This is a genomic window from Planktothrix pseudagardhii (assembly GCF_904830925.1).
Taxonomy (GTDB): domain Bacteria; phylum Cyanobacteriota; class Cyanobacteriia; order Cyanobacteriales; family Microcoleaceae; genus Planktothrix; species Planktothrix tepida.
This window is the reverse complement of the sequence record NZ_LR882967.1, coordinates 5,592,700-5,650,370: the sequence shown is the minus strand read 5'-3', so window position 1 is coordinate 5,650,370 and position 57,671 is coordinate 5,592,700. Positions and strand designations below refer to the sequence as shown.

Sequence of the window (57,671 nt, the reverse complement as noted above, 5' to 3'; positions counted from 1 at the left end):
TCAGTCGCTACGATAATATTTAAAGAGGAGGGAGGTGGAATCGTTGTGATTGGTTTTAGGGTATTCGGTTCTAAATCCTGTAATACTTCTTCAACGGTTTGATAACGGTCTTTAACTAAATCTTTGAGTAATTTATCTAAGATTTGATTAAGTTTAGGGTTTAAAGTTTGATTAATATTTGCTAAATGCGATCGCCAAATTAATTCTCCACTGAAGGGATCAAATAATTGATTAGGCGGAATTTGGGTGAGTAAATGAATACAAGTCATTCCCAAACTATATAAATCACTAGCTGGATAAGCCTTTCCACCGCGCATTTGTTCCAAGGGTGCGTAACCCACAGTTCCCGTCAAAGTTCCGGTGTGGGGTTGTAATAAATTCAGGCTATATTTAGCAATTCCAAAGTCTACTAAGACTAATTTCTGATCACTTTGACGACGAATAATATTATCAGGTTTAATATCTCGATGAATAATATGATGTTGATGAATAAATTTTAAAATGGGTAAAATATCTTGTAAAAGTTGAATAATTTTATCTTCACTAAAAAAACCGTTTTTGTTTAATTCGTGCAATAAATTTTTGCCTTCAATCCATTCTTCAATTAAATAGAGGTGTTCTTCTTGTTCAAAATAAGCATATAAGCTGGGAATTTGAGGATGAATCCCTAATTCTTGCAGACGTAATGCTTCTTGATTAAATAGTTCAATAGCTTTTTGAACCCAGGAAATTTTATGAGATTGAGGCGAAAATTGTTTAATAATGCAGGGGGTATTAAACCGATCTAAATCAACGGCTAAAAATGTACGACTCATCCCTCCTTCCCCTAGTTCCTGTACAGCACAATAACGTTCTTTTAAGAGTAACGTCGTCCCACAGGTTTGACAGAGGTTAATTCCTGATGGATTTTGGGGTTTTCGACAATAGGGATTTAGACAATAACTCATCGGATTTGGCATACCAGAATATTAGGTTTAGGATTTGGGGTTGATGCCTCAAGTTCCGAAAGCCGATCGTTTGAACTCATTATATTAGAGTAGTCGATGAATGAAAAATTTAGCTTAATCTTAAGGATGATTTAGCTTTTTAAGCTTGAGTTTAAGCGGTTGTAATCCTGGAAAGCAAACTAATGTAAATCCGATTCCCAAATTCCAATATAAATTCGATCAAGTTGATCTCGTTCAATAATCCCTTCGAGGGAATCAATCACAAATAAATAAGACTGCCTTTGGCGATTATGAACACTTTTTAATCCGGCTTCTAGGGAAGGATTTAAGCGACAACCCGACATACTATTGAGGGTAATTAAAATAATTTTTAAATCAACTTGTTGAGAAAAAGCAGCTTCCGTTTGTCGTAATTTTCCCGATTGTTGATCAAATAAAAAACCTACACTAACTCGGTTAGGAATTAAATGATAAAAAATAGCTTGGGTATTGGGCCAATAGCCAATTTCTGTTCCAGTCGGAGTTCCAAACATCTGAAAAACTTGACTTTTATCAACGCCGGGTCGAAACCCTGGAATTCCTTCACCTGTAGGAACTTGATTACATTGGTCAAGATCGATTTTAGAATCGTGGGGAGAGGTAATTTTTGGAACAACCGGAATAGAAAAATCGGGAATAATAGTAGCTGCAATGAGTTGACTTTCTTCCGAAGGAAAACAAAGGATAGGGGGAGCATAATTTTCAGAAGAGAGAAGAATAGGTAATAAACCTGTTAAAAACAATTTTAAAATAATAGTTAGCCTCCTTTAGTTAGTTTGTGGACTTAATTTTATTAAAATTATACAAACTTAAGCTTTAGTTTAAAACCTTCATTTGCTTAGAATCAGTAATGACAATTTTATCAATTTTGTTGGGTTGCTTTTTGGGAATAACTCCTGTAATACTCAAGGTTTTATTTTGTAGATTTAACCCACTTCCCGCATTAGGAATTTGATTCAAAATCCCAGGGTTAAGGAAAACATAATAAATCTTTTTATCTTTTCCTTGTAATGTTAATCGAGTCATTTGATTTTCTACTCGGCTTAAACCATTGACAGTTCCTATAATTTCAGGAAAGGGTGTTGTTAAAGGACTTTGAATTTTAGTTGTTGTTTGAGAACAGAAAAAGTTAACAGGGTTTTGAGTAAAATCTGCACATTGTAAGACTTCTTCTGCTTTCTGACTAATTTGGATAAAGTAGGAAAAATCAGGTTCTTGATCTATACCATAATTAGCTATTTTCTGAATCTTTGCAGGTGCATTAACTAAAGCTTGGGTAATAGCTTTTTGATCATTATCTGACAATTTAGGAGACAGATATACGCCTGATCCTGGAATATTTCTACTCCTCTGAATAATCCTAAAACTCGGATCATTTTTAACCGCTTCATAAGCAGCAGCACCTACATCCGCTTTTCCACTTTTGACTAATTCTTGAATCATTTCTCCTCGATATCCCATTGTGACCTGGAGAGATTTGCCAAATAAATCATAAGTCGGCATATAAAAACTAGAGGCGGAATTAAAATCTCCTAAAGCAATAACGGTGGTATTTTGAAAATCAGAAATAGACTGAATTGGACTATTCTTTCTTACAAATAATGCTGATTGATAATAGGGAGGAGATTGGGGAAACATTCGCCCTACCCAACGATATCCGTTATCTTTAGCTGCAACAGAAATCATGGGAGAAAGGGTAAAGGCAATATCCCATTTTTGACGTGCTAGTTTGTTTTTCGCCTCTTGGTAAGATTCTTGTAAGTTGCCATCAATTGTAATCTTAACCTGATCACCCAACTGTTGTTTTAAATATTCAACTAATGGAGTATAATTTCCTGGTTTTCCTAAAACTCCAATCGTCAGGGAATTTGTCTCTAAACGATTCATCGAGTTTTTGGTTCCTGAAAAAACTAAGGGGATTAAACCCGTTTTCGGATTAAAAAACAGATAAACCATGATGCCAAATAAAGATAAACTTAAGATGGCACTGAGGATTAAAATAACGGTTGGGTGAGTTTTATTGTTGTGAGAACCCATATTGGTTATTGCTGGGAGGATTGTTTTTCAATCACCGCTTGACGGAATCCCAAAACCACTAAAATATTAGCCAAGGTTAAAAAAACTTCCGCACCGCCATGTAACCAATCAATATTAGCTAAGGCTTCCCCATAAACTACCTTGGCATAAATTCCCGCCGGAATTGTAACCGCAACAAACACTAAAGTTCCATAAAATCCAATTAATGCTAAACGAGGCATTTGACCCGAACGAGTTAAAAACCACAAAAACCCTAGATAGGGAAATAAAGAAACAGCAAATAAGGTGTCTTTTGATAACATCATTAATCCCAGGTTAGAAAAATGTAAATAGGGTAATCCGCTTTAGTTTTTAACAGAATTGGCATCGCGCCAAATCCACCACGCCGCCGCACAGAGGGTGGTATTTCCCACAACGGTCATGGTCGCTTGTAGGGTCACTAACCATTCTAAAGAAGCAGGATTATCAAAATAATGCCAGGTACAGGCACACATGGCACTGACTAAAGACGGTAACATGGCGAAGGAAAGAACCCACCAAGCTCGATTTTGAGTGATTTCTCCATAAATCCAGATAAACCAAATCGCGGCGATCCATTCAATTACACTCGAAATATGAATGATCCAAGTCGGAATCGATAAAGCGTGCATAATTTCACAAGAGATAACAGAAAAGTTCAGTCAGATTTTATTCCGATATTTATGTTAATTTAATTGGCGTGCAATCTGATATAAAGTTAGATGTCGGGTTAGAGTCGGGAATCGGCCAGCGAAAGGGGAAACCATGCAACGGGTGATTTGTTGTGGATATTATGGAAAAGGCAATGGCGGGGATGAAGCCTTGTTAGCGTCGTTGTTACAAATGTTACCATCTACGGTTGAACCTATTGTCCTGTCTGGAAATCCCGCCCAAACCCAAGCTTATTATCAGGTAGAAGTGTGCGATCGCATGAATGCCTTTCAAGTCCTGAAGGCTCTACGTCGTGCAGATGGGTTGATTTGGGGCGGAGGTAGCCTCATGCAAGATGTCACCAGCACCATGAGTCCTTTTTATTATGGGGGATTGATGGGATTGGCGCAACAGATGGGACTCAAAACGATCGCCTGGGCTCAGGGTATTGGCCCCTTGAACCGTTCTGTTTCCCAGTGGTTGGCAAAAAAAACCTTTTCCGGCTGTAATGTCGTTAGCGTGCGGGATACGGGTTCTGCAACGTTATTATCAAACTGGAATATTCCCTTTACCTTAGCCCCTGACCCCGTTTGGGCTTTGGATGCTCAACCTGTAGCTCGGTTGTGGGATTTACCCGCCCCCAGAGTGGCGTTGACGTTGCGACCTGATCCCCAACTCACGCCAGAACGGTTATCATTAATAATTCGGGCGTTAGTATCGTTTCAAAAAGCAACTCAAACGTTTATTTTATTAATTCCATTTCAACCGATTCAAGATTTAGCGATCGCCCAAGTTTTGCATCAAGCCCTTCCCCACAATAGTCAGGTTTTAATCTTAGAAGATCCACGACAATTAAAAGGAGTTTTTCGCGGGGTTGAGTTTGTCATTGGGATGCGATTTCATAGTTTAATTATGGCAGCAACCCAAGAATGTAAATGTTTTGCCTTGAGTTATGACCCCAAAGTGAGTCGATTAATGGAAGAATTAGAATTACCCGGATGGGAAATTGATCAACTTCCCGACGATCCGAATCTCATCAGTAAAACTTGGATTGATTGTTATGCCAATGATGAACCTTTATCGAAGGGAAAAATTGAATTTTTCGTAGATCGAGCAACCGTCCATCAAGAATTATTGTACTCCCAGTTCAATTAAACCCTACTGTTTATTTTTTGTCATTAATTTATGGTTCGCGTCCGAGTTCGTCAGCACGTTAATCCTCTCAGTCAAAAATATCAAACCCCTGTTATTCCTCCCGAATGGTCAAAGATTTATACCAATTTGCAGCAACCACTTCATTTAGATATTGGTTGCGGGAGAGGTTTATTTTTATGGGAATTAGCTCAATTAGAACCCCAGTGGAACTTTTTAGGATTAGAAATTCGAGAACCCTTAGTTAAGGAAGCCAATCATTGGCGAGATCAACAAGAATTAACGAATTTACATTATTTATTTTGTAATGCTAATACTTCAATTCAACCTATTTTAGAATCCTTACCTCAAGGCATTTTAAAACGGGTGAGTATTCAATTCCCTGATCCTTGGTTTAAAAAATATCATCAAAAACGGCGAGTGGTTCAACCGGAATTAGTAGACAATTTAGCTCGTTATTTAGCAGAAGGAGGAGAAGTTTTTGTTCAGTCAGATGTTAAGGAAGTAGCGATAGAAATGTGCAATCGCTTTTCGGGAAATTCAGCATTTCATCGTACCCAAAATGATTGGTTAGCTGAAAATCCGCTTCCAGTTCCCACAGAACGAGAACGGTCTACTTTAGAAAAAGGTGAACTTGTTTATCGAGCATTATTTATAAAGTAGGGAATTGGGAATTACGAATTACGAATTACGAATTACGAATTACGAATAGGAAATAAATCCTTCTCAAAACTGAGAGGAGAAACATTCAGACAATTTGCTTTTAGCCTGAACGCTTCTCCTCTAATGTTTGACCGTAACCCTGAAATTCTATAAAAGTGAGGATTCCTATGATTTAGGGAAAGGCCAAAATTTAAAATTTACAAAAGAAACAGAAATTGTTTTTAAATTTTGAAAAGTTTTTATTTGAAAAAAATTAAGCACCAATTGCTTCTTCAACACCGGGTAAACGTTGGGCGGAATAACCCACACCACGCACGGTTAAAATATATTCAGGATTGCGTTGATCTTCTTCAATTTTTGCCCGTAAACGAGCAACATGAACATCTACAACCCGCATATCCGCAATGCGTCGAGGCGTATATCCCCATAATTCTTTGAGAATTTCTGAGCGAGAAACAGCTTGTCCAGATCGCTTAACCAACAATTCCAACAAATTGAATTCAATATAGGTTAATGGAACCACTTTCTCGCCTTTATAAACTCGCCGTTTGACCGTATCAATTCGCACCGCTTCGATTTGAATGACTTCTGGACTCAGGCTATGAGATAAATGGGTATCTTTAAAGCGTCGTAAAATTGCATGAATTCGAGCTTCTAATTCTTTAGGAGAAAAGGGTTTTGTTAAATAATCATCAGCCCCTAATTCTAAACCCGTAATCCGATCAGCCACGTCCCCTAAAGCGGTTAACATAATAATCGGAACATCAGATTTAGTGCGAAGTTCTTGACACACCCCATAACCATTGAGTTTAGGCATCATTACATCCAAAACTAACAGGTCAGGACTTTCCCGTTCAAACATTTCCAGCGCTTCTAAACCATCGGCGGCGACTACCACATTGTAGCCAACCATCGAAAGACGAGTTTTTAAGATGCGCCGAATCGCGGATTCATCATCAGCAACCAGGATTTTTTCACCATTGCGTTTTTCATCAAGTTGGGGTTGTACACTCATATCTGCTTTTTTGATGGATGGATCAGCTATCGATTTAGCAATACCAAAGCAAATCATATCCATGTGCAGGTTCCCAGGACTGCTTCAACCCACAAATCCCGATAACTGACACAGCGATATGATGGAACAGAAACTCACTCGCTTTTGGGGTGGGTAATTCAGTCGAATGCTTAAGATTGCTGTCTATTATGATAACATACGTTTTCAATTTGTTATCAAACTTAACAATTTCTGGGATTAAAGTCACATTCAGTTACACAACTTAATATTTTTTAAACAAAAAAAGGTGCTGAGGGATACTTTAACAATTAATATAGGGGAAATGATAAGCTTTAACAAGAGGCTTATAGAATCAAATTCGTTAATAAAATTGATTGTCCAAAGGTAGTTTAGTAAAAACAATGCCGAATCCATTTCTAGGAGTCAGGATTCCTTCTGAACTGCATGAAGCACTTATGGCAAGAGTAGAAACAACCGGACAATCTAAGTCGGATATTGTTATTCAGGCTTTAAGTGCTTACCTGGGAATAGCCACGCAGCACCAAAAGCTTGAAAATCTGGAGACACGACTGTCTACATTAGAACTGAAGTTAGAACAACTGACTCATCGAATTGAGAACTAAGAAGTTAGGGAAAACGGGAAACGGGAATTAAATTTTAAATAACACTTTTAAACCTGACAATTTATGGCTAAATTTAAGTTACGCCGATCTCAAAATGTTTCGGGGAATTTTTACGTTGATGAGACTTGTATTGATTGTGATACTTGTCGCTGGATGGCTCCCGAAGTGTTTAAACGTGAAAATGAACAATCAGCCGTTTATCACCAACCAGCCACTCAAATAGAACAAGAACACGCTTTACAAGCGTTATTATCTTGTCCAACCGCTTCTATTGGCAGTGTTGAAAAGCCTTCAGAAATCGTAAAGATTCAACAAATGTTTCCGCTTCTAATAGAAGACAATGTTTATCATTGTGGATATCATGCTAAAGCCTCTTTTGCAGCAACCAGTTATTTTATTCAATATCCCCAGGGTAATATTTTAGTTGATTCTCCTCGATTTACCCCGGCTTTAGTTAAACGATTAGAAGCATTAGGGGGAGTACGTTGGATGTATTTAACCCATCAAGATGATGTCGCTGATCATCAGAAATTTCATGATCATTTTGGATGCGATCGCATTTTACATCAAGATGAGATTCAGGAAGGAACAAAAGATGTAGAAGTCAAATTAATCGGAACAGATAACATTCAATTAAGCGATGATTTGCTGATCATTCCTGTTCCAGGTCATACCAAAGGACACACCGTTTTATTGTATCAAAATAAATTTTTATTTACTGGAGATCATTTAGCTTGGTCAAACCCTCTGCAACAGTTATACGCCTTTCCAGACTATTGTTGGTATTCTTGGACTAGCTTAATCAATTCGATGCAAAAATTACTAAATTATTCCTTTGAGTGGGTGCTTCCAGGTCATGGACGGCGCTATCATACGGATGCAGTTACGATGCAGCAACAACTCCAAATTTGTATAAGCTGGATGGAGACACAAAATGCTAGAAAATCGTGAAGGTCAACAAGTTCCAAACGTAACATTTAGAACTCGCAAAGATAATCAATGGGTTGATGTTAAAACAGATGATTTATTTTCAGGAAAAAATGTAATTGTATTTGCCCTACCTGGCGCATTTACCCCGACCTGTTCCAGTAGTCATGTCCCTGGTTATAACGATTTAGCAAAGGTATTTAAACAGAATGGAATAGATGAAATTGTTTGTATTTCTGTTAATGATGCTTTTGTCATGAATGAATGGGCAAAAGATCAACAAGCGGAAAATATCACTCTGATTCCTGATGGGAATGGAGAATTTACAGAACAGATGAGAATGTTAGTTGATAAAGCCGATTTAGGCTTTGGGAAACGGTCATGGCGTTATTCAATGTTAGTGAAAGATGGGGTGATCGAAAAAATGTTTATTGAACCGGATGTTCCTGGTGATCCTTTTGAAGTTTCTGATGCAGAAACGATGCTCAAATATATTAATCCTGATGCCGTTAAACCTTCTTTAGTCTCACTATTCACAAGAGTAGGGTGTCCCTATTGTACTCGTGCTAAAGCCTTCTTAAAAGAGCGAGGAATTGATTTTGAAGAGATTGTTTTAGGGCAAAATATAACAACAAAAACCTTGCAAGCCGTAACAGGAGCCACCAACGTTCCTCAAGTTTTTATTGATGGAAAATTAATCGGCGGTTCAGAAGATTTAGTGAAATATTTTGCAGTATCTTGATCAACCCTTAAGTTAAGGTTGTTAATGAGTAAATCTCCCCTCTTTTTTTACAAAGTTTAGGGGAGATTATCTGTAGTATTTCTCATAAAATTTTAGATTACTAGATGCTTAAATTCTAAACCTATGACATCAACAAAACCTAAAAATTCTCATCTTGAAAAAATAGCTGTTGTCCGAAAAATGCGACAATTAAGTAATATTTTAGATAATGCGATTCGGGTTCCGGGTACATCGATTGGGATTGGAATTGATCCGATTTTAGGATTAATTCCAGGAGGAGGAGATATATTAGGAGGAATTCTTTCTATTTATATTGTATTTCAAGCTTTTAAATTAGGTGTACCCCGTGAAACCTTAACCCGAATGGTCTCTAATATTGCTTTAGAAACCATTACGGGGACTGTTCCCGTATTTGGAGATATTTTTGATGTAGCTTGGAAAGCTAATGTTAAAAATGTGGAAATATTAGAAGCTCATCTTAATTCTCCAGTGGCAGGAAAAAAAGCAGATCAGTGGTTTATTATTTTACTATAGCACTTCCAAATGAGTTATAATAAATGTAAGGTTAGCAATAATCCCCCAAAGCTGGCAACGGAAAATGAATATAATCGACGAAATAGACGATTTTATCAATCAGACAAAAGATCCTAGAGAAATTAAAAGAGCGATCGCTGTCAAACTCAAATTACAAGGTAAAGCCTACCGGGAAATTCAAGACTTATTACAAGTTTCTCAAGGATTTATTAGCCAATGGAAAAATCGGGTGCTTGTGGAAGGAGTAGACAGTTTAAAACTTCAATATAAAGGAAGGAAAGGTTATCTAAGCCCTGAAGACAAACAGAAAATTATTGAAGAATTAAGGGAAAGAGATTGGTTAAGATTGTCTGATTTACAAGTTTTGTTAGAAAGGGAGTATGGAGTCGTGTTTCAATCCCATCAAAGTTATTATAGCTTGCTGGAAGAGGCTCGCATCAGTTGGAAAAAAAGCCAAAAAAAGAATCCGGCTAAAAATGAGCAGTTAGTCCAAGAGAAAAAGGAAGAAATTGAAAAAAAGTTAGCGAGTTGGAAAGAGGAAATAGGGGCGGGAAAGCTGACAGTGTTTATGATTGATGAATGTCATCTTCTTTGGGGAGATATTTTAGGGTATGTTTGGGGAAGGACGGATCGAAGAATAGAAATTCCCATCAAAAATCAAAAAGAAAGGCAAACTTATTATGGAGCTTTAGATTACCAAACGAAAGAATTTATTATCAAAGGTTATGCGGCGGGCAATACAGAAAATACCGTAGACTTTCTCCAGTATTTACAACAGCAAAATCCGGGGAAAAGGTTGGCTATAGTCTGGGACAATGCCACTTATCATTGTTCTCAAAACTTTCGAGATTACTTAACTCAAGTTAATCAAAATTTATCGGAAGAAGAATGGCGGATTACTTGTGTAAATTTTGCTCCTAATGCGCCGGAGCAAAATCCGGTTGAAGATATTTGGTTACAAACCAAAAATTTCGTGAGAAAATTCTATCATTTATGCCCATCTTTTAAAGTAGTTAAGTGGCTATTTGAGTTTTTTGCTCAGGGGCAAATTTTTGATTTTCCCAAGCTTTTTATGTACGGGATTTTGCCACAACCTATTTAGGATTGCTATATTAGGGGGATTACTCTTATTAATTATATTAATTTCTGCCCTAGGTATTTTTGTTTTAACCTTAATTTGGCAGGCATTAATACCCTATTTTAATTCCTGAATAATTTTAAAATGGCGGTTTAAGTTGCACTAGGAAGTACCCAACAGGCGACTTTATGATTAGGTTCAATCTGTTCTAAGGGCGGATTTTCTTGAAAACAATGTTCAATGGCAAATTGACATCGAGGCGCAAAAGGACATCCTGGGGGATAATCCATTAAATTGGGGGGAGTTCCTTCAATAGTTGATAATGATTCTTGACGAATTTGATCGAGTCGGGGTAAACTTTTTAATAACCCAATAGTATAGGGATGACGTGGGGCTTTATAGAGTTGATGCACCGTTGCTTGTTCAACAATTTGCCCCGCATACATAACTAAAATTCGATCAGCTAATCCCGCTAATAAAGCTAAATCATGGGTAATCCAAATCACAGACATTCCCTGTTGATTTCGCAGTTGTTTAACTAATTCTACAACCTGGGCTTGCACCGTTACATCTAATGCCGTTGTCGGTTCATCTGCAATTAATAATTGAGGTTGACACCCTAATGCCATTGCAATCATAACCCGTTGACGCATTCCCCCGGAAAATTCATGGGGATAGTTTTTTAACCGTCGTTCTGGACTAGGAATTCCGACCTGCTGCAACAGTTGAATGGCACGATTTTGAGCTTGTTCTGAAGTGAATTTGAGATGAAGTTGTAGAGCTTCTGTAAGTTGTTTTCCAATGGTTAAAACCGGGTTTAAAGAAGTCATGGGGTCTTGAAAAATCATCGCAATATCACGACCCCGAATTTTTTGTAACTGTTGAGCATTCAGTTGCAGTAAATTTTTCCCCTGAAACCAGATTTCACCTTGGGTAATTTTTCCAGGGGGTGATGGAATTAACCTTAAAATTGATAACACACTCATACTTTTCCCTGACCCCGACTCCCCAACAATTCCCAGGGTTTCACCGGGATAAACCTGATAGGAAATTCCATTGACTGCTTGAACAATTCCATCCAGGGTAACAAACTGAATGGCTAAATTTTTAACCTCTAATAATGGAATCATAATGTTTAACATTAAATCAGAATTGCCGAAGAGTAGAGACAGAATTAACAATATCTCTACTCAGTTTCTAAAAATGACTTCAGTTTTGGCGTTTTTTAGAGCAAATTTTACACAGGTAAATTTATTTAACGACTCGTAACCGTTGTGTGACTAATGTTACTCCTCCTTGACGCATCAAAATGGCAGAAACCCAATTATCTCCTGATGTATTCGGTGCTTGACCGACTTTGAAAATCCCTCCAGAAGGCAAAAATTCTAGCTGTAAAAGTTCCTCTTGAGTATAAGCTTTTGCTGTTACGGGCTCTGTGATAGCAGTTCCAATCAGAATTTCCTCATTTAAGGGTTCTTGAACAATGGCATCCACCGTATATTCCTGACCGATTTTGACTTCCTTCGGTACATTAAAAACTACCGTTGGAGGTTGGTTTCCTAATGTTAATTTATTTTTCTCCGCTAGAATTTCCTGTTGTACAATTTTCCCGCCTTCAATCTGTTGTTGTGAAGTAATTGTTGAGGTTAAGGCAAATTCTCGATTATTAATTGTTCTGGTTCCCGTAATTTCTGTTACCGTTGTGGTGGTTAAAGCTTCCCCATTTTGTTGCCAAGATTGCAATTGGGTGCGATAATTCAGACGAGAATATTTATTCCAAAAATCTTTGAGAACTTGTTTGAGCGTTTGATGATTTAATCCATCGGAATTGGTAAAATTAGAACTATAAAAACCCATCACGGCTTCTACATCCTGACGATTAGACGCATCATCAATTTGAGTTAAAAGATTGGTCACGTTAGCGGGTGCTGTTTCTGGGGTTTCGGCATTAACGGGCTGAGAAATTGCTGTACCCGTTCCCCAAATTACCAATCCTAGAAGCACAGAAAATAACGGTGTTGTCAATATAGGCCGTGTCTGTACACAAGACCCATTCTGAAAAAATTGCCGTTGAACGATTGCGAAAAGTGTCATAAGAATATAAAGATGGGAGAGGGGAAACAAGCGTGTCTTCAGACCTGAAAGTAAATACGATTTTGTACAAATTTTATGGTAACTTAAAAATTCATAACACTAATATTGAACACAGAGTAGGGGAGAAAACTTGAGTCAAACACCCATTCGCTTACTGATTGCTGCTAGTGGTACAGGGGGACATTTATTTCCGGCGATCGCCACTGCCGAAAACCTGTCAGATTTTGAGATAGAATGGCTGGGTGTGCCTGATCGCTTAGAACGGGAATTAGTTCCCCCCGAATATCCCCTGCATACGATTTCCGTTGAAGGCTTCCAACAACGCTTCGGTTTCGGAACCTTAAGAATTTTAGCAAAATTCGCCCTTTCCCTCGTACAAGTCACCTCTCTCCTCAAAACAGGACAGTTCCGAGGGGTATTTACCACAGGGGGATATATTGCAGCACCTGCTATTATCGCGGCTCGTTTCCTGGGTCTACCTGTGATTTTACATGAGTCTAACGCCTTACCGGGTAAGGTGACTCGGAATTTCGGCCCTTGGTGTAATACCGTTGCTTTGGGGTTTGCGGCGGCTGTTCCTTACCTAGCCAATGCCAAGACCGTTGTGGTTGGAACCCCCGTGCGTTCGGCTTTTATGCAAGCGTCTGAACCCTTGTCTTTTTTCCTACCGGATGATGTTCCGGTTATTGTGGTGGTGGGAGGAAGTCAAGGTGCGGTGAGTGTGAATAACTGGGTGCGACAGGCGGCTCCTAGTTGGTTTGAAGCCGGGGCTTGGGTGGTACATTTAACCGGAGACAATGACCCGGATGTTGAAGCGTTAAACCATCCTCAATATATTAAAATGCCCTTCTACAATAATATGGCAGCCCTCTTAAAACGGGCAAATTTAGCAGTGAGTCGGGCAGGTTCAGGAACCTTAACCGAATTAGCCATTACCCACACTCCTTCGATTTTAATTCCCTATCCCTTTGCGGCTGAAGATCATCAAACTTATAACGCCAATGTTTTTGCTGAAGCGGGTGCATCCTTCGTCTTTCAACAAAAGGATTTAACCGCCGACTTGCTGGCAAGTAAAGTTTTGTATCTGCTGCAATCACCCCAACAGTTAAAACAAATGGCTAAAGCCACAGCGACCGTCGCCGTTACCAATAGCGCCCAACAATTAGGGGATTTAATCCGAAATTTAATAATTTAAGTGGGTCTGTATCAACACATACCGTTTTTCTCAGTGATTTCCGTCACACAGGGATCACTGCAATATCACATCCAACCGGGATTCTACTCATACCGCTATGCCCGATAATAAGAGATAGTACAGAACATAGAGTTTTCTGAGGGTGTGGGTATGAAATTCGCAGCAGTAACCACCACAGTAGTGATGATGATCTTGGGTTTAACTGTTCCCGCTCAAGCTGAGAACCCCGCCCATCTCAAGCAGCTATTGGAAACGAAAAACTGCCCTGGATGTGATCTCAGTGGCGCTCAATTAGTCGGTGTGAATCTTCAGGGTGCTAACCTCCGAGATGCCAACTTAAATGGAGCTAACTTACAAGGTGCTAATCTCAACGAAGTCAATTTTAATCGAGCAGGATTAACTGAAGCGAATTTAGAAAGTGCCAGTCTGATTGCTGCTAAATTACATGGTGCTAATTTAGAACGTGCTAATTTGAGCCATTCTAACTTGAGTTTAGCAGGTTTAGTGATTGCCAGTTTAAACCATGCTAATTTAAGTCATGCTAATTTAATTGGGGCAAATTTAGAGAGTGCAGATTTAACAGGTGCTAACCTAAGAAATGCTCAACAATCCGTTGCAACTTTAGGTGAAGTGAAGTTACAAGAAGGCAGTTTATATGGATTTGATATCAGTGGTGTGAATTTACGCGATGCTAATTTAACAGGGGCTAATCTCACAGGGGCTAATTTAACGGCTTCAGATTTAGCCGGAGCTACCTTAGAAAATACCACCATGATTAATGCAAATCTCATGAATATTCGTCGGTAATTATGACATCGATTTTTCTTCACCGTCCTTAACTTGAGTTGGGGATGGTGTTTTTCATTTCGGGATGGCTCTAATGTAATGCAATATTTTACATCTAAAAACCAAGATTTAAGCACAATGTGGAACAGGCATCTTGCCTGTTATCACCTTATCACGAACTATAAAATAAATTAATTTAAAATATTGTCATATTGGTTATGATTTCCAACCCAAAACCAATAATAATCATCGCCTTTTTTGATAGCTAAGGCTCTATCCCTCTTCTGTCACTCTCCGAAATCAACAAGTAATAAAAAGTAGAGTTATCCATTGGGAAAATAAGATTGAAATTGATTAATATTCTCAATTAATTTATGAAAACCCACTAATAAATGGCGGTCGGGAAAAATATCTAGCCACGGGACAATCAACCACAATATAATAGTAGGCTGAATTATTAAACGCAGATTATTTAAAACATTTTTCCATCCCTCTTTGTGATTCCATTGTTGATGAGTTGAGCAATCGGTGGTGTTTTTTTTGCTCTCAGATTCTCGGGGACTGCCTTGACTTAAAGACCGGAAAACTTCGGAGTTGAAACTAATCATTAAATACACACAGAAAATGATTTCCCACCATTTTTCTATATCGGGAAAATCCGTCAACCGATAATCAGTCCAACCCAGTTCTTGTTTACATTGTCGAAATCCATATTCCACCCATGTTCTTAACCCGTATAAATTACCTAATGTCTTTTTCATCTGGCTTCTCTTCTCTGTTAAATTTGTCATGACAAACGAAGTTGATGTTTCTGGCATCGTTTCTGGATCTGTGGTAATTTCCCAATAGGTTCTTGTACTTCTTTTCCCAAATATGATTTCTCTAATATATCTGGTTTCTGATTCTTGATTGCTAAAAATCCTCTCAAATTTACACCATTTGTTGGCTCTAACTTTCTGCTCGCTTGACATCCAGACTCCATGATTACTTCTTATTGCTAGTACCCAAGGAATTTGAAATTGATCTAATGTACTGATAAACGAACTACTTTCACCATAAAGGCTATCTGCTAATACCAATTCAATCTGAAATCCCCAATCAACCAATTCTGTTAGAATTTCTGATGCGATTTCAATCTTAGTTTTGTAGACATCTCCTTCTTTTAATGTTCCTTTGGGTTTAAATACTCTAAACACTAAAGGAAAGGTTATATTTTTATAAACACCGTAAGCATTAACTGATACTATTCCCCGATCTGTTTTGCCCACACTTCCCAAGTATTGTCTAGCTATATAGTCGGTTTTTTTTCCCTTTCTCCTATCTCCTGTCTCATCAATTATTACTATAATCTTCTCTCCTTTCAATGCTTTTAGAGTTCGGGCTAATCTTCTTTCCTTTAATTCCCTTGCTGACCAAGGCGAATTGGCTAAGAAATGATGCAGTGATTGTGGCGACCTAATTCCTACTATTTTAGCAATTTCCGGTAAAGATTTTCTCGGAATTGGTGAGATAATTCCTAGATGTAAGTATTTAAAACATTCGTAACTTCTCACTTCTGGGAATAGGTCTTTATAACCTTGACAATATTCATCAATCACTGAAACTGTTGGTTGTGCATCTCGGGCTAAATGTTTGATCATCTGTAATTCTACATCCATTACCCTATCCCCCTTCTAGCTACCCATCTGGTTTATTTTCTAATTTTACTCCTCGGAGACTGACAGAAGAGGGATATATGGTATCATGGATTAGACTATCATAGATGAGTTACATCTCCAATATTTGGGAAAAAATATTCCAAATCAACAGAATTATTAAGTTTGTCAGAAAAAACCAAAAGATGTAACGATTCGTAAATACCGAGAGTACATGAACTGAGGTAATGAATGATATGGGCGATCGCAGCATAGGGGTCTTTGTGAATGATATACTTTTCTAGAAGGTTATTACGGCTAGGAATTGTTCTTAGTATATTTCTCATATTGTTATCGAATTGTCAGGGGATTCATCAAAAACAGGATAACGTCATTCATTTAAGCCTTTGGCAATCCGTCAATCCTCCTCCAAACCGGGATGTGTTTGAAAGATTAGTGAATAAATTTAATCAAACCCATCCTGACATTCAGATAGAATCTATCTTTATTGGTCAGCCTCAATTGCCAAAAATATTAACAGCCGTTGTCGGGAATTCCCCACCGGATTTGTTAGTATATGACCCCCAAACCACCGGTCAATTTGCAGAATTAGGGGCAATTAAACCCTTAGATGAATGGGTGGAAAATTTACCCTTTAAATCTGATATTGTTCCCGGTTTATTTGAGCAATTGAGCTTAGACGGTCATATTTGGTCAAGTCCCTTATACACTGCTAATCTCGGTATTTTTTACCGACCGAAGTTGTTTCAATTAGCAGGAATTACAGAACTTCCTAAAACTTGGGAAGAATTCAGACAAGTGGCGAAAAAGCTGACGATTGACCGCAATGGAGATAGAAGACCTGAACAATATGGACTGTTATTGCCATTAGGAAAAGGAGAATGGACGGTCTTTAGTTGGTTCCCATTTTTATTAAGTGCTGGAGGCGAAATCTTAACGAATAATCAACCCAATTTTATCAATCCAGGGGCTATTCATGCCTTACAGTTCTGGCAGGATTTGATCAAAGAAGGTTCAGCGACTCTTTCTCAGCCAGAACGGGGTTATGAAGAGGCGGATTTTATATCAGGTCGAGTAGCCATGCAAATTACTGGGCCTTGGACTTATATCACCAAGTCTAACGTTGATTATCAGGTGTTTCCCATACCGACTGATATTAAACCCTCTACGGTTACAGCAACGGGCAATATTTTTGTGATGAAAACCACCTCAGAACGAGAAAAAGCCGCTTTAAAATTCTTAGAATTTGTTTTAAGTGAGGAATTTCAAACCGAATGGGCAATGGGAACGGATTTTTTACCAGTCAATCTCAAATCTGTGCAAAGTCAAGACTACCAAGAATACCTCAAATCAAGATCTTGGTTAAAAGTATTTGTAGAGCAAATGTCCGTAGCGGGTTCTCGTCCCATTATAGCCGGATATACTCGAATTTCTGATACTTTAGGTAGCGCAATTGAGGCAACTTTATTAGGTCAATCTTCGGCTGAATCTGCATTAAAAGAAGCACAGAAACGATTAGAAGTGATTTTTGGGGGAAAGTGACCGGAAATCAACAAACCACTAGCCACTCAATTCATTGATAAGGATCAGTCCAACTCAGAATCGATTCCCCTTGCCTACCGCTTTTGATGGGGTGTGATAAGATGGAATTCATAACGATAACTCAGTGAGTGCGACCGACTAGGGTAACTCTTTTGACTGTCCCTTTTAGGTCTATCCTAAAGAATCTCCGTCCCTTGAGCGCGGAGAATGTCAAACAACTTCAAGCTGGTGGAGAACTGTAAGACTTGTTAGCAATTTTGCTAAACAGCGAGTTTCCGTCAATCAAGACTCTCTGGCGACACCGTGTTTGTGAGCGCAGGAGTCTCAAAGATAGCATAAGCCTGACATAGAGACGCACATCATGGTTTTTAACCCTGACTTTCTCAAATCTGATGTTCAAGAGACCGCCGAAAACCCGTTGTTGACCTACCTGCAAAGTCAGCATCCTGATGTTTTGGCAACGGTTGCTCAGTCTGCCAGTTCAGAAATTAAAGAAATTATTAGTAAAAACGTTCAAGGATTAGTCGGGGTATTACCCTCCGATCACTTCGACGTGCAGATTACAACCAACCGGGAAAACTTGGCAGGTCTGTTAGCATCAGCAATGATGACGGGTTACTTTTTACGTCAGATGGAACAACGGATGCACTTAGAAGAAAACCTCTCTCGAACGAATTCGATTGACTCCAAGTAATCCGGTTCACACCCTAATTATTAAATTCCCCGGCTAAAGCAAATTCGGGGAACACCCCGGTTTTAAGGATTAGGGTTTTTTGTTGACCCTGGCGATTAATTTCAATCGGAAGTTCCTCTCCGACGGCTTTGGTTTCAATTTGCTCTTGAACTTGAGACGGAGTGTTGACCGCAACGCCATCCACTTTCACCAAAATATCTCCCTTGAGAATTCCGCCTTGAGCCGCCGGAGACTCTTCTACCACCCGTACCACAATCACCCCGGTATCTTGGGTGAGACTCACTTCCAGTTGTTGATCCATTTCCGCTTTGACCGTCGGACTCAGTTCCACCATTTGCACCCCTATATAAGGATGATCGGCTTTACCCTTGGTAAACAGTTGACTGGCAATCCGAATCGCTGTTTCAATGGGAATGGCAAATCCTAACCCTTGGGCATTCGCGCGAATTGCTGTATTAATCCCAATTACATGACCTTGATCGTTTAACAATGGCCCCCCAGAATTTCCAGGGTTAATGGCGGCATCGGTTTGAATGAAGCGAACTCGTTTATCAGGAATGCCAACCTGGGTAGCCGAACGACCTGTGGCGCTAATAATGCCAATGGTAACGGTATTATCTAATCCTAAAGGATTGCCAATGGCGATGGCCCACTGTCCCGGAACTAAATTCTCCGAGAACCCAATGGGGGCTGTGGGTAACTCCTTACTCTCAATTTTGACCGCCGCTACATCCGTTATGGGATCAACCCCTTTAACTTTCCCTTCAAAAACGCGACCATCATTTAACGTGACTTGAACGCTATCGGCCCCATCCACAACATGAGCATTGGTAATAATTCGGCCATCGGAATGCAGTATAAATCCTGAACCGGTACCTCGACGAACTCGTTCTTCTGGGGTGGGGATTTGAGCGCCAAAGAAGCGTTTAAACAGAGGATTTTTAAACGCATCCGGGACATCTTGTTCTGTTTTGCGAGTGGCATCAATGCGAACCACCGTCGGGCCTACAATTTCTGCGGCTTCGGCAATAAAATTCGGACTACTACGGTCAATGACCTGTTGTTCTAAAACCGTTGGAGGAGCAACAGTTGGTAAGGGTTTGACGACGGCGACGGTCGCCGATAATTGGGTGGGGTTGTTAGTTTGGACATAGCGACTGCCTAACCATCCTGCCCCTCCTCCGAGGGAGAGTAAAGCCAGATATACCGTAAACTGTTTGAAAGATAAATCCATCTGTGTTGCCGTCTGGAAATACAATTCTGTTGGGGGTCTAGCGGAACAGGTTCTGTGTCCTCTAATCTTAAGAGTAAGAGTATTGAATAACGACTCTTTAACTTTAATTAGCACATCTTGAACCTTCAGTTTGTGATCTGTGCGCCACGATGTTGATACAGCGACTCGCCCAAACCAGAGTGCTGATCACTCACTGGGGGAGCCAAAGGTGATCCGCTCATTTTAAGTTAAGTTTAATGAATCCATGATCATGAGGTTTGAACGCTTAGGAATAGTATTGTTGGGATTGATCGCAAATCTGATGGGGATATTCGCGAGTCCTGTACCCTCGGTGAAGTCACAAGAAGCTCAACAAGAAGCTCAAGCAGTTTGTCCATCCCCGGTCTTATCTCGTTTAAAACGTCATCGTCTGGCTGCTGGGGAAACGGTGGACAGTATCGCCCGCCAATATAATTTAATTCCCGCAACGTTACTGGGGATGAATCCGATTTTACAACGGGGGTCAGCGCCTCTGGGAGCAGAAATTCTGATTCCACCTTACAATGGCATTCAAGTGGAAATTCCCCCAGGTCGGTCTTGGCAAGAAGTCGTTCAAGCTTATAATGCTCGTCCTGATGTGGTTTTTGAAGTCAATGGTTGTCAAACTCAACCCATAGCGTTGTTTCTTCCCGGTGTGAATTGGTCGCCCAAAGGCCCCCCTGTTCCTGCTTTCTCCGTCCTATCGGGCTATCCTCTCCCCCAACCGACCAGCATACAAATGGGTTATGGTTGGCAATTAAACCCGGTTTTGGGTCGCGTGGTGTTCCACAGTGGTTTAGATTTAACCGCAACGGTGGGAACTCCGGTGTTATCTGTTGGAGCAGGAAAAATTGCTTTTGCAGGCGAACGGGAAGGTTATGGAAAATTAGTAGTTGTTAATCATGGGTCGGGAAAACAAACCCGTTATGCTCATCTGGATACAATTAATGTAAAAGTCGGTCAACCCGTTAATTTAGGGGATGTATTAGGGACAGTGGGAACCACCGGACAACCGGATAGTGACCCATCCCATTTGCATTTTGAAATTCGTTATAACTCCGATTTAGGATGGATTTCAGAAGATCCCAATCCTTATTTTAGGGGGAGATGATCATGATCCTGAATTATCTGAATCCCTTGGGTAAAGTTCGACTGACTTTGGCCGGACAGCAAATTCTATCGCCATCTCGATATCCCACAAAACGAACATAAACGCTTTCTCCCGGCTGAATATCGGTAACATCCGGTTGATGAAATTGGGGATTATATTCTACTTGTTGCCAAGGAGTACCAATCCGTTTATAACCCCAATTTTCTAATAAACCATCAATAGAACTTACGAAAGAAATTATATTTCTATTCAGTAAATTAGGGCTTGATTGTATCATTTTTTCACAGTATAGTTTCCTATTTATAATTACGATAACAAGTTAAAAGGATGAGAATGGTTATAAGATTTTGTGAGCTTTCCTCCTAGTTTCTTCCATCTGGGATTACTTAATATTGTAGTTGCCGTATCATCAATTAAAGGAGAAATAAATAGGATTACCCGAAAATTTTATAAAATCTTTAAAAATTACTGAGAAAATCGAAGAATAGCTTTATAATAGTTCACATTTGTTTACATCAATCTTCAAGTCCCTAGAACCCTAACCTACTAACTTTAAATCCTACAACCAATCTGATAGCAACAGCCCAAACACAGTGCTTGACTGATAATCAGACAACAAACCCAGGAGGATGAAGTCTTTTCCTCCCGGTTTCCCGTTAAGCTGTTCCCTACTATAACAGTCAATTTTTAGATGTTTTTCAGCCAAAAGTTTAAAGCCACCCCCCCCCTATTCTTGAATTGAGGGGGTGGCTTTAAGTTCAGGGAAGGATTAAATAAAGACATATTGATTACTATCAAAGGTCGATGCAATATCTCCTTGAACAAGGGCTAATAATTGTTTTGAACCATCTATATTCTGTTTGAAAATAGCAACCCCTTCCGGTACATTTCGAGGAGAACTATCAATCGTATATAATTCAGGAACACCTGCTAAGAGTAATTTATCTTCATCTCCATTAAAATCAGTAATTAAAGTATATCCTAAACTATCACTAGAAATACCTAAAAGCGTATCATTACCGCGATCGCCTAATAGTAAATCGTTTCCTGTCCCCCCAATCAAACTATCATTTCCTTGACCTCCATAAATACTATCGTCTCCACCATCTGCAAACAGAGTATCTTCATCATTATTCCCAAACACAAGATCTGGGTCTGGCCCCCCATAAACCGTATCAACTCCGACATCACCAAATAGGGTATCAATTCCTGAATTTCCGATGACTAAATCATTCCCTCGACCTGAAAATAGAATATCATCTCCATTTTGTCCTTCAATAAAATCATCTCCTAGGAAACTGGAAATCATATCATTTCCATCTCGACCTGCAATCACATCACGATTAATTGTTCCAACTAAAGTATCATCTTTGCTCGTACCAATGAGTGATGTAGCAGGGCTTAAGGGGGAAATTTGATCTCCATTTCGACGCAAAAAGAACGAATCTGCACCAGCACCTCCAATGAGAGTATCTACTTCACTATCAAATACAGTTACGATGGGGTTAGAGGTTATTGTTTCTCTAGCAACTGGGTTAGACACGGGCTCAAAACTTAGCATTGTACTTCAGGGTAAACAACAAAAGGGTTACAGAGGAAGAAAACATTATTAATATCGATTTACCAGATTTCAGGAAGTACAAACACATCCCTGAAATCTCATCTTGTTTTCTGGCCTCTGCCTCTGGAATAGTAGACTCTTGTTAGCTTACAGAATCAGGATGATTTTTAACAATCTTTTAGAGATAATTCGTAAAATATAGGTAAAATTTTGGTAAGATTTTAATAGATATGTTAAATTATGATAAATTCAAACTATAGCACTACTTGAACAGGGAACAGGGAACAGGGAACAGGGAACAGGGAACAGTAAGAAGTGAAAGGGTTTCAGGATGATTTTTATTAGATTTTTTTTTGACGTGTTAAAAAAGATTACTATAGATTTGAATTAAATTTTCTACAGTTGTTGTTTCAAAGACCCATTCTAATCCTTGGGAATTAATAGCTTTAATTAAAATAATAGATTGTTGAGAATTTTTACCCAGAGGAACTTGGCAAGACCAAGACCATTGAGACTCAGTTTCTGAGGGGTGAATAGAGAGTAAACAATTTTGGATTAACGTTCCATTGACGAAAACTAAAATTTCTTCTAATTGGCTATGGGGATTAATTTCTGATACCCATCCTTTTAATAAAAGGTTTCCCTCTGAGGTTAATTCACACTGTTCTATTTTTCCTTGGGGGTTGTGACTAAATTTTAGGGAAGATAAGGGTTTTTGAGGATGGCGGGTGACTAGATATAAATCTTGATACCGACAAATTCCTTGGGGAATTCGAGAATAAATTGCTTCTCCTTTACTAATGGTATTTAAGCAATTAGCTACAAAGGTTTCACCGACATAGGTTGTGCCATATTGATTAACATCTAAGCTGCGACTTTCACTATTGGGAATAAATAAAATATCGGTTGGTGAAATGGCTAAATGAGAAGGTAATAAAAGTCGATCATGAACGCTAAACATTAATATTCCTTGGGGAGAAAGCAAAGAATAAAGTTTTTGTAACCACGAGAAAAACGTAGCTTCAGGCAGATGACTAAAGAAAGAACAAGCTAAAATACAATCAAAGGATTGTTGAATTGGATAATCCTGGGGATAGGTGGTTGAAACAATTCCTTGAACCCCAAATTGTTCTTTTTGAAATTCAACTGCTTGAGCATAAATATCCGAAATCCAGATCGTTTGAGGAGGGAGATCCTGAACTAAAAATCGAGTGAAACGTCCATAACCACTGGCAAAATCTAAAAAGGATGAAATTCGATTCAAATCTTCAAAATTCCAGTTTAAAACCTGACGAACTGTATCTAAAATTCGACGGCCATTAAAATAATAACGAATACAGGCGCGCTCCGGTATACCGTGATTCGCTAAGGCAAATAAATACATCTCATCCTGAGCACAAATATCGGCATTAAAGGTAGCGGGACATAAGGTTTGATCTTGAATAAACCGTTGCAAAGCTAAGGATTGACGGGATAAATCAACAAGCTGCATTGACTGTTATAAAAAATAAAAGTATTTCTCTCAATGTCATCTTACAGAAGACTGTTACCCAAAACAATCAGGCAGACCTGAAAAAAATTTTGACGGTTTGGCTGTAAGATAGTAAAGCTATAGTTATTACAACTTCATGAAAAGCTATGCGAGTTTATGTGCTGCTGTTCAATGCGGGAACAGAAAATGAGGGGATTCATACGATTCAGATGGGCGATCGCAATAAAGTGTTAATGTTTGAAGATGAGGATGATGCCACCCGCTACGGCTTGCTGCTGGAGGCTCAAGATTTCCCGACGCCACTGGTTGAAGCTCTTGATGCCGAGGAAATTAAGGAGTTTTGCCAAAGCGTTGACTATGACTGGGAACTGATTGCATCTGGAGAGTTAGCCATTCCCCCGGAACAGAATGTGGATAAAACCGACTGGCAAATTGAAGCCGAGCCCTTAGAAGAGGAACAGGAGGAAGCCGAATTTGCCTCTCCTGAACTGGATGATATTCGGAAACGACTTGAAGGATTATTGTAAATGGGGTTATTGGGACTTAAACAAGAATTAAGCTCAAATGTGTTTAAGTTCCACTAAACTGCTAGAATAACCTGCTTTTTCTCAAATAATTGACTTTATCACCCTCTCAACTCGTCGAGGTGCTTCAATTTCTGTAAACAGTTGAATTGCATTATCAAAATTAGGTTTGCTGTTTACCCTATCCCCCATCTGTTGATAACTTAAAGCGAGTTGATAATAGGCTTCAGCTAAATCACATTTAGCACCAATATTTTCTAAAATTTCTATCGATTCTTGATGATGGGTGAGTGCGGTTGCAAATTCCCCTTGTATTCGGTAAAGTTCTCCTAGACCTGTTAAAGCTTTAGCTTTTAATTGAGTATAGTTAGTTTCTTCAGCAAATGATATGGCTTGATTATACATTTGAAATGACTTTATAGTTTCGTTGATATTTTTGTATGCTGTCCCTAAACATAGAAAAGTATAACCTTGATTCCAAATCATGTCTCTGGGTTTCAAAAGTTCACTTTTATTAATATAAGATAATGTTTTTTCAGTGTTAGCCCAATATGAATTTATTAAAGCAAGGTAAACATAACTGCTTAATTGAAGATGATAAAAGTAATCTTGATAAAGTTGATTCTCTTTTGTTATTAAGATTATTTTTTTGCTGGATACTGTGAAAATCGTTTCTTTAAATAAAAGATAAGATTGTCCTAAATCCCCTATATTGAAATAGCACAATCCTTGATTAAATAAGGATACAACTGATAATCCATACAATTGATATAAATAAAAATCTAGTTCTGGACTTTGTTCAGAATCAATATATATTGTTTTTATTTTTTCTGCTATTGATTTACATTCCTTATGATAATTTATTGCTTGATGTATAGAACCTCTTAACCATTGTATATCACCTAATATCTTGTATAACCTAGCTTTAACATAACTATTCTCTAGCTTGTCTTTAACTTTATTAATTAATGAAGCAGTTTGTTGTAATAAGCCAAATCTAGCAAATGATCCACCTAGTGCTTGACCTCTTTGCCACTTATTATCCCTTTCTTTTTCTATTATAGAACCTGCTTGTTCAAAATCATCAATTTCTACATAATGATAATAAGCTTCTAACGCGGTTAACCCATCTTTTATCGTTTCAACACTCTCAACACTCTCCGTCCAAAACTCCGCAGCTTTAATATTAGCGGTTTTCCAATCTTCACTTTTTCTCAAACGTGAGATCGCTTCTTCCCTAACCATGGGATGTAAAAAGAATTCACCCTTGTTAACTTCGACTAAAGAACGATTTTTTAACGACTCAATTACCCTGCGCTGTTCACCTTCTGGAACATCCCATAATAAACACAATAACCCATTATAAGGAACAGTTGGAACATCTTGATACCGATAACACCCCAACCGACATAATAATTTAAACGCATTAATATCAAGTTCTTGTAAACGATTAAATTGAGAATTCACTAAATTTTTTAAATCGGGTTTAGCTAAAATTTCAGCTTTGTTATAATTCCAATAAGCTTGAATATCTCCTTGATTATCTTCTTGAATTGCACCACACAAAATTCGCATCGCCTTGGCATTCCCCCCATAGGCTTTGTGCATTTCAGTCAAAATAGACTCATAATTATTAATCTGATAATATTCAAAATATTGTTTCCAGGCACAATAGTCTAACTCAGGTAAACGATAGGTTTCAACCGTAATATCCCCTTCACACAACCGTTCACGACTGGTGATTAAAGTTACTGACTGCACCATCGGATCTGTTAACATCCTCAATAGTTCGATATAATGTCGATGGGGTTCAATAAATCTAAACTCAGAATCTAGTGCAGGTTCTAAATTATCAATTAATACCCCAATTTTTTGATTTTGTAACAGTCGTTGTAGCCGTGCCAAGGACACCATAAAATCCCGTCCAGGTTCCTCCTGAAAATCCTTTTTCAGCCATTCCTCAACAATAGTTTCAACAGGCGAGATGGTTTCCTTTTCCTTCGCCATCGTCAAATATAAGATTTTATCAAAATTTTGATTCTTCAGAAATTCTGTAGCCAGAGTTGTTTTACCAATTCCTGCGGCGGCTTGAATTAAAATAATTTTTGCACCTTGATTGATTTTTGTTTTAAGGTGAGCGATCGCATTTTCACGACCAATAAAATGAGGATTCATTGGGATAGATTGAGGTGCAATCCGACTATAATTTTCTGTTACACTTTGATCAACTTCAAATTCCTGTATTTCCTGCAATTTTAACTGAGATTGATTTTCAAATTCTTCCAAAATTCCTTTTAGGACTAATTGGCAGTTTTTTTTATTCACTGGTGTACCAGCTACTTCTGACAACTGTTTCCATAACTTAGGAGATACGACCGTCTTAATGTATGCCACACTATACCCTCGAATCTCCATCTGCTCATAAGTTTTACCTTCCAAACTCTGTTGCAAAATTCCTATCTCTACGGGTGCTAGTGCTTTCCCCGTCTTCTCAGATACCCACTGTTCGAGCAGTGACATGACTTCTTCAATATTTTGAAAATTCATAGTCTGGCTAATTTTCCCTGAGTATCTAAAATTCTACCATGAACTTTATGAACTTTATGAATATTGCAGGTAATAGTTCAAGAAAAAATATGAATGAACTTTATACATTTACGCATCTCCAAAAAAATCACAAGATGAAACTGTGCTAAACACAAAAGTTCATTTTAAAACGATTCTGTGGAGGAATTGAATATGGCTGTGTATTATGGAAATGATAGCAGTAACTATCTAACTGGTAGTTCCTATGATGATCAAATTTATGCCTACGGCGGAAATGATACTGTTATTGGCAATGGTGGGAATGATTATTTAGAAGGGGGACTGGGAAATGATTCTGTTATCGGTGGTAGTGGAAATGACACCATTGATGCGTTTTGGGCAACTCCATACAATGGGGAACGTGATATTTTAAATGGAGGGCCAGGTTACGATAAATTCGTGATTGGTGATTCGTATTCGGGGAAAGGGTATTTAGGAAATAGTTGGGCAGTGATCCAAGACTTTAACTGGCGAGAAGATTATATCAAAGTGCAGGGTAGTCTTAACCAATATTCACTGCTACCAGGAAATGTTAATGGCTATGGCTATAGTCCTAGCGATATGGCAATCGTTTCAAGTAGTAATAGTAGTGAGGTGTATGCTATTGTAATCAATGGCAATTTGAATGACCCGTCTAACGGTAACCTGAAAAACCTTCAGTTGTCAACACGAGATTTTATCTCCGCTTAATTCAATACAATTCCCATAGGGGCGGGTTCATCTAAATCTCAAATACCTGCTAGAAATTTCACTGAACCCTCCCCCTTTTTATTATCAATTAACTTACTCCTGAATACTAAAAACTTTAGTCAGTTTTAACCAACTAAAGTTTTAGCTTTATTAATTTTTCAACCTATTTTAATAGGTTTGAGCTTTGAGCCTGAATTTTAATTCAAGGCTCTATTTTGGCTTGATAAATCAATCATCCTAGATAGTGTGAACACTGGGATGGAGTACCCTACAATTAACGAGTGTAACGACCATTATTGGGATAGGGTTGGGGATAGGTTTGATTGTTACGATTATAACGATCATAGCGATCGCTGCCATTATAAGTTCCTGAATTATACCGACCATTATTATAATTTCCGTTGTTGTCTCCCCGTTTCCAAGCTTCATATTCTTGATCTAAACGTTGATCTAACTGAGTGTGAGAATCTCGAATCATTTGGGCTTTTTGGGCTGAGGTTAAATTGTTATATTGAGGTTTTCTCACCTCTTGTCGCATTTGCTGTTCTAACTCCGCATGACGGCGTTGACGATATTGATCAAATGATTGTTGGTTATAGCGATCGTTACGATTATTGTTATTATTGCGATTATTGTTATTATAACGACCATTATTATAACGGTCATTGTTATTATTACGGCCATTATTAGATTGCCGTTGTTTCCAGGTGTCATATTCCCGATCTAAACTTTGATCGAGGGCATTATGAGCATCCCGAATCATTTGAGCTTTTTGGGCTTGAGATAAATTGTTATATTGAGGTTTTTTCACCTCTTCCCGCATTTGCTGTTCTAACTGTGCATGACGCTGTTGACGATATTGATCAAAATTATTTTGAGCTAGAATTAAATCTTGAGAGGACTGTCTTGAAGAAGTTGTGTTAATGGGGTTGTTAGGCATCACAGCATAAGCTGGAAGCATAGAACTGGCTGCTAATACCAATGTTGCTAAGGTTAATGTCGGTTTCATAGGTTTACTCAACTTGAGAAAAGGGTGGGTTCTTTCCTTTATTTTAAGCTAAAACTTTCTGGGGTAGTTTACATCATCCTGAGAGAAGATTTTAACAGTTGTGATCAGAATTCCGAGGCTATCTGGGGAAAAGGCAAGTCAGCAATTTTCCTAACTCCTGACTTACTTTAATAGTCGATGGACATCGCAAAAGGTTCCCTAACCAGCGAGAACCCAAAAAACCCAGTTTCTATCGATATTTAGTGATTAGTAAAAGCTTTAAGAGTTAATCAACTATCCACTTCTTGACTGATAACTGATAACTGATAACTAATAACTGATTTCAGTTGGACAGCACAGGCTTTTAATTCCGGTTGGCGAGAGTCGGGGCACGCATGAGGGTGGGTTAACGTGTTGGCTTCTGCGTCCGATGCCCATAATACCCCCCAGTGCATCGGGACAAATACAGTCCCAGGGGCGATAAAAGCGGTTACTTTAGCCGGAAATTGACAACTTCCCCGCCGAGAACGCACTTCAACCATATCACCATTTTGAATTCCCAAATTCCCTGCATCTTTGGGATGAATTTCAATAAAGGGGTCAGGGTGCATTTGTTGGGTTTTGTTGGTTCTTCCGGTGCGAGTGAGGGTGTGCCAATGACCATACAGACGACCTGTTGTTAACACATAGGGATAATTCGGATCACTGGGTTCGGCTAACCCTTTAGAATGATATCCAGCAAAAATCGCCCGACCGTCGGGGGTGGCAAAATGATTATCGGTGTATAAGCGTTGGCGACCGGACTCCGTACTTCCTGCGGGACAAGGCCATTGGGTCGGCCCCTGGTGTTGCAAACGGTCATGGCTTAACCCCGACATATCACAAGGGCGACCTGACGTAAGTTGCACAAATTCAGCATAAACATCCGCCGAAGTTTGAAAGGCAAATTGTTCTTTAAACCCTAAGCGTCGTCCGACTTCGGCAAAAATCTCCCAGTCATGTCGAGCTTCTCCCAGAGGTTGATCAAACCCTGGACAGTAGGTAACACGGCGTTCTGAGTTGGTCATCACCCCAGTTTTTTCACTCCATTGGGTAGCGGGGAGGAGGACATGGGCATAGGCTGAGGTTTCGGTGGGATAGTAGGCTTCTTGATAAACGGTAAAGGGGGATTTTAACAGGGCGGCTTTGGTGCGTTCGAGATCGGGTAGACTAACAGCAGGGTTTGTGGCGGCGATCCAGAGAAACTGCACTTGATCTTGTTCTAAACCGATAATCATATCCCAAACGGTGCGTCCGGGGGTGGGAGAAATGCGACCTTCAGGAATTCCCCAAAACTGTTCAACTTCAGCCCGGTGTTGGGGGTTACTGACAAAGCGATAACCGGGTAATAGATGGGCTAAACCTCCGGCTTCTCGTCCTCCCATGGCGTTGGGTTGTCCGGTGAGGGAAAAGGGGCCACAACCTGCTTTACCAATTTGACCTGTCATTAAGTGTAGATTAATCAGCGATCGCACTTTTGCAGTACCTTCGGAAGACTGATTTAATCCCATTGACCATAACGATAAAATCCGTTTCGATTGTTGCCAATAACGGGCGGCTGTTTCTAATGCTTCAATTGTAATTCCACACCGTTTAGCTACAATTTCGGGGGTATAGGATTGTAAAAGTTGAGCATATTGTTGAAAGTTGCGAGTACATTCATCAATAAAAACTGCATCAATATCCCCCCATCTTAATAATAAATAACCAATGCCATTAAATAAATCAATATCCGTTCCGGGGCGAATGGGTAAATGTAGGTCGGCGGCTTCGGCAGTTGGGGTATATCGAGGGTCAACAACTATTAATTTAACGTCAGGATTTTTTTTATGATATTTAGCGAAACGATTAAAAACAATGGGATGACATTCTGCGGTATTACTACCGACAATAAACGCACAATCGGTTAATTCTAAATCTTCATAACAACAGGGAGGGCCATCAGCACCTAAGCTTTGAACATAACCTGATACAGCAGAAGACATACATAAACGAGAATTTGCATCAAAATTATTGGTTCCTAAACACCCTTTCATCAGTTTTTGGGCAATATAATAATCTTCGGTAACGAACTGACCGGAACCGTACATAGATAACGCATCGGAACCATAATCACGTTGAACCGTTTGGATACGTTCTACCATCAAATTTAAGGCTTCATCCCAACTCACTTGTCGGAAGGGTTGATCTAAGGTTTCTCGGATCATTGGGTGTAAAAGGCGATCACGACGAATGGATTCTGTGACGGTAGCTCCTTTAACACAGACCATGCCTTGACTAGAGGGATGTTGGCGATCGCCTCGAACTTTCCAAATCGGGTTTCCCTGTTCGTCCCGTTTAATCTCTTGATCAGTTGTTGCTGTAGAGACAATTTCTAAACCACAACCCACACCACAAAATGGACAAAGTGTTTGAATTAATTTCATTGTTTTATCATTGTTTGCTCAAAAAAGAGTTGTTTGGCTGAAGCCTCTCAATCTTTAGCCTAAAGCTCAACAACTCAAGATTTTGTATAAGTATTTATTCTTGCGGATCAACTGGCTATAAAAATCGTACTATTTAGGAATTAACTAATATTCCCTATTCCCCATTCTTTTCCCTAGAGGAATTAGGATAATCATTAACTCCCAATTCCTCCGATTCAATTTCCTATTGAGCCGATTTGAGATCTAAAGTTCCTACGGGAGTAAAGGTTGCCTCAAATTGGGTATAAGGAGTTTGGGTAACATCCGACTTGACTAACTTCGGCAAAGGGGTATTATTAACATTTTGAGTCGCATCGGGAGATTTAGCTTCGTAACTTAAAATATCCCCGGTTCGACTTACCTTAATCAAATAAACGGATACAGCCGTTACCGGAGTGTTTGTCCAAGCTTGATTAATGGTGGCAAAAACCTCTTGATTTAACTGTTCAAGATCCTCAGCACTAGGGGTTGCTGTTGTGCTACTAATGGATGTTGCTGATTCAGTCGGCGAGGTGGTAGCCACCGGAGAAGAAGAAACCGAGGGTGAGGCCGTTGTGGTAGGTGCGGTTGCCGTTGCAGATGGGGAAGTTGTAGTCGCCGCTAAACTTTCAGGCGTTGGGGATGCAGTCGCAACGGGAGAGGGTGAAATCGTTGTTGGGGATGGAGATAGGGTTGTTGTCGGGGCAATAGCCGTTGTTGAACTGGGAGAGGGAAGGGTTGTTGTCGATCCAAGGCTATTGGGACTCGGTGATGTCGTTGCTACTGCGTTCGGTGAAGGAGTTGCGGTTGACTCCAAGGAGGGAGAAGGACTGACCGAGGGAACTGTAGTAGGGGATAAGGTAGCAGTCGGAGTGGGGGATAGGGTGGGAGAAGCCGTGGTGATGGGAGTAACCGTTTCAGCAACGGTGGGGGTTTGTGTTTCCATCGTCGTAGCAGATGGTTCTGGGGTTTCTGCCTCTTTATTGGCGGTAGTGGGCGTGGAATTAAAAACTAATGAGCCCACTAAGGTTGCGATAATCACTCCCCAGAGTGAAAATAATATCGCTGTTTTTGTTGCAGGCGACATTTCTTCAGGTGGAGTCGCCGGATCAACCCCATGAGTAAACTCAGGTTCGGGGGTTTTAGCATAGGGATTTTTATCTGGAATTACCGGATCAACCCCACGAGTGAGTTCAGGTTCAGGCGTTTTAGCATAGGGATTTTCATCCGGGTTAGGTCTATTGGGTTGCATATTCAGCACCTCTGTTGCTATATGACTAGAACTGGGTGCTATTGTAGTGCTTTGTGCTAATCCCGTGTCAGGGGTTTTATCTTCTGTTGTGATCTCTTCGGTAGTCTCTTCATCTTCTTCGTGATGAGCAAAACGTCGGAAGAGAAAATCGAGAGCATAGTTCCGTAATTCATAATATCGGGGGTCTTCCATGATTTTCGCCCGATTTCTAGGACGGGAGAAGGGAATGTCTAAAATTTCCCCAATTTGGGCGGCTGGGCCATTGGTCATCATCACCAAACGGTCGGCTAAAAACAAGGCTTCATCAATATCATGGGTAATCATTAAAACTGTAATCCGATGATCTTGCCAAATATTGAGCAGTTCTTCCTGTAATTCTTCGCGGGTAATGGGGTCTAAGGCTCCAAAGGGTTCGTCTAAAATTAAAATTTGGGGACGAGTGGCTAAGGCGCGAGCAATAGAAACCCGTTGTTTCATACCTCCTGAGAGTTGAGAGGGTTTTTTATTCGCCGCTTCGGATAACCCGACTAACTCTAAATTTTCTTTGACAATTTCCAGTTGTTCAGCCGTAGATTTGTCAGGATATACTGACTCAACCCCTAAGTGAATATTTTCTTTGGCGGTCAACCAAGGTAACAGAGAATAATTTTGAAACACCACCATCCGTTCTGGCCCAGGTTCGGTGATCAACTGTCCTTGAACGGATATTACCCCGGTTGTCGGTTGATTAAACCCAGCCACCATATTTAATAGCGTGGATTTTCCACACCCAGAGTGACCGATAATGCAAATAAATTCGCCTTCTTTGACCCGAAGATTAACATCTTCAAGCACAATATATTTCCCTTTAGGGGTGTCATAAACTTTAGACACTTGATCAATCACCAAAAAGTCATCGGATTTTAAGGAAGAAGTGGGTTTAGAGGAAATATTATCTAAAATTTGCATAATGTTTGAGGGTTAACGGTTGACAGTTGACAGTTAAGCAGCGATCGGATCAAGGATAATTTCTTCAATCCGAATTTCCTGTTTAATCTTCAGATTTTTGAGATATTTAATCGGTTCATGGGGATTAAATATTGTGCCATCAAACAGTTTTATACTTTGGCGATCGCGTCCCATATCGGATAATCCTAATTCTCTGGCAGCTTGACCATAAACATCCGTTCTTAACACTCGTTCTATAATGGAAACCCAGTTTCTCGGAAAGGGAATAATTCCCCAACGTGCCATTTCTGCCATGATCCAAAGGAATTCTGTGGCATCGGGGCAATTGGTTTTATCCACAAAAAATTGATTGTAATTGACTAATAATTCGGGTGGTTTACCATCCCCCCGTTGAACCGGATCAATAAATCCTAATCGGGTATATTCCGGTGCAGAACCAACATATTCATCGCGGCATAAAATCTCTAAAATTTCTTCTCGATTTCGGCGATCATCGCAATAATCGCAAGCTTCAATTAAGGCTTTCACCAAGGCAATATGGGTCTTTGGATAACGATTTGCCCAGTCTTCTGTTGCCCCTAAAACTTTCTCTGTATGTCCATTGGGGAAAATATCAAAACTATTGGCAATAATAAAGCCTAACCCTTCATGAACAGAGCGAGCATTCCACGGCCCCCCGACACAATAACCATCAATATTCCCCGCTTTTAAATTCGCTTGCATTTGGGGCGGTGGAATCACGGTTAAATTAACATCTTGATCCGGGTTAATTCCTCCTGCGGCTAACCAATACCTGAGCATTAAATTGTGCATGGAACTCGGATGAACCATACCTAATGTATGCACTTTGTCAAGTTTTTTTTCGATATAATTTTTAAAGTCTTCTAAAGTTATAACTCCGTTTTCATACAACTGTTTATTCAAAGTAATGGCATTTCCATTGCGAGATAAAGTTAAGGCGGTTACCATTGGAATTGGGGGATTTTTACCGAAGCCTAATGTCATGGCTAAGGGCATTCCTGCCACCATTTGGGCTGCATCTAAACGCCCTTCAACTACGCCTTGACCTAACAGTTTCCAACTGGTTTCTCGGCTTAAGTTGACTTCCGTTAAGCCATATTCCTCAAAAATTCCTTTTTCTTTGGCAATAATCAAAGGAGCGCAGTCGGTTAAGGGGATAAAGCCGATATCTAAATTGACTTTTTCTAAACCATTTTTGGCAATAACGGTAGGAGCTTTTTTGAGTGTTGATTTTTTGGCTTTTTTCTGTTGGTTTAGGAAATAAACAATTTCATTTCGCAGGGCATAATAGCTGGGATGATTTACCACTTCCATGCGTTGACGAGGACGGGGAATATTCACATCTAAAATTTGCCCAATATGCGCTTCTGGGCCGTTGGTTAACATGACAATGCGATCCGATAAAAGCAAGGCTTCATCGACATCGTGCGTTACCATCACAGCACTGACTTGGTTCGCTTCGCAGATTTTCATTAACTGCTCTTGTAACCCGCCTCTGGTTAACGCATCTAACGCCCCAAAGGGTTCATCTAAAAGTAATAATTGGGGGCGAATAGCCAGGGCACGGGCGATAGCAACTCGTTGTTTCATCCCCCCTGAAATTTCTCCGGGTAATTTATCAGCCGCTTGTCTTAAACCGACTAATTTAATGTGTCGTTCAATAATCTCTTTTCGTTCGGTTTTAGACAGTTTGCGATAAACTTCATCAACGGCTAAGGCAATATTTTCTCGTACCGTTAACCAAGGTAATAAGGAATAATTTTGAAACACTACCATGCGATCTGGCCCAGGTTCACGGACTTCTCGACCTTCAACAATAATTCCACCTTGACTGGCTTGATCTAACCCGGCAATAATATTTAAAAGGGTCGATTTTCCACAGCCCGAATGTCCGATTAAGGAAATAAATTCACCTTTTTTAATTTTGAGTTCAATATTTTTCAGCGCAATATATTGTTCTCCATTGGGGAGATTAAAAACGCGATGAACGTGATCAACTTCAACGAATACAGACATAATTTCAGGTAAGAAAGGTGAACAATTGACGGAAATCAGAGTTTATTTTTGCTCGGCGGGAACCACTTTTGAAGCAATAAAACCAATGGTGCGGTCGAGGATTAAACCCACAACCCCGACATAGATTAAAGCAACGATAATCGCACTAATTCGAGAACTATTATAGGCATCCCAAATAAAGAACCCAATGCCAACTCCACCGACTAACATTTCCGCCGCAATAATGGCTAACCAAGATAAACCAATCCCAATTCTTAACCCGGTAAAGATATAAGGAACGGCGGAAGGAAATAACACTTTGAAGAAGTATTTTTGTCGGGGTAAACGTAACACTCTAGCTACGTTTTTATAGTCTTGGGGGATTTGTTGAACGCCGACGGTGGTGTTAATAATAATTGGCCAAATTGCTGTAATAAAGATGACGAAAATCGCGGAAGGATTGGATTGTTGAAAGGCAGCTAAGGCGATGGGTAACCAAGCCAGGGGAGGAATTGTTCTGAGGATTTGAAATAAGGGATCTAAGGCATCATACATAAAGGTATTTGTCCCGATTAAAATCCCTAATGCAATTCCAACAATTGCCGATAAGGTAAATCCAATGGCAACTCGTTGTAAACTGGCTAGAACTTGCCAAAATAACCCTTTATCTGTACCTCCATTATCAAAAAATGGGTTAATAATTAATTGCCAAGATTCTTTAACGGTGGTAATGGGAGAAGGTAAGTTAGGGTTTTCTCCTGAACATAACAGTTGCCAAAGGGCGAGGAAAATAACTACTGCAATTAACGGGCGGATGATTTTATTACGGTTTTTATTAAACCAATCAAAGACAAAATTGAGAGGATTATTACTGCTAGAACGGACTTTAATGCTAGTGGTCATGACTGTTAGAGATGAGTGAATTTGAATCAGATTTTTACTGATATATCCCTAGATTTGATCCCCCTAAATCCCCTTAAAAAGGGGGACTTTGATTATTGAGTTACCCTTTTTTTTCATGAGTTAGGGGGGGTCAAATAGAGAATATTAGATTTTTTTGATGGCTAAACCATTAAGATAAGCTTGAGGATCATCGGGGTTAAATTGGACACCATCAAAGAAGGTTTCAACACCACGAGAAGGGGTTGCTGGAATTTGTTCTGCGGGAACATTTAACGATTTTGCGGCTTCCTTCCAGATATCTTCACGGTTGACTTTATCAACGGTGGCTTTAATATCTAAATCGGGCGGTAAATATCCCCAACGAATATCTTCCGTTAAGAACCAAGTATCATGGCTTTTATAGGGGTAAGAAGCGTTATCTCTCCAGAATTTCATCGCAATGGGGCTGGCGGTTACAACCCGACCATCACCGAAGTCAATATTTCCCTTAGAGCGCTCAATAATATCTTTTACAGGTACTTTAAACCACTTATCTTGGGAAACAATTTGACACATCTCTTCAATATTTTCGGGTTTATCACACCATTGTTGCGCTTCTAAGACCGCCATTGTTAATGCTTTTGCGGCTTTGGGGTTTTTATCTACCCAGTCGGCGCGCATACTAAAGGCTTTTTCCGGGTGATCTTTCCACAATTCTCCAGTAATTAATGCCGTATATCCTGCTTTCTGATTCACTAATTGAGCATTCCAAGGTTCACCCACACAGAAGCCTTCCATATTGCCAACTTTCATATTAGCAACCATTTGGGGAGGCGGAACTGGAATAATCGAAATATCACTATCAGGAATTGTCCCCCCTGAAGCTAACCAGTAGCGCATCCATAAATCGTGGGTTCCTCCGGGGAATGTAATGGCGGCTTTGACTTCTTTTCCTGAATTCTTTGCCCCTAATACAAGGTCTTTGAATCTAGCACTATCATTAATAGTTATTTTAGCATCCAGGTAATCTTTCCCTAATGAAATTGCCTGACCGTTGGTATTTAATCGGGCTAAAAGATACATGGGAACGGGTTGTTTGGTAATCGTTCCTAATGTCATTAAATAAGGCATAGGGGATAAAATATGAGCCCCATCAATTCCTCCACCAGCAGACCCTAATTCTAAGTTATCACGGGTGACAGGCCAAGAGGCTTGTTTAACCACCTTAACATCCGTCATTCCATATTTAGCGAATAAGCCTTTTTCTAAGGCAATAATTAAGGGGGCAGAGTCGGTTAAAGCAATAAATCCTAATGTTGCCGTTGGTGTTTCTGGTGCATCAGCCGGATTAATATTCGCTGCGGGAACTGCCGTTGCAGCCGGGGAAGGATTAGAGGCAGTTGTTGAAGAATTAGTACCGGAAGTACAACCATGTACAAAGATGGTTCCCGCCGCAGTAACACCAGCCGTCAAAAGGAATTTACGTCGTGAAAGCTTACTCATGTCCTATGTCTTTATTCCGTGTTGGTAAATAATTGATGGGGTTTTCTTGTTCAATTTTTGAGTCGTTAAGCATCAATAACGACTGTATTTATCGCCTGGGCACTACAGGTTAAAATCATACCTGGTTCTAGGTCTTTTGCTGCATCAGAATTATTATTATATTGGATCTGCCCTTCAATTAATTTTTGTTGGCAGGTTCCACAATTTCCTGAACGGCAGCTACTGGGAATTGGAATTCCTTCCCGTTCTGCTACGTCGAGAATGAGTTCATTTTCTGTACAGGTAATGGTTTTACCCGATTTAGCAAAAACAATTGTGGCTGTTTTAACGGGTATTTCTGGGGTATTGTTTTGGGAATTAATCTCAGAGTCTGAACTCGTTAAATCTACTCCATCTTTGAGTTTAGCACCAAATTGCTCTACAAGAATTTGTCGCAAAATGGGTTTTAAATCGTCACAAGGAATGGATTTTTGAACACATTCACCCAATTGAGCATCTTTCCCAACTTTTCCGCCCATATAGAGGTTAACGCCTTCAACAACTTTACCATCTTTGCGGGCTTTTGTTCCCATTAATCCAATATCAGCGACTTGGGGTTGTCCGCAGGAATTAGGGCAGCCTGTCCAATGAATTCGCACAGGTTTTTCAACAGTTAATTCTGCTTCTAATTCCTTCACTAATGCCGTAGCTCTATTTTTAGTTTCAACTAAAGCAAAGTTACAGAATTGTGCGCCTGTACAGGACACTAACCCTCGGCTTAAACTTGATGGACTAATGGAGAATTTCTCTAAAATAGGTTCAGTGAGAAAGGCTTCTAAACGGCTATCGGAAATATGGGGAATAATGACATTTTGCTCAACGGTTAAACGAATTTCACCAGCACCATAAACTTCAGAAATCCGGGCTAATTCTAACATATCGTTGGCATACAACCGCCCAACAGGAACGTTTAATCCCACATAGTTTAATCCCGGTTGCTTTTGTTTGTAAACCCCAATATGATCCCGTTTTTCCCAGAGAATTTCGTCTTTTTCGGCTTCGGGTTCTAAGGAATAACCGATTTGTTTTTCCACTTCTGAACGGAACTTGTCAATCCCCCATTCATCAATTAACCACATCAGCCGAGCTTTTTGACGACTTCCTCTTAACCCATTGTCTCGATATACTTCTAAAATACCTCGACACAAACCCAGCACTTGATCAGGTTGTACCCAGACATTTAAGGGAATAGCAGCCGCACAACGGGTGGCAGAAAAGAAGCCTCCCACTAAGACATTGAACCCAAAAATATCCTGTTTAAATGCGGGAACAAAGGCAATATCATTGATTTCAGCATGAACGGAATTATCCCGACATCCGGCGATCGCAATATTGAATTTTCGCGGTAAATTAGTAAATTCAATATTGCCTTTTCCGTGATTGGTAATTAAGTCTTGAACTTGTTGCACCAACTCGCGGGTATCATACAGTTCATCTGCATCTAACCCCGCAACGGGTGAACCTGTGATGTTTCGCACGTTATCCATTCCTGACTGAATGCTCGTGAGTCCAACGGTTTCAAAGCGCCGGAAAATGTCAGGAATATCCTCAAGCCGAATTCCTCTTAACTGAAGGTTCTGTCTTGTGGTAATATCAGCATTACCGTCATCACCGTAGCGTTGCACGATTTCCCCCAAAACCCGCATCTGCTCACTGGTGATGACCCCATTCGGTAAACGCATTCGCAGCATGAATTTACCCGGAGTCACCGGACGAAAGAAAACCCCTAACCATTTCAGGCGGTAGTCTCGGTCTGTTTCGTCCATTGCTTCCCAACCCAGTCGGGTTAAGGTTTCGATTTCGTCTTTGACGGCTAAACCGTCTTTTTCTGCTTTGAGTTTCTCAAATTTGTTGGTAGCCACCTTTTGTGGGAGTGTGCTGGTCATAGCCTATTCCTCAGTATTGCTCGGTCTCGAACTCGTTAGGCCAAAATGAAAAATGGATCAAATTTGGCCAAATCCTAACAGGTCTATTCAAGGCAAACCGTATCATGCGAGACTCAAATGTCAAAAATTGCTGAATTTTAGGGTGAAAATCATCCTAAAGTGAGAGCTTTCATCTCTGTTCTTCAACCAAACGGTTAAGGAATATGAATAAGTTAGTGCTGAAAATTCGATACAATCGTAGCTAATGTTACAAAACTTAAAAGTTTATGAAAATTTAGCATTGCTACCATACATTTTTTGCATAATCCTCAATCTTTAGAGAGTTTTTAGCTTTGGCGTAGGGAAACCCTGCTTAGACTCAAAAACCGGGCTTCTTACGGAAGAAGCTAAAAAAGCAGAGAAACCCGGTTTCTAGTCCCCTGCTTAGACTCAGAAACGGGTTTTCTTTCCAGTTGTTGCTGAAATCATGTTAAAAAGCAGAGAAACCCGGTTTCTATTGCTCTACTTAGACTCAGAAACGGGTTTTCTTTCCAGTTGTTGCTGAAATCATGTTAAAAAGTATAGAAACCCTCTTTCTATCCGCCACTTATGATTCCTAATACCTCTTGTTATTGCTTAAAAAATGTTCGTGTTCCCGTTTGTGTACTCAAAGATAAAGATGAGTCCATCGCAAATTCAGTCAATCAAGAAGGTATGGCAGTCGTGGATGTTCAAATTGCATCGGGACTCTTTGAGCAAATTGTGATTGCGGGTCAAAGTGAATCAGATAATATTACAACCGTAGATTTACAGAGACAACAGATTTGGCCTTGTTTTGTAGATGTTCATACCCATTTAGATAAAGGTCATATTTGGGAACGTTCGCCGAATACAAAAGGAACCTTTAACGATGCGTTAACGGCCACGTTTAAAGATGAAGAAACCTGGACGGCGGAAGATATTTATCGACGCATGGAATTTGGATTAAAGTGTAGTTATGTACATGGAACAAAAGCGATTAGGACTCATTTAGATTCTTCAGGACGGTTAATAGACTTAAGTTGGGATGTGTTTAAAACCCTAAGAACAGAATGGGAAAATCGTTTAATCTTACAAGCGGTGGCTTTAGCTTCTTTGGATTATTATTTAACGCCAGAGGGTGAACAACTTATTGATAAAATTGCAGAATTAGGCGGAATTTTAGGGGGAGTTGCCTATATGAACGCTGATTTAGATCAGCAAATTAACCGAGTTTTTGAAATAGCTAAAGAACGGAAATTAAACTTAGATTTCCATGTTGATGAAACGGGAGAAGCAGAATCAATTTGTTTATATAAAATTGCTGAAGCAGCGTTAAAATATAATTTTGAAGGTCAAATTGTTTGCGGACATTGTTGTAGTTTAGCCGTACAACCCGATGATGTTGTTCAACATACCTTAAATTTAGTTAAATCAGCCGGAATTGGGGTTGTGAGTTTACCAATGTGTAATCTCTATTTACAAGATCGTCAATATCATTCCTCTGAATCTCCAAAAACCCCCCACTGGCGAGGGACAACCTTAGTTCATGAATTGAAACAAACCGGGGTTCCCGTTGCTTTTGCGAGTGATAATTGTCGAGATCCGTTTTATGGATTTGGCGATCATGATAGCTTAGAAGTGTTTAAAATGGCGGTGAGAATTTGCCATTTAGATCGACCTTTTGAAGATTGGTTATGTAGTGTTACAACAACTCCAGCCGATTTAATGGGGTTATCAGATGTAGGACGAATTGGTGTCGGACTTCCAGCAGATTTTATTATTTTTAAAGGTCGTTATTTGAGTGAAATCTTATCCCGTCAACAAAGCGATCGCATTGTGGTAAGAAAAGGTAAAATATTAGAGGATAAATTACCCGATTATTCAGAATTAGATGATCTGATTTTCCATCACCCTTAATTAAAGTTGAGATTATAGGCTTCTAAGTTTTGATTAGATCAACCTAGGGAAATTCTTCTCAAAAAAAAGCGGTTTTAAAAAGACAAGATTTTAATGATTTATTTTTGTCTATATTAATAATTGATTGTTATATTTATAACAATCAAAAATATTTATTATAAATTTTAAAAACTAAAAATTTCATAAAGAATCTTTTTTTACTTTACTACAGATTTAAACTATACTTTAATCAAGCAAACCAGATTATGACTTGCACCCTGTATGAATAACAAACCCACCTACACCATTTTAACTGTAGATGATAGTGCAGAAGATAGAGAAATTTTTTGTCGTTATTTATACAAAGAGACGATCTGCTACTATCAAATTTTAGAAGCAGAATTAGTGAGTGAAGCATTAGAGATTTGTGATCGGACTCTACCGGATCTGATCCTGTTGGATTATCTATTACCTGATGATAATGGATTGGTATTTTTGCAGGAATGTCAAAAACGCTATAGAAACAGCGTTGTCCCGGTGATCCTGTTAACAGGAGAGGGAAACGAAACCATCGCCACCGAGGCTATCAAATATGGTGCATACGATTATTGGGTTAAAGGGAAATTGAGCAGTTCTGAGATTCGCCAGAAAACTCTGTTTTTATTACAACAGTTAAGCTTAAAACGGCAAATCGCCCGTCAACAAGAACAGCAGAATTTAGTTAACAGTATTTCCCTGCGAATTCGCGAATCTCTGCGATTAGAACAAGTATTACAAAGGACTGTGGAGGAAGTGCGGGAGTGTCTCCAGACTGATCGGGTTTTAATCTACAAATTTTTGCCTGATTTCAGTGGGGTGATGGTAGCAGAATCCGTATTACCCCCGAATAGGGTCTGTTTCAACCTCCAATTCGAAGATGTCTGTTTTAAGGAAAACTATCTGCAACCCTATCGCCAAGGTAGAGTTTTTGTAGCCTCAGATATTGACATCGCTGACATCGCTGAATGCCATCGCGAGATGTTAAAAAGCTTTGATGTTCGGGCTAATTTGGTTGTGCCACTCTTATTAAGTAACTACAATACTTCAGAAACCAGTTGTTCAATCTCAAAACCAGAAACTGAGTATAATTTATGGGGGTTATTAATCGCCCATCAATGTGATCGCCCCCGTCAATGGCAAGATGACGAAATCAATTTGTTACAGCAGTTAGGGTTACAACTGGCGATCGCCATTCAACAAGCAGAAATGTATGAACGGGTAGAGACAGAACTTTACAAACACATCGATGCTGAATTACTCGAACGCCAGCGCGTAGCGGCAGAATTTCGCGCTTTAGTCGAAAACGCCACAGATATTATTTATCGCATTGATCTCGAAATGCGTTATCTCTACTTTAATCCCGCGATCGAGAAGTTAGTCCAACAACCCGCGTCTAACTTAATTGGCAAGACCCCGGAGGATTTAGGAGTTTGTTCAGAGATTATTAATTTATGGAATACTACTCTCAATCAAATTATTCAGACAAAAACTCAAGAAACTATTGAACATCCCTTTCCTGATTTCAATAGCTCGGTTTGGTTTCAAGTTCGGATTGTCCCCGAATTTAATGAAGCCGGGGAAGTTTATTCATTTCTCTGTATTGCCCGCGATATTAGTAAGATCAAATATCACGAACAAACGTTAAAATTTCAAGCTGAGATTCTCGAAAGAATCCACGATGCAGTCATTTCTACTGACCTTTCTGGGAAAATTTACAGTTGGAATCGGGGAGCGGAAAAACTCTATGGTTATACTGCTGCTGAAGCCATTGGTCAAAATATTAGCATACTCTATTATCCTGAAGATTTTCCTCAACTTCAATCGTCAATCTTCCAGCCTTTATTGGCGAAAGGAAACCACGAAGTTGAGTTTTGTAACCGCACAAAATCAGGAGAAAAAGTTTATATTAGCTTGCGTCTTTCCGTGATTCGGGATCAAGAGGGAAATATTATTCATTTAATTGGTTGCTCAAACGATATTAGTAAACAGCAAGAGGCACTCCGTGAACGAAAAAAAATAGAACAACAACTGCAAAAACTCAACCAAGAACTCGAAACTAGAGTTGAACAACGAACCGCCGAATTACAAGAAAGTCAACGTTTTATTCAAAGTATTACTGACAATACACCCAATGTTATTTATATTTACGATCTTGAGGAACATCGCAATATTTACTGCAATCATGAGGTACTTGATATTTTGGGATATTCCCCTGAGCAGATCCAAGGGATGGACAGTCAATTATTTATCCATCTTGTCCATCCCGATGATTTAAACACTGTATTAATTCATCTGAACAACTTACATACTCTCCAGAATGTTGAAAAGCGAAACTGTGAATATCGGCTGCGAGATGTCAACGGGGAATGGCACTGGTTACTCAGTCGCGATGCAGCTTTCTTATACAACAAAGATGGAACGCTCAAGCAAATTGTGGGTACGGCTCAAGATATTACTGAACGTAAACAATCTGAAGAAAAATTGCAAAATCTTTCAGATCGCTTGTCCTTGGCGATTAAATCTGGAGGATTTGGGATTTGGGAGTGGGATATTTTGCAAGAGCGAATCATCTGGGATGAGCGAGTGTATGAACTTTATGGGTTAGAGAAGCCAGATGTCCCAGAAACCACCTATCAAACCTGGGCAAACGCATTGCATCCCCAGGATCGAGAAAGAACTGAAACTGCGATTCAACAAGCGTTACGCGGTGAGCAGGAATACGACACAGAATTTCGAGTGATTCATTCTGATGGTTCCATCCGATATATCAAAGCTTATGCTTTAGTTCAACGGAATAACAGTGGAGAACCGCAACGAATGGTCGGGGTTAACTTTGATATTACTCCAGCCAAGGAAGCGGAAGAAAAACTGCGAATTCTCTCCGACCGATTATCATTAGCCATCGAATCAGGAGGGTTTGGGATTTGGGAATGGGATATTTTGCAAGACCTACTGATCTGGGATGACCGAATGTATGAACTTTATGGGGTAGAAAAGTCTGATCGTCGTAAATCCGCTCAAACTTGGCTCAACAGCTTGCATCCTGATGATCGAGAACTGATAGAAGCCATGAATCAACAATGGCATCATAAACAAACAATCAATACTGAATTTCGAGTGATTCATCCTGATGGTTCAATCCGATATCTCAAATCCTATGCGTTAATCCAAAACAACGAACGTGGAGAACCGCAACGAATGGTCGGTCTGAACTTTGATATTACCAGCGCTAAAGAAGCGGAAAAACAACTGCGACAGGTAAACGAACGATTGACCCTAACAAATGCGGAACTAGATCGAGCGACCCGGCTTAAAGATGAATTTTTGGCGAATATGAGCCACGAATTACGCACCCCCCTGAATGCGATTTTAGGAATGAGTGAAGGCTTACAGGATGGAGTTTTTGGGAACCTCAGTAAACAACAGAAACAAGCCATCAATAGTATTGATCGCAGTGGTAATCATCTGTTAGCTCTGATTAACGATGTTTTGGATCTCGCAAAAGTAGAATCTGGTAAATTAGAATTACAGTTAGCTCAAGTATCGATCAATTACCTGTGCACAAATAGCGTAACTTTTGTTCGACAACAAGCCCTTAAGAAAAATATTCAACTCACGACCAAGATCCCAGAAGGGTTAGCAAATATTGTAGTAGACGAGCTTCGGATTCGCCAAGTTTTGATTAATCTCCTCAATAATGCCGTTAAATTTACTCCTGATGGCGGCAGTGTCAAATTAGAGGTAAAAGTGATATCCTCAACCCCGCAGAATTTATTACAATTCTCGGTCATCGATACAGGTATTGGCCTAACCCCTGAAAATGCCAGTAAATTATTCCAACCGTTTATCCAAATTGATAGCAGTCTGAATCGTCAGTATAGTGGCACAGGCTTAGGATTAGCATTGGTGCGTCGTTTAGTCGAACTTCATCAAGGAACGGTGGGAGTTACCAGTGAGTTAGGAAAAGGAAGTTGTTTTATGGTTTGCTTACCTTATGTTGTTAGTAAAGCACCAACTGTTGAAACTACGATATCTCCCCCTAATTCTATCCAGTATAAAGAATTTCAGCCATCAAAACACAGCCCAATCTTGACTATTTCCCAACGCCCATCTAGTTCCACAACTCTTTTATTAGTTGAGGATAATGAGTTAAATATTGCCACAATCTCAAGTTATTTAAGTAGTAAAGGTTACAAAATTGAAATCGCCAAAAATGGGGAAGAAGGTGTTACACTAGCCAAGTCTTTATCTCCTGATTTAATTTTGATGGATATTCAACTGCCAAAAGTAGATGGACTAGAGGCTATTCGTCAGATTCGGGCTGAACAACGGTTAACTTCTACTCCCATTATTGCCTTAACTGCTTTAGCGATGACAGGAGATCAAGAAAAATGTTTAAATGCAGGAGCAAATGATTATCTTTCTAAGCCAGTCAAATTAAAACAACTGGTTGAGAAGATTGAAGATTTATTGAATTAAAGGAAACCCCCAGTAATGGAAAAAATGCCGATTATTTTAATTATTGATGATGACCCCGATAATTTCGATATTTTTGATACTTTACTAGCAAAAGAAGGTTATGAATTAGGTTACGTTTCTAAGGCAAAACAAGCTTTTAATCTTCTCGAAACTTCTCAACCTGATGTCATTTTGTTAGATGTGATGATGCCAGAAATGAATGGCATAGAATTCTGTAAATTATTTAAAGCGAATCCCCAATGGTCACATATTCCGGTGATTATGGTGACAGCCCTTTCGAGTAAAGAAGATTTATCCCAATGTTTACAGGCGGGTGCTGATGATTTTATTAGTAAACCCGTCAATGGAATTGAACTAAGAGCCAGAATTCGTTCAATGTTACGCATTAAACAACAGTATGATCGCATAGCAATGTTGATGCAATTGCGAGAAGACATGGTAAACATGATAGTACATGATCTCAGAAATCCTTTGGCGGGTATTCTGTTTTCAACCGCGATACTGAAAAAGCCCAGTTTATTACCGGAAAGACAGCAGAAAAAAATTCAACAAATTGAGGCAAATTCCACTCAATTACAAGTCATGATTGATAGTTTATTGATGATGGCTAAGTTAGAATCAGGGAAGATGATGCTCAATTTTAAAACAATTGATTTAGGTGAAATTTGTAGATTAGCGATCCAAGATTTTGAGTTAATTTCCATGCATAAAAAAATTACAATTGTTTCAGATTTACCTCCTCTGAGGGGCAACATTTCAGTTGATGCTGTTATCCTTCGCCGAGTCATTGATAATTTACTTTCTAATGCAGTTAAGTTTTCTCCCAGTCAAAGCCAGATCTTATTACAAGCAAAATATTTAGAAAATAGGGGCGCAACAGTGAAAGTGATTGATTCAGGGCCAGGTGTTGGTGAAAAAACCCGACAAACACTTTTCCAAAAATATGAGATTGGTACAATTCAAGAAGGTGTGAGTCAAATTGGTTTGGGTTTAGCGTTTTGCAAAATCGCAATAGAAGCCCATGGCGGTAGTATTTCCTTGGAAGATCATCACCCAAAAGGATCTATTTTTACAATTCATATTCCTGGGTAATCAGGTGTCAGATGTCGGGAATTTATCATCAATATTATAGGAGGAATTACCAGATTATTCAGATGATTAAAGCTTTGATCAGATCCCCCTAAATCTGCCTTGTTAAGGGGGACTTTGATCCCTACCTAAAACCTAATTTATGTATTAGGCTGACTGTCTATTTTTTAAATAGTCAAAAACGCTTTTATCCCCAATATCTCCTGGAATATCTTGGAAGATTTTTCGACCCGCAAAAATGATAAATTGAATCGCCCAAAATGCTAAGAAAATTTTTTGAGCAGAAACCGACCAAATTCCCGCAATAAATCCCAGTAATAATAAAGGAACTAGCGGCGTTAATAGTTTGGTTTCCATGCGATTAAAACAGAAGGCTTCTTTAAAATAAATCCCCGTTAACGCAACAAAGGTAAACCCTACCCCAAATAAAGTATAGGGATGGTGATAAATAGTTAACGCTAAAGGTTCGTCATCCACCCAAGCAAATACCGCAGAAGCAATTCCTCCAATTAACCAAAAAAGTTGTAATAATTGGTGTAAAGGGATTAAATAAATATGAATCATGACTAAACTCAACCCTAACCCAAACCAAAAACAGAAGTAGATGGGGGTTAATGCTTGTATAACCAAAGGATTATTTTCTTGGAACAAAATTAATCCGGTTGCTATGGTAAAGCATAGGGCTGCTATGATTAAGCCAGTCCGGTAAAGGATCACACTCCAGCGATCGCTATCATCAATTGTGTACTCACCAAATTGTCCTTGATAAATAACGGGTAGAGAAGGTTGTTGTGTTTGTACCATAATTGTTCCCCTTGATAATTCAAAAAAGACCTGTACCACGATATACTAAATTTTACTCCCTTCCCCATAGAAAAATCTTGAGGTCGAAATGGGTCGAGATGTGGCTTAAAGCATCTCTACAACTAAAAACCTTAAAAAAGATCACTTAAAAATACTCTAGGGTTGAGATAAAGAACTACTGTGCTTGGTGTAACGGAATGTCTAAACTGTATCAAAACAAAAACAAAAAGAAATTACAACCACCAGGAGAGGATTTGAAACCCCTTCAAATCGATGAAACGATTGTATCGGGTTTAGTTAATAAGCAAAGAGAGCATTTTAAAGAAGAGTTACTCAATTCCATGACCAATCTCATTGAACAAATGGAGTCAATGGGATTTTTGAATGTTTCCAGTTTGTTTGAAGATGATGATTTTAATGTTGAAGAATTTGAGGAAAAAATGGAAAAGATTCTATGTACTGATGACCTAGAAGTAACTTCCAAAACTTTAAATCGATATCTGAAATATTTAAAAGCTCAGATTAAATTACCTTGTTATTTAACAGGAACAGAGGAATTTATTTGGGAAGAAGAATATCTTTATGGTTCAGGGAGTTCTAGTGAATATGAAAAATTGAAAAAAACAAATCCTTCTTACACGGATATTTTTTTGTTAGGGCAATTTCAAGACAAAACTGATGAAATGGAAGGGATTCTGGTTGATGTTAAACGAGTCAGCGATAATCGAAAATTTACAATTCCTTTAGCTGAATTAAAAGTATCCGATGAAGATTCTCCAAACTTTAGTTTAATAGAAGATTATTTAACGTGGTTTGTGAATTATTTATAACAGGGAACAGGGAACAGGGAACAGGGAACAGGGAATAGAAGCGTTCTTACCCATTACCCATTCCCTATTCGTAATTCGTAATTCGTAATTCGTAATTCCCTATTGCCTTTTTAAGCGTAAACTCGGTTAGCTTGAACCGTTGCTAAGGCTTCGACTAAGCTACGAACCACCGCCACCATTGCGACTTCGTTATCGAGACGGTTAATGGCTGAACCCACGCCAACACCCGCAGCACCCGCAGCAATGGCCATCGGTGCTGTGACATTAGAAATACCCGAAGCGCATAATACGGGAACGGAGACGGCGCGAGAAATTTCTGAGGCGGCGGCTAAGGTGGGAGCGGCTTTTTCAATGAGTCCTAATGTGCCACCATGAACCGGGGAAGAACTGGTTCCGCCTTCGGTTTGGATGATATCTGCACCCGCTTTGACGAGTTCGAGAGCCAGTTCAACTTGTTGGTCAAGTTCGAGGATATGGGGAACAGTAACAGACAAGGTAATATGGGGTAATAACGCACGGGTTTCGTGGGTCAGTTGCAGCACTTCTGCGGCTTCAAAACGTCGTCCTTGAGCATAGAACGCATCGAAGTTGCCAATTTCAATTAAGTCTGCACCCGCTTCGATGCAAGTTACAAATTTCTCAGGTTCAACCGCAGAAACACAGATGGGGAGAGACGTTAATTGACGGACGATTTGAACTAAGCTAGGATCGGCTGCGATATCCACAAAGGTTGCACCGCCTTGAGTTGCTGCTTTCACCACAGAGGCGACCCGTCCGACGTTAAAATTGGTTAAACCGCTAATTACTTTCAGGGCGTTACCTTGGTTGAATGCTCGTTGTAAGGATGAATTCATCATAATTCTATTATTGACGTAGTGAGCCCTTCAGGACTCTGACTATCTGAGGTAAAAAACATTGTGCCATAACTTATGACATTCCGGTGATAATAACCCTAAAAATTATTTGTTATCTAAAATTATAGCATTTTTATTTGAGTTTGGTGTGCAATTATATAAATTAAAGTAGTGCGAGCGTCCTCGCTCGCTGGTTATAAAAATCAAATCTATTATAAAAATAAAACCTATTGTTATAGAAATCAAATCTATTGTTATAGAAATCAAATCTATTGTTATAGAAATCAAATCTATTGTTATTGTTAGAGAAACTAGCGAGCGGGGACGCTCGCACTGCATTAATATTTAATTAATCCCTAAATTTTTGGGGTTGTTTGAATTTATATAAATCCTCAATAACTTGTACCCAACTATTAACTAAAGAAGCTAAAATGCGATCGCCTTTTTCCTTAGTCGCCACCGTTGCATCCCCTAAAACACCAGTTTTCGTTAAATCTTGTGTTACCCAAGCAAAGGGTAATTTTCCCTCCATACTTAATAAACTATTTTCGGGTAAACCTTGGGGATATTCACACACCGCTTTCTCCATTTTAACTTGTTCTGGTAATAAAGATAACATTAAACTGGTTTCAGCATCTCCGGCATGAATTCCTAACTCTAATTCTTTCGGAGTTAAGAGTTCCCCAGCAATATTAGCAACCCGCCAAACAAATAAAGGAAATACGGAAAAATCTTCATATTTTTGATGTAAATCCCGCGCCACCATCTCTAATATTTGCGGTTGTCCGCCATGAGCATTAATAAAAGCTAATTTTCTAAATCCCGCCCGATAAATACTTTCGCCTAATTCCATTAATACCGCCATTAAGGTTTGGGAACTTAACGTTATTGTTCCGGGGAAATGCCAATGCTCGTTAGATTTTCCATAATAAATTGTTGGCAAAGCATAAGCCGGAATGTTATCATTAAGTTGGGCTAAAGCTTGACCTGTTACCGCCGTTGCGATCGCAGCATCAACAATTAACGGTAAATGGGGGCCATGTTGTTCAATGGCTCCAATCGGTTGTAAAATAACCACATTATTTTTATCAGCCATTGATTCAATTTCTGCCCAAGTTAAATAAGGAAAAAACCGTTCAGGGGGAATAAAATTGTGGAGCATGGGTTCAATTCCGTTAATTCAAGATAATGATTTAACTATAGCAATCCTAAATAGGTTGTGGCAAAATCCCATACATAAAAATTTTGGGGAAATCAAAAATTTGACCCTGAGCGAAAAACTCGAATAGCCACTTAATTACTTTAAAAGATGGGCATAAATGATAAAATTTTCTCACGAAATTTTTGGTTTGTAACCAAATATCTTCTACAGGATTTTGTTCAGGTGCATTGGGGGCAAAATTTAGACAAGTAATCCGCCATTCTTCTTCCGATAAATTTTGATTAACTTCAGTTAAATAATCTCTAAACTTTTGAGAACAATGATAAGTGGCATTATCCCAGACTATAGCTAACCTTTTCCCCGGATTTTGCTGCTGTAAATACTGGATAAAGTCTACGGTATTTTCTGTATTTCCCGCCGCATAACCTTTGATAATAAATTCTTTCGTTTGGTAATCTAAAGCTCCATAATAAGTTTGCCTTTCTTTTTGATTTTTGATCGGAATTTCTATTCTTCTATCTGTTCTTCCCCACACATACCCTAAAATATCTCCCCAGAGAAGATGACATTCATCAATCATAAACACCGTCAGCTTTCCCGCCTCTATTTCTTCTTTCCAACTCGCTAACTTTTTTTCAATTTCTTCCTTTTTCTCTTGGACTAACTGCTCATTCTTAGCCGGATTCTTCTTTTGGCTTTTTTTCCAACTGATGCCAGCCTCTTCCAGCAAGCTATAATAACTTTGATGGGATTGAAACACGACTCCATACTCCCTTTCTAACAAAACTTGTAAATCAGACAATCTTAACCAATCTCTTTCCCTTAATTCTTCAATAACTTTCTGTTTATCTTCGGGACTTAGATAGCCTTTTCTTCCTTTATATTGGAGTTTTAAACTCTCTACTCCTTCCACAAGAACCCGATTTTTCCACTGGCTAATAAATCCTTTATAACTTGTAATAAGTCTTGAATTTCCCGGTAGGCTTTCCCTTGTAATTTGAGTTTGACAGCGATCGCTCTTTTAATTTCTCTAGGATCTTTTGTCTGATTGATAAAATTGTCTATTTCGTTGATTAGATTCATTTTCCGTTGCCAGCTTTGGAGGATTATTGCTAACCTTACATTTATTATAACTCATTTGGAAGTGCTATACTAATAACACTTCCCATAACCCATACCTTTTTCCCTGACTTTTTCTAAAATCCTTGACTTCTTTTAAATTTTCTATTAAACTTGTTAGCATCTTTATTTTAGAAAAAATGGCGATCGCTCTTCATTTTATCAGGCTGCGATCGCTATTTCTTTACTCTTTTTCCCCCGACTTTGAAACAGCCCTGGGGGGGGCGGCCGGTGTAGGTAGTTCACGGAATTTCCATTGAAAAAACCCTGTTTCCAGGCAATTGCTAGAACAGGGGATGAACAAAAAAAGAGTGAAAACCCTAAAAAATCAAGGGTTTAGGGTTTAGGGAGATGATTGTAAAAACTGGGCAATGCGATTGACCGCCGTGACTAATACTTCTGGAGGATGGACTAAGGCAAACCGCACATATCCTTCACCGGATTTGCCAAACCCAACCCCCGGAGAAGCCGCTACTCCCGTTTGTTCTACCAGTTGGCGACAGAACCCAATAGAATCCTGTGACCAAGGTTCGGGTAGTTTAGCCCAAATATACATCGTGGCTTTTGGTTTGGCGACATTCCAACCGATATCCTGCATCGCTTGAATAAAGGCATCCCGTCGTTGACGGAAAATTCCCATATTCTGAATAATATGATCCTGTGGCCCCGTTAAAGCGGCGATCGCCCCATTCAAAATCCCGATATATTGGTTAAAATCAACAGTTGCCTTAATCTGGCGTAAAGCCAAAATTAACTCTGCATTCCCAATGGCAAAGCCAATGCGGAACCCGCCCATATTGTAGGATTTAGAAAAGGTAAAGAACTCAATCGAAACGCTTTTGTCTGGATCAGCTTGTAAAATTGAGGGAGCTAATTCTGCAACCGTCTGATCTTCTCCTTCTGGAAACACAAAATCCATATAGGGAAAATCATGAACTAAAACTAAATCATGGTTTTGGCAAAAGGCCACAGCCTGACGGAAAAACGATAAAGAAGCCGTTGCAGATGTCGGGTTATGGGGATAACTCAACACCATCATGCGAGCTTGGGCTAAGACTGTTTCTGGAATCTCCTCAAAAACCGGTAAAAAGCCATTTTCCTCGCGTAAGGGCATCGGATACATTTGGCCCCCCGCTAAATAAACCCCACCAATATGAGAGGGATAACCGGGATCTTGTAATAAGGCAAAATCACCAGGGTTGAGAATCGCTAAGGGTAAATGGGCCGTTCCTTCCTGGGAACCAATGAGTTGTAAAACCTCCGTTTCAGGGTCAACAGCAATACCATAACGGTTGCTGTACCACTGAGCAACGATTTCTCGAAACCCTTGAGTATTGCGAAATAATAGATAACCATGAGTAGCGGGATCAGACACAGAGTCCTGGATCGGCGTAATAATATGATCAGCAACGGGTAAATCTGAAGAACCCAAGGATAAATCAATTAAATCCTGTCCTGCTAATACAGCCTTGGCTTTGGCTCGATCCATATCAGCAAAAACATTAGAGCGTAACAGGTCTAAACGATTAGCAAATTTCATAATTCATTGAAGGAAATCAAACAATATTGTTGTCTCTGACAGTATTAAGATTAATCTCTATTGCTAATTTATCAAATTTAGTTGCAAAATATTCTATCCCTTTTCTAAACCAATACAAACTAGGGATGGACAATCCCGAAGTAACGCTGCAACAGAAATAGATCAAGCCTTAAAGAGCCTACCGGGTTGGGTAGTCAAAGAAGGCAAATTGTACAAAAAATTTGAGTTTCATTCTTTTAATGAAGCAATAATGATTAGGGGTAAAATTAAATCTGTCACTTAAGAAAGAGACAACCAGCATTCTTCTGTGAAACAAGAATCCCCCGTCGAGCGCGCCAGACTTCGGTGTGAGCGGTAGTTGAGCAATAACGAAACTCAGCCGAACCCTTGACGGGGGAGTGTCAATTAAGCCTGTCAGAAATTGACAGCGACTTAAAGGCTGGAGCCTTTAGGGGTGGGAATGTCAATGGAGGATAAGCCAGTGTCAAGCCATTCGATTAACTTAGGTTTGCTAATGGCGCCCTCATGAGATTGAACAATGTCTTGACCGTTAAATAATCTCAAAGCCGGAACTCCTTCAACCTTACACAGTTTGACGGTATCGGGATTGGGGTCTATTTCCACCTTAACTACTTTCACCTGATCACCATAGGTTGCGGCGATCGCTTCTATGGACGGAGAGACAAGCCGACAAGGGCCACACCAACCCGCCCAAAAATAAACTAAAACGGGTTGTTCAGCTTGCAGCACTTCGGAGTCAAATTCCGAATCTTGAATCACAAGAACGTTATTACTCATGGGTAGTTGCGTAATTGACTGACCTACAAATCTCTATTCCAGATTAAACTGTCTTAGCACTCTTAAGTCGGTCAGACGATCCCCTTGTCACTCAATTTAGGTTGAATGCAGCAAAAATTAACAAAAACGATATTCCCTGAAATGTAAAGGAAATCCCCCCCTCTGATAGACTAAAACACTGGGAGTATGTAATCAATCCGGCAATCTCAAACTGTTGAGAGGAGAAAATTCTGTGGATAATGTTATTGGATTAGAGATTATTGAAGTCGTCGAGCAAGCTGCGATTGCTTCTGCTCGTTTGATGGGTAAGGGAGACAAAAATGAAGCCGACCATGTGGCGGTGGAAGCCATGCGTCAACGCATGAACCAAATTCACATGAAAGGACGAATCGTCATTGGGGAAGGAGAACGGGATGAAGCCCCCATGCTTTATATTGGTGAACAAGTCGGCATCTGTACCCAAGACGATGCCGCTAAATATTGTAACCCGGATGAACTGCTTGAAATTGATATCGCCGTTGACCCCTGCGAAGGGACAAACTTAGTCGCCTACGGTCAAAATGGATCGATGGCTGTATTAGCCATTTCTGAAAAAGGCGGTTTATTTGCGGCGCCTGACTTCTATATGAAGAAGTTAGCGGCTCCTGCGGTGGCTCAAGGTCATGTCGATATTAACAAATCTGCCACTGAAAACTTAAAAATTCTCTCGGACTGCATGAACCGCTCCGTTGAGGATTTAGTGGTGGTGGTGATGGATCGTCCCCGTCACAAAGATCTGATCAATGAAATTCGGACTGCTGGCGCCCGTGTACGTTTGATTAGTGATGGTGATGTTTCGGCTGCAATTTCCTGTGCCTTTTCAGGAACGAATATTCATGCTCTCATGGGTATTGGGGCGGCACCAGAAGGAGTGATTTCTGCGGCGGCAATGCGGGCTTTAGGCGGTCACTTCCAAGGTCAGTTAATTTATGACCCTGAAGTGGTGAAAACCGGATTAATTGGGGAAAGCAAAGAAGGCAATATTGCTCGCCTCAAAGAAATGGGAATTACTGAACCGGATAAAGTCTATAATGCAGAGGAATTAGCTTCTGGCCAAACGGTGTTATTCGCAGCCTGTGGAATTACACCGGGTACTTTAATGGAAGGAGTGCGCTTCTTTAAAGGTGGTGCTCGTACTCAAAGTTTAGTCATTTCTTCTCAGTCGAAAACGGCTCGTTTTGTGGATACTATCCATATGTTTGAGTCACCTAAGAATATTCAGTTGCGCTAAACTTTTCAGTAAATAGTAATCAGTCATCAGTTTTTGGTTTTTATCCAACAGTTAACAGCTATTAACTATTAACTATTAACTGAAAGATATCTACTCTTAACTGATAACTGATAACTGATAACTGATAACTGAATTACTGTTTGATCTTTTTTTAAAACCCTATTTATATCAACTGTTGTATGAATATTGCTGTTGTCGGTTTAAGTCATAAGACCGCGCCTGTTGAAGTACGCGAAAAATTGAGTATTCCTGAACCTCAGTTAGAAGCTGCGATCGCTCATTTATTAAGTTATCCTCATATTGAAGAAGTTGCGATTCTCAGCACCTGTAACCGTTTAGAAATTTATTTAGTCGCCACAGAAACTCAACCGGGAATTCGGGAAGTTACTCAATTTTTATCAGAAAAAAGTAAGTTATCTTTACATCAATTACGCCCCCATTTATTTACTTTGCTTCATGATGATGCCATTATGCACTTAATGCGAGTGGCGGCGGGTTTAGATAGTTTAGTTTTAGGGGAAGGTCAAATTTTATCTCAAGTTAAACAAACTCATAAATTAAGTCAGCAATATAAAGGGATTAGTCGCATTCTGAACCGTTTATTTACCCAAGCGGTGACGGCTGGAAAACGGGTGAGAACGGAAACAAGCATTGGTACGGGTGCAGTTTCTATTAGTTCTGCGGCGGTGGAATTAGTTCAGATGAAAGTCCAGAACTTAAGTAATTATCGCATTACGATTTTAGGTGCGGGTAAAATGTCGCGTTTATTGGTTCAGCACTTATTATCAAAAGGTGGGAACCAAATTACCATTTTAAATCGAACTTTAGGGCGTGCTAAAGAATTAGCTCATCAATTTCCTGATGCGAATTTAAAAATTGATACGATGTCGGAAATGATGTCTGTAATGGCTAATTCTGATATTGTGTTTACTAGCACTTCAGCGACAGAACCAATTGTAGATCGCTCTAAGTTAGAAACGATTTTAACCGCCTCTCAATCCTTAATGTTAGTCGATATTTCTGTCCCTCGGAATGTCGCTACTGATGTGAATGAGTTAGCCCATGTTCAAGCTTATAATGTGGATGATTTAAAAGCGGTTGTCGCGCAAAACCACGAAAGTCGCCGTCAAATGGCTCAGGAAGCGGAAGTTTTATTGGAAGAGGAAGTACAAGCCTTTGATGTTTGGTGGCGCAGTTTAGAAACAGTACCCGTGATTAACTGTTTACGCGATAAAATTGAAGGTATTCGAGAACAGGAGTTAGAAAAAGCCTTATCTCGTTTAGGTTCAGAATTTGCTGATAAGCATCAAGAAGTCATAGAAGCCTTAACGCGAGGAATTGTGAATAAAATTCTCCACGACCCGATGGTACAACTTCGCGCCCAACAGGATATTGAAGCTCGACGTCGGGCGATGCAAACCTTACAGACCTTATTTAATTTAGAGCCTGAAAAAAATTCCAGCCAGCAATATAGTTAGGTTGGCTCTGTTTTTCCTGGATTGTTTCTACCAATAACGCGGCGATCAAAAACTGTTTTTGATCGTCGTTAACCCTATTTGTCTAGGGAGATAGGGGAACTAATAACAATCTCCAAGGATTACAGCCCATTAAGAACCAAGGTTTTACCCCAGTTTGACAGAATATCGTTGTGAATCAAGCCAGAATCCCCTTTAGAAAGGGCGATCAGGTTTAGCCGAGGACATTAAAACTATTGAGTTTGCTTTTTCCCTAGAGCAAAAAATAACTAAAAACAGCCAGCCAAGGGATTTACAGACACCCCTAACCTAAAAAGTGGGTGATTGCAAAAGACCTCTTGAAATCCCTAAGCAAGCTTGCAATAATAAAAAACAGAAAGGCACATTACGAGGGTTTCAAGGAGCTGGAAGTGATGTGTTTATGGGAGCACAATACTTCCAGCGTTCTTGCTTTTTTTCAATGAAACCCGTCAAAGTTCGCCTAGTCATTAAAAAATCAAGTAGATCAGAGTGTATTTAGTAAGAACACATCTGCTCAAAATTATACACAAAAATTGTCGAACAGGCTACATTGCTCTTCAAAAAACATTACAATTGCTACATTTATTCCCCTGAATAGGGACTTGCAAAGCAAGTCCTGTATTTTAATTTTGGATTGCGGTTTTTAGATCTTGACAAAATCGACCAATATCTGCTAGTGCCTGTTCCGGT

At 39.5% G+C, this 57,671-nt stretch carries 49 protein-coding genes and 1 pseudogene (2 of these 50 only partly in view); 21 read left to right on the top strand and 29 right to left on the bottom strand.

The features are described from left to right. The 5 genes from NMK36_RS24455 to NMK36_RS24435 all read right to left on the bottom strand — a co-directional run. Positions 1-959, bottom strand: partial view of a serine/threonine-protein kinase gene (locus NMK36_RS24455; protein WP_254174846.1) — the 5' portion only. It extends 1,192 nt beyond the left edge of the window; only the first 959 of its 2,151 coding nucleotides appear in the window; its start codon is at positions 957-959; its stop codon lies beyond the left edge, outside the window. A 167-nt stretch (positions 960-1,126) separates the two neighbouring features. Further along, positions 1,127-1,729 (bottom strand): hypothetical protein, encoded by a 603-nt coding sequence (locus NMK36_RS24450; protein ID WP_254174845.1) that lies wholly within the window; start codon positions 1,727-1,729, stop codon positions 1,127-1,129. 73 nt (positions 1,730-1,802) lie between these two features. Then, a complete protein-coding gene (locus NMK36_RS24445; RefSeq protein WP_254174844.1) occupies positions 1,803-3,023 on the bottom strand; it encodes a phosphate/phosphite/phosphonate ABC transporter substrate-binding protein in 1,221 nt (406 codons plus the stop codon). Positions 3,024-3,028: 5 nt separating this feature from the next. Next, positions 3,029-3,325, bottom strand: coding sequence for a DUF3593 domain-containing protein (locus tag NMK36_RS24440; RefSeq protein ID WP_072717400.1), 297 nt, complete (start codon positions 3,323-3,325; stop codon positions 3,029-3,031). 42 nt (positions 3,326-3,367) lie between these two features. Further along, on the bottom strand, positions 3,368-3,673 hold the full coding sequence (locus NMK36_RS24435) for a DUF2499 domain-containing protein (protein ID WP_072717401.1): 306 nt from the start codon (positions 3,671-3,673) through the stop codon (positions 3,368-3,370). A gap of 133 nt (positions 3,674-3,806) precedes the next feature. On the opposite strand from NMK36_RS24435, the gene csaB reads away from it, so the two are divergent. Further along, positions 3,807-4,847, top strand: a complete 1,041-nt coding sequence (gene csaB / locus NMK36_RS24430; RefSeq protein ID WP_254174843.1) for a polysaccharide pyruvyl transferase CsaB — start codon at positions 3,807-3,809, stop codon at positions 4,845-4,847. Between the two features lie 30 nt (positions 4,848-4,877). Beyond that, positions 4,878-5,507, top strand: coding sequence for a tRNA (guanosine(46)-N7)-methyltransferase TrmB (trmB, locus tag NMK36_RS24425; RefSeq protein WP_072717403.1), 630 nt, complete (start codon positions 4,878-4,880; stop codon positions 5,505-5,507). A 253-nt stretch (positions 5,508-5,760) separates the two neighbouring features. Here trmB and rpaB read toward each other — a convergent pair whose 3' ends face one another. Next, positions 5,761-6,522, bottom strand: a complete 762-nt coding sequence (rpaB, locus tag NMK36_RS24420; protein ID WP_072717407.1) for a response regulator transcription factor RpaB — start codon at positions 6,520-6,522, stop codon at positions 5,761-5,763. A 401-nt stretch (positions 6,523-6,923) separates the two neighbouring features. Here rpaB and NMK36_RS24415 point away from each other — a divergent pair, with 401 nt between their 5' ends. The 5 genes from NMK36_RS24415 (at position 6,924) to NMK36_RS24395 (ending at position 10,450) form a co-directional block, all read left to right on the top strand. Next, a complete protein-coding gene (locus NMK36_RS24415) occupies positions 6,924-7,145 on the top strand; it encodes a ribbon-helix-helix protein, CopG family (protein WP_072717404.1) in 222 nt (73 codons plus the stop codon). 63 nt (positions 7,146-7,208) lie between these two features. Beyond that, on the top strand, positions 7,209-8,096 hold the full coding sequence (locus NMK36_RS24410) for an MBL fold metallo-hydrolase (RefSeq protein WP_254174842.1): 888 nt from the start codon (positions 7,209-7,211) through the stop codon (positions 8,094-8,096). Beyond that, a complete protein-coding gene (locus NMK36_RS24405; protein ID WP_254174841.1) occupies positions 8,080-8,814 on the top strand; it encodes a glutathione peroxidase in 735 nt (244 codons plus the stop codon). The genes NMK36_RS24410 and NMK36_RS24405 overlap by 17 nt, the downstream gene beginning before the upstream one ends. A gap of 123 nt (positions 8,815-8,937) precedes the next feature. Continuing rightward, complete coding sequence (locus NMK36_RS24400; protein ID WP_254174840.1) at positions 8,938-9,348, top strand: DUF4112 domain-containing protein; 411 nt, start codon at positions 8,938-8,940, stop codon at positions 9,346-9,348. Between the two features lie 64 nt (positions 9,349-9,412). After that, complete coding sequence (locus NMK36_RS24395) at positions 9,413-10,450, top strand: IS630 family transposase (RefSeq protein WP_072718165.1); 1,038 nt, start codon at positions 9,413-9,415, stop codon at positions 10,448-10,450. A gap of 128 nt (positions 10,451-10,578) precedes the next feature. On the opposite strand, the gene NMK36_RS24390 is transcribed toward NMK36_RS24395, so the two are convergent. Then, positions 10,579-11,556 (bottom strand): ABC transporter ATP-binding protein, encoded by a 978-nt coding sequence (locus tag NMK36_RS24390; protein ID WP_254174839.1) that lies wholly within the window; start codon positions 11,554-11,556, stop codon positions 10,579-10,581. A gap of 121 nt (positions 11,557-11,677) precedes the next feature. Continuing rightward, positions 11,678-12,520, bottom strand: coding sequence for a nuclear transport factor 2 family protein (locus tag NMK36_RS24385; protein WP_245824186.1), 843 nt, complete (start codon positions 12,518-12,520; stop codon positions 11,678-11,680). Between the two features lie 130 nt (positions 12,521-12,650). Here NMK36_RS24385 and murG point away from each other — a divergent pair, with 130 nt between their 5' ends. Together murG and NMK36_RS24375 are read left to right on the top strand one after the other, a co-directional pair. Further along, complete coding sequence (gene murG, locus NMK36_RS24380; protein WP_072718075.1) at positions 12,651-13,715, top strand: undecaprenyldiphospho-muramoylpentapeptide beta-N-acetylglucosaminyltransferase; 1,065 nt, start codon at positions 12,651-12,653, stop codon at positions 13,713-13,715. A 150-nt stretch (positions 13,716-13,865) separates the two neighbouring features. After that, positions 13,866-14,522, top strand: coding sequence for a pentapeptide repeat-containing protein (locus NMK36_RS24375; RefSeq protein WP_072718076.1), 657 nt, complete (start codon positions 13,866-13,868; stop codon positions 14,520-14,522). Positions 14,523-14,824: 302 nt separating this feature from the next. Here NMK36_RS24375 and NMK36_RS24370 read toward each other — a convergent pair whose 3' ends face one another. Continuing rightward, on the bottom strand, positions 14,825-16,159 hold the full coding sequence (locus tag NMK36_RS24370; protein WP_072718077.1) for an IS701 family transposase: 1,335 nt from the start codon (positions 16,157-16,159) through the stop codon (positions 14,825-14,827). Positions 16,160-16,423: 264 nt separating this feature from the next. On the opposite strand from NMK36_RS24370, the gene NMK36_RS24365 reads away from it, so the two are divergent. Beyond that, positions 16,424-17,698 carry an ABC transporter substrate-binding protein gene (locus tag NMK36_RS24365; protein WP_254174838.1) on the top strand — a complete coding sequence of 425 codons (1,275 nt, stop codon included), beginning with the start codon at positions 16,424-16,426 and terminating at the stop codon, positions 17,696-17,698. 361 nt (positions 17,699-18,059) lie between these two features. Beyond that, on the top strand, positions 18,060-18,392 hold the full coding sequence (locus NMK36_RS24360) for a DUF760 domain-containing protein (RefSeq protein ID WP_072718080.1): 333 nt from the start codon (positions 18,060-18,062) through the stop codon (positions 18,390-18,392). Between the two features lie 13 nt (positions 18,393-18,405). Here NMK36_RS24360 and NMK36_RS24355 read toward each other — a convergent pair whose 3' ends face one another. Continuing rightward, entirely contained in the window at positions 18,406-19,626 is a 1,221-nt protein-coding gene (locus NMK36_RS24355) for an HhoA/HhoB/HtrA family serine endopeptidase (RefSeq protein ID WP_072718081.1), read from the bottom strand. A 250-nt stretch (positions 19,627-19,876) separates the two neighbouring features. Here NMK36_RS24355 and NMK36_RS24350 point away from each other — a divergent pair, with 250 nt between their 5' ends. Then, entirely contained in the window at positions 19,877-20,755 is an 879-nt protein-coding gene (locus NMK36_RS24350; RefSeq protein WP_072718082.1) for a LysM peptidoglycan-binding domain-containing M23 family metallopeptidase, read from the top strand. Between the two features lie 13 nt (positions 20,756-20,768). Here NMK36_RS24350 and NMK36_RS24345 read toward each other — a convergent pair whose 3' ends face one another. From NMK36_RS24345 to NMK36_RS24335, 3 genes are all read right to left on the bottom strand, one after another. Beyond that, on the bottom strand, positions 20,769-21,032 hold the full coding sequence (locus NMK36_RS24345; protein WP_072718083.1) for a hypothetical protein: 264 nt from the start codon (positions 21,030-21,032) through the stop codon (positions 20,769-20,771). Between the two features lie 492 nt (positions 21,033-21,524). After that, positions 21,525-22,316 (bottom strand): calcium-binding protein, encoded by a 792-nt coding sequence (locus tag NMK36_RS24340; RefSeq protein WP_139294984.1) that lies wholly within the window; start codon positions 22,314-22,316, stop codon positions 21,525-21,527. A gap of 361 nt (positions 22,317-22,677) precedes the next feature. Beyond that, positions 22,678-23,808, bottom strand: a complete 1,131-nt coding sequence (locus tag NMK36_RS24335) for a class I SAM-dependent methyltransferase (RefSeq protein WP_254174837.1) — start codon at positions 23,806-23,808, stop codon at positions 22,678-22,680. 146 nt (positions 23,809-23,954) lie between these two features. Here NMK36_RS24335 and NMK36_RS24330 point away from each other — a divergent pair, with 146 nt between their 5' ends. Next, entirely contained in the window at positions 23,955-24,335 is a 381-nt protein-coding gene (locus tag NMK36_RS24330) for a DUF3110 domain-containing protein (RefSeq protein ID WP_254174836.1), read from the top strand. An 81-nt stretch (positions 24,336-24,416) separates the two neighbouring features. Here NMK36_RS24330 and NMK36_RS24325 read toward each other — a convergent pair whose 3' ends face one another. Then, the gene (locus NMK36_RS24325; protein WP_254174835.1) at positions 24,417-26,879 is read right to left on the bottom strand and encodes an NB-ARC domain-containing protein; all 2,463 of its coding nucleotides are present in this window, start codon (positions 26,877-26,879) and stop codon (positions 24,417-24,419) included. A 192-nt stretch (positions 26,880-27,071) separates the two neighbouring features. Here NMK36_RS24325 and NMK36_RS24320 point away from each other — a divergent pair, with 192 nt between their 5' ends. Next, on the top strand, positions 27,072-27,608 hold the full coding sequence (locus NMK36_RS24320) for a calcium-binding protein (RefSeq protein WP_254174834.1): 537 nt from the start codon (positions 27,072-27,074) through the stop codon (positions 27,606-27,608). A gap of 274 nt (positions 27,609-27,882) precedes the next feature. On the opposite strand, the gene NMK36_RS24315 is transcribed toward NMK36_RS24320, so the two are convergent. The 8 genes and pseudogenes from NMK36_RS24315 to NMK36_RS24285 all read right to left on the bottom strand — a co-directional run. Then, positions 27,883-28,617, bottom strand: coding sequence for a hypothetical protein (locus tag NMK36_RS24315; protein ID WP_254174833.1), 735 nt, complete (start codon positions 28,615-28,617; stop codon positions 27,883-27,885). Positions 28,618-28,886: 269 nt separating this feature from the next. Beyond that, the gene (locus NMK36_RS24310) at positions 28,887-31,061 is read right to left on the bottom strand and encodes a molybdopterin oxidoreductase family protein (RefSeq protein WP_254174832.1); all 2,175 of its coding nucleotides are present in this window, start codon (positions 31,059-31,061) and stop codon (positions 28,887-28,889) included. Between the two features lie 223 nt (positions 31,062-31,284). Continuing rightward, positions 31,285-33,279 (bottom strand): nitrate ABC transporter ATP-binding protein, encoded by a 1,995-nt coding sequence (locus NMK36_RS24305; RefSeq protein ID WP_254174831.1) that lies wholly within the window; start codon positions 33,277-33,279, stop codon positions 31,285-31,287. Positions 33,280-33,312: 33 nt separating this feature from the next. Further along, the gene (locus tag NMK36_RS24300) at positions 33,313-35,316 is read right to left on the bottom strand and encodes an ABC transporter ATP-binding/substrate-binding protein (RefSeq protein WP_254174830.1); all 2,004 of its coding nucleotides are present in this window, start codon (positions 35,314-35,316) and stop codon (positions 33,313-33,315) included. Positions 35,317-35,358: 42 nt separating this feature from the next. Then, complete coding sequence (gene ntrB, locus NMK36_RS24295) at positions 35,359-36,198, bottom strand: nitrate ABC transporter permease (RefSeq protein ID WP_072718091.1); 840 nt, start codon at positions 36,196-36,198, stop codon at positions 35,359-35,361. Between the two features lie 144 nt (positions 36,199-36,342). Next, a complete protein-coding gene (locus NMK36_RS24290; protein WP_072718092.1) occupies positions 36,343-37,680 on the bottom strand; it encodes a CmpA/NrtA family ABC transporter substrate-binding protein in 1,338 nt (445 codons plus the stop codon). 65 nt (positions 37,681-37,745) lie between these two features. Further along, a complete protein-coding gene (locus tag NMK36_RS29050) occupies positions 37,746-37,967 on the bottom strand; it encodes a 2Fe-2S iron-sulfur cluster-binding protein (protein WP_367997222.1) in 222 nt (73 codons plus the stop codon). Positions 37,968-38,075: 108 nt separating this feature from the next. Then, positions 38,076-39,605: pseudogene (locus NMK36_RS24285) on the bottom strand (ferredoxin--nitrite reductase); the annotation flags it as partial. 588 nt (positions 39,606-40,193) lie between these two features. Between NMK36_RS24285 and NMK36_RS24280 the strand changes: the two are divergent. The 3 genes from NMK36_RS24280 (at position 40,194) to NMK36_RS24270 (ending at position 47,111) form a co-directional block, all read left to right on the top strand. Continuing rightward, positions 40,194-41,522: a cytosine deaminase gene (locus NMK36_RS24280; RefSeq protein WP_072718094.1), complete on the top strand. Its 1,329-nt coding sequence runs from the start codon at positions 40,194-40,196 to the stop codon at positions 41,520-41,522. Between the two features lie 261 nt (positions 41,523-41,783). Beyond that, positions 41,784-46,019 (top strand): PAS domain-containing protein, encoded by a 4,236-nt coding sequence (locus tag NMK36_RS24275; RefSeq protein ID WP_254174828.1) that lies wholly within the window; start codon positions 41,784-41,786, stop codon positions 46,017-46,019. Positions 46,020-46,034: 15 nt separating this feature from the next. Then, on the top strand, positions 46,035-47,111 hold the full coding sequence (locus NMK36_RS24270; RefSeq protein WP_254174827.1) for a hybrid sensor histidine kinase/response regulator: 1,077 nt from the start codon (positions 46,035-46,037) through the stop codon (positions 47,109-47,111). Between the two features lie 144 nt (positions 47,112-47,255). Here the strand turns inward: NMK36_RS24270 and NMK36_RS24265 are convergent, their stop codons facing one another. Beyond that, the gene (locus tag NMK36_RS24265) at positions 47,256-47,912 is read right to left on the bottom strand and encodes a DUF2301 domain-containing membrane protein (protein WP_072718097.1); all 657 of its coding nucleotides are present in this window, start codon (positions 47,910-47,912) and stop codon (positions 47,256-47,258) included. A gap of 197 nt (positions 47,913-48,109) precedes the next feature. Between NMK36_RS24265 and NMK36_RS24260 the strand changes: the two genes are divergently transcribed. Continuing rightward, the gene (locus NMK36_RS24260; RefSeq protein ID WP_254174826.1) at positions 48,110-48,742 is read left to right on the top strand and encodes a calcium-binding protein; all 633 of its coding nucleotides are present in this window, start codon (positions 48,110-48,112) and stop codon (positions 48,740-48,742) included. A gap of 110 nt (positions 48,743-48,852) precedes the next feature. Here NMK36_RS24260 and NMK36_RS24255 read toward each other — a convergent pair whose 3' ends face one another. From NMK36_RS24255 to NMK36_RS24240, 4 genes are all read right to left on the bottom strand, one after another. Next, positions 48,853-49,599 (bottom strand): DUF561 domain-containing protein, encoded by a 747-nt coding sequence (locus NMK36_RS24255; RefSeq protein ID WP_254174825.1) that lies wholly within the window; start codon positions 49,597-49,599, stop codon positions 48,853-48,855. 346 nt (positions 49,600-49,945) lie between these two features. Further along, positions 49,946-50,758, bottom strand: coding sequence for a creatininase family protein (locus NMK36_RS24250; protein WP_072718100.1), 813 nt, complete (start codon positions 50,756-50,758; stop codon positions 49,946-49,948). A gap of 46 nt (positions 50,759-50,804) precedes the next feature. Beyond that, positions 50,805-51,841, bottom strand: a protein-coding gene (locus NMK36_RS24245; protein ID WP_139294985.1) for an IS630 family transposase whose coding sequence is annotated in 2 segments (ribosomal slippage) — positions 50,805-51,709 and positions 51,709-51,841 — 1,038 coding nt in all. Because the reading frame shifts where the segments join, the coding sequence is not laid out codon by codon here. Between the two features lie 379 nt (positions 51,842-52,220). Beyond that, complete coding sequence (locus NMK36_RS24240; RefSeq protein WP_072718101.1) at positions 52,221-53,417, bottom strand: LL-diaminopimelate aminotransferase; 1,197 nt, start codon at positions 53,415-53,417, stop codon at positions 52,221-52,223. 70 nt (positions 53,418-53,487) lie between these two features. Between NMK36_RS24240 and NMK36_RS29045 the strand changes: the two genes are divergently transcribed. Next, positions 53,488-53,700 (top strand): 4a-hydroxytetrahydrobiopterin dehydratase, encoded by a 213-nt coding sequence (locus NMK36_RS29045; protein ID WP_222425220.1) that lies wholly within the window; start codon positions 53,488-53,490, stop codon positions 53,698-53,700. 149 nt (positions 53,701-53,849) lie between these two features. Here NMK36_RS29045 and NMK36_RS24235 read toward each other — a convergent pair whose 3' ends face one another. Further along, a complete protein-coding gene (locus NMK36_RS24235) occupies positions 53,850-54,215 on the bottom strand; it encodes a thioredoxin family protein (RefSeq protein ID WP_072718102.1) in 366 nt (121 codons plus the stop codon). Between the two features lie 232 nt (positions 54,216-54,447). On the opposite strand from NMK36_RS24235, the gene glpX reads away from it, so the two are divergent. Together glpX and NMK36_RS24225 are read left to right on the top strand one after the other, a co-directional pair. After that, on the top strand, positions 54,448-55,485 hold the full coding sequence (gene glpX, locus NMK36_RS24230; protein WP_072718103.1) for a class II fructose-bisphosphatase: 1,038 nt from the start codon (positions 54,448-54,450) through the stop codon (positions 55,483-55,485). A gap of 179 nt (positions 55,486-55,664) precedes the next feature. After that, positions 55,665-56,963 (top strand): glutamyl-tRNA reductase, encoded by a 1,299-nt coding sequence (locus NMK36_RS24225; protein WP_254174824.1) that lies wholly within the window; start codon positions 55,665-55,667, stop codon positions 56,961-56,963. Positions 56,964-57,604: 641 nt separating this feature from the next. Here the strand turns inward: NMK36_RS24225 and trpA are convergent. Further along, positions 57,605-57,671 carry the 3' end of a tryptophan synthase subunit alpha gene (gene trpA, locus NMK36_RS24220; protein WP_254174823.1) on the bottom strand. It continues 737 nt past the right edge of the window, so 67 of the gene's 804 nt are visible here — the last part of the coding sequence; the start codon falls outside the window, past its right edge — the gene reads right to left on this strand; it ends in the stop codon at positions 57,605-57,607.

Excerpts from the sequence above, each read along its gene's own strand:
- NMK36_RS24375 (WP_072718076.1), top strand. The coding sequence starts at position 13,866 with ATGAAATTCGCAGCAGTAACCACCACAGTAGTGATGATGATCTTGGGT.
- NMK36_RS24280 (WP_072718094.1), top strand. The coding sequence starts at position 40,194 with ATGATTCCTAATACCTCTTGTTATTGCTTAAAAAATGTTCGTGTTCCC.
- csaB (WP_254174843.1), top strand. The coding sequence starts at position 3,807 with ATGCAACGGGTGATTTGTTGTGGATATTATGGAAAAGGCAATGGCGGG.
- NMK36_RS24385 (WP_245824186.1), bottom strand. The coding sequence starts at position 12,520 with ATGACACTTTTCGCAATCGTTCAACGGCAATTTTTTCAGAATGGGTCT.
- NMK36_RS24290 (WP_072718092.1), bottom strand. The coding sequence starts at position 37,680 with ATGAGTAAGCTTTCACGACGTAAATTCCTTTTGACGGCTGGTGTTACT.
- NMK36_RS24310 (WP_254174832.1), bottom strand. The coding sequence starts at position 31,061 with ATGAAATTAATTCAAACACTTTGTCCATTTTGTGGTGTGGGTTGTGGT.
- NMK36_RS24265 (WP_072718097.1), bottom strand. The coding sequence starts at position 47,912 with ATGGTACAAACACAACAACCTTCTCTACCCGTTATTTATCAAGGACAA.
- NMK36_RS24250 (WP_072718100.1), bottom strand. The coding sequence starts at position 50,758 with ATGCTCCACAATTTTATTCCCCCTGAACGGTTTTTTCCTTATTTAACT.
- NMK36_RS24390 (WP_254174839.1), bottom strand. The coding sequence starts at position 11,556 with ATGATTCCATTATTAGAGGTTAAAAATTTAGCCATTCAGTTTGTTACC.
- trmB (WP_072717403.1), top strand. The coding sequence starts at position 4,878 with ATGGTTCGCGTCCGAGTTCGTCAGCACGTTAATCCTCTCAGTCAAAAA.
- NMK36_RS24255 (WP_254174825.1), bottom strand. The coding sequence starts at position 49,599 with ATGATGAATTCATCCTTACAACGAGCATTCAACCAAGGTAACGCCCTG.
- NMK36_RS24355 (WP_072718081.1), bottom strand. The coding sequence starts at position 19,626 with ATGGATTTATCTTTCAAACAGTTTACGGTATATCTGGCTTTACTCTCC.
- ntrB (WP_072718091.1), bottom strand. The coding sequence starts at position 36,198 with ATGACCACTAGCATTAAAGTCCGTTCTAGCAGTAATAATCCTCTCAAT.
- NMK36_RS24405 (WP_254174841.1), top strand. The coding sequence starts at position 8,080 with ATGCTAGAAAATCGTGAAGGTCAACAAGTTCCAAACGTAACATTTAGA.
- NMK36_RS24340 (WP_139294984.1), bottom strand. The coding sequence starts at position 22,316 with ATGCTAAGTTTTGAGCCCGTGTCTAACCCAGTTGCTAGAGAAACAATA.
- NMK36_RS24305 (WP_254174831.1), bottom strand. The coding sequence starts at position 33,279 with ATGCAAATTTTAGATAATATTTCCTCTAAACCCACTTCTTCCTTAAAA.
- NMK36_RS24315 (WP_254174833.1), bottom strand. The coding sequence starts at position 28,617 with ATGAAACCGACATTAACCTTAGCAACATTGGTATTAGCAGCCAGTTCT.
- NMK36_RS24235 (WP_072718102.1), bottom strand. The coding sequence starts at position 54,215 with ATGAGTAATAACGTTCTTGTGATTCAAGATTCGGAATTTGACTCCGAA.
- NMK36_RS24335 (WP_254174837.1), bottom strand. The coding sequence starts at position 23,808 with ATGCAGCTTGTTGATTTATCCCGTCAATCCTTAGCTTTGCAACGGTTT.
- rpaB (WP_072717407.1), bottom strand. The coding sequence starts at position 6,522 with ATGAGTGTACAACCCCAACTTGATGAAAAACGCAATGGTGAAAAAATC.
- NMK36_RS24360 (WP_072718080.1), top strand. The coding sequence starts at position 18,060 with ATGGTTTTTAACCCTGACTTTCTCAAATCTGATGTTCAAGAGACCGCC.
- NMK36_RS24325 (WP_254174835.1), bottom strand. The coding sequence starts at position 26,879 with ATGAATTTTCAAAATATTGAAGAAGTCATGTCACTGCTCGAACAGTGG.
- NMK36_RS24275 (WP_254174828.1), top strand. The coding sequence starts at position 41,784 with ATGAATAACAAACCCACCTACACCATTTTAACTGTAGATGATAGTGCA.
- NMK36_RS24415 (WP_072717404.1), top strand. The coding sequence starts at position 6,924 with ATGCCGAATCCATTTCTAGGAGTCAGGATTCCTTCTGAACTGCATGAA.
- NMK36_RS24260 (WP_254174826.1), top strand. The coding sequence starts at position 48,110 with ATGTCTAAACTGTATCAAAACAAAAACAAAAAGAAATTACAACCACCA.
- NMK36_RS24395 (WP_072718165.1), top strand. The coding sequence starts at position 9,413 with ATGAATATAATCGACGAAATAGACGATTTTATCAATCAGACAAAAGAT.
- NMK36_RS24225 (WP_254174824.1), top strand. The coding sequence starts at position 55,665 with ATGAATATTGCTGTTGTCGGTTTAAGTCATAAGACCGCGCCTGTTGAA.
- NMK36_RS24445 (WP_254174844.1), bottom strand. The coding sequence starts at position 3,023 with ATGGGTTCTCACAACAATAAAACTCACCCAACCGTTATTTTAATCCTC.
- NMK36_RS24440 (WP_072717400.1), bottom strand. The coding sequence starts at position 3,325 with ATGTTATCAAAAGACACCTTATTTGCTGTTTCTTTATTTCCCTATCTA.
- NMK36_RS24350 (WP_072718082.1), top strand. The coding sequence starts at position 19,877 with ATGAGGTTTGAACGCTTAGGAATAGTATTGTTGGGATTGATCGCAAAT.
- NMK36_RS24270 (WP_254174827.1), top strand. The coding sequence starts at position 46,035 with ATGGAAAAAATGCCGATTATTTTAATTATTGATGATGACCCCGATAAT.
- NMK36_RS24365 (WP_254174838.1), top strand. The coding sequence starts at position 16,424 with ATGATATACTTTTCTAGAAGGTTATTACGGCTAGGAATTGTTCTTAGT.
- NMK36_RS24240 (WP_072718101.1), bottom strand. The coding sequence starts at position 53,417 with ATGAAATTTGCTAATCGTTTAGACCTGTTACGCTCTAATGTTTTTGCT.
- NMK36_RS24320 (WP_254174834.1), top strand. The coding sequence starts at position 27,072 with ATGGCTGTGTATTATGGAAATGATAGCAGTAACTATCTAACTGGTAGT.
- NMK36_RS24435 (WP_072717401.1), bottom strand. The coding sequence starts at position 3,673 with ATGCACGCTTTATCGATTCCGACTTGGATCATTCATATTTCGAGTGTA.
- NMK36_RS24410 (WP_254174842.1), top strand. The coding sequence starts at position 7,209 with ATGGCTAAATTTAAGTTACGCCGATCTCAAAATGTTTCGGGGAATTTT.
- NMK36_RS24345 (WP_072718083.1), bottom strand. The coding sequence starts at position 21,032 with ATGATACAATCAAGCCCTAATTTACTGAATAGAAATATAATTTCTTTC.
- NMK36_RS24400 (WP_254174840.1), top strand. The coding sequence starts at position 8,938 with ATGACATCAACAAAACCTAAAAATTCTCATCTTGAAAAAATAGCTGTT.
- NMK36_RS24330 (WP_254174836.1), top strand. The coding sequence starts at position 23,955 with ATGCGAGTTTATGTGCTGCTGTTCAATGCGGGAACAGAAAATGAGGGG.
- NMK36_RS24300 (WP_254174830.1), bottom strand. The coding sequence starts at position 35,316 with ATGTCTGTATTCGTTGAAGTTGATCACGTTCATCGCGTTTTTAATCTC.
- NMK36_RS24370 (WP_072718077.1), bottom strand. The coding sequence starts at position 16,159 with ATGGATGTAGAATTACAGATGATCAAACATTTAGCCCGAGATGCACAA.